This window comes from Nonomuraea ceibae (assembly GCF_019396325.1).
In the GTDB taxonomy this organism is placed as follows: domain Bacteria; phylum Actinomycetota; class Actinomycetes; order Streptosporangiales; family Streptosporangiaceae; genus Nonomuraea; species Nonomuraea ceibae.
This window is the reverse complement of sequence record NZ_JAHKRO010000052.1, coordinates 1-53,790: the sequence shown is the minus strand read 5'-3', so window position 1 is coordinate 53,790 and position 53,790 is coordinate 1. Positions and strand designations below refer to the sequence as shown.

58 protein-coding genes and 2 pseudogenes (1 of these 60 only partly in view) are annotated in these 53,790 nt (G+C 72.3%); 32 read left to right on the top strand and 28 right to left on the bottom strand.

Features of this window, described 5'->3' with window-relative positions; all coding sequences use genetic code 11:
- Positions 1–269, bottom strand: partial view of an extracellular solute-binding protein gene (locus tag KME80_RS28105; RefSeq protein WP_219509372.1) — the start only. The gene continues 1,000 nt to the left of window position 1, outside the view; the window shows 269 of its 1,269 coding nt (coding positions 1–269); it begins with the start codon at positions 267–269; its stop codon lies beyond the left edge, outside the window.
- A gap of 145 nt (positions 270–414) precedes the next feature.
- On the opposite strand from KME80_RS28105, the gene KME80_RS28100 reads away from it, so the two are divergent.
- Complete coding sequence (locus KME80_RS28100) at positions 415–1,926, top strand: phosphodiester glycosidase family protein (RefSeq protein ID WP_219509371.1); 1,512 nt, start codon at positions 415–417, stop codon at positions 1,924–1,926.
- Between the two features lie 15 nt (positions 1,927–1,941).
- On the opposite strand, the gene KME80_RS28095 is transcribed toward KME80_RS28100, so the two are convergent.
- A complete protein-coding gene (locus KME80_RS28095) occupies positions 1,942–3,168 on the bottom strand; it encodes a serine hydrolase domain-containing protein (RefSeq protein ID WP_246645898.1) in 1,227 nt (408 codons plus the stop codon).
- A 155-nt stretch (positions 3,169–3,323) separates the two neighbouring features.
- Between KME80_RS28095 and KME80_RS28090 the strand changes: the two genes are divergently transcribed.
- Positions 3,324–4,100: a MerR family transcriptional regulator gene (locus KME80_RS28090; RefSeq protein WP_219509370.1), complete on the top strand. Its 777-nt coding sequence runs from the start codon at positions 3,324–3,326 to the stop codon at positions 4,098–4,100.
- 51 nt (positions 4,101–4,151) lie between these two features.
- On the opposite strand, the gene KME80_RS28085 is transcribed toward KME80_RS28090, so the two are convergent.
- The gene (locus KME80_RS28085; protein WP_219509369.1) at positions 4,152–4,997 is read right to left on the bottom strand and encodes an MBL fold metallo-hydrolase; all 846 of its coding nucleotides are present in this window, start codon (positions 4,995–4,997) and stop codon (positions 4,152–4,154) included.
- Between the two features lie 49 nt (positions 4,998–5,046).
- Positions 5,047–5,721 (bottom strand): winged helix-turn-helix transcriptional regulator, encoded by a 675-nt coding sequence (locus KME80_RS28080; protein ID WP_219509368.1) that lies wholly within the window; start codon positions 5,719–5,721, stop codon positions 5,047–5,049.
- Positions 5,722–5,828: 107 nt separating this feature from the next.
- Between KME80_RS28080 and KME80_RS28075 the strand changes: the two genes are divergently transcribed.
- Both KME80_RS28075 and KME80_RS28070 read left to right on the top strand, forming a co-directional pair.
- On the top strand, positions 5,829–6,236 hold the full coding sequence (locus tag KME80_RS28075; RefSeq protein ID WP_219509367.1) for a tautomerase family protein: 408 nt from the start codon (positions 5,829–5,831) through the stop codon (positions 6,234–6,236).
- Between the two features lie 172 nt (positions 6,237–6,408).
- On the top strand, positions 6,409–7,206 hold the full coding sequence (locus KME80_RS28070) for an alpha/beta fold hydrolase (RefSeq protein WP_219509366.1): 798 nt from the start codon (positions 6,409–6,411) through the stop codon (positions 7,204–7,206).
- 176 nt (positions 7,207–7,382) lie between these two features.
- Here the strand turns inward: KME80_RS28070 and KME80_RS28065 are convergent, their stop codons facing one another.
- Positions 7,383–7,742, bottom strand: coding sequence for an ArsR/SmtB family transcription factor (locus KME80_RS28065; protein ID WP_219509365.1), 360 nt, complete (start codon positions 7,740–7,742; stop codon positions 7,383–7,385).
- Between the two features lie 285 nt (positions 7,743–8,027).
- Between KME80_RS28065 and KME80_RS28060 the strand changes: the two genes are divergently transcribed.
- Complete coding sequence (locus tag KME80_RS28060; protein ID WP_219509364.1) at positions 8,028–9,413, top strand: phenylacetate--CoA ligase family protein; 1,386 nt, start codon at positions 8,028–8,030, stop codon at positions 9,411–9,413.
- 16 nt (positions 9,414–9,429) lie between these two features.
- On the opposite strand, the gene KME80_RS28055 is transcribed toward KME80_RS28060, so the two are convergent.
- The 3 genes from KME80_RS28055 to KME80_RS28045 are packed head-to-tail and all read right to left on the bottom strand — an operon-like array spanning position 9,430 to position 11,331.
- On the bottom strand, positions 9,430–9,777 hold the full coding sequence (locus KME80_RS28055; protein ID WP_246645897.1) for a hypothetical protein: 348 nt from the start codon (positions 9,775–9,777) through the stop codon (positions 9,430–9,432).
- Between the two features lie 55 nt (positions 9,778–9,832).
- A complete protein-coding gene (locus KME80_RS28050; protein ID WP_219509363.1) occupies positions 9,833–10,768 on the bottom strand; it encodes a CU044_5270 family protein in 936 nt (311 codons plus the stop codon).
- Positions 10,768–11,331: an RNA polymerase sigma factor gene (locus tag KME80_RS28045; RefSeq protein ID WP_246645896.1), complete on the bottom strand. Its 564-nt coding sequence runs from the start codon at positions 11,329–11,331 to the stop codon at positions 10,768–10,770. The genes KME80_RS28050 and KME80_RS28045 overlap by 1 nt, the downstream gene beginning before the upstream one ends.
- A gap of 229 nt (positions 11,332–11,560) precedes the next feature.
- Here KME80_RS28045 and KME80_RS28040 point away from each other — a divergent pair, with 229 nt between their 5' ends.
- From KME80_RS28040 to KME80_RS28025, 4 genes are all read left to right on the top strand, one after another.
- The gene (locus tag KME80_RS28040) at positions 11,561–12,637 is read left to right on the top strand and encodes a right-handed parallel beta-helix repeat-containing protein (RefSeq protein WP_246645895.1); all 1,077 of its coding nucleotides are present in this window, start codon (positions 11,561–11,563) and stop codon (positions 12,635–12,637) included.
- A 70-nt stretch (positions 12,638–12,707) separates the two neighbouring features.
- Positions 12,708–13,298: a hypothetical protein gene (locus KME80_RS28035; protein WP_219509360.1), complete on the top strand. Its 591-nt coding sequence runs from the start codon at positions 12,708–12,710 to the stop codon at positions 13,296–13,298.
- A 39-nt stretch (positions 13,299–13,337) separates the two neighbouring features.
- Positions 13,338–13,655 carry a hypothetical protein gene (locus KME80_RS28030; RefSeq protein WP_219509359.1) on the top strand — a complete coding sequence of 106 codons (318 nt, stop codon included), beginning with the start codon at positions 13,338–13,340 and terminating at the stop codon, positions 13,653–13,655.
- A 123-nt stretch (positions 13,656–13,778) separates the two neighbouring features.
- The gene (locus tag KME80_RS28025; protein WP_219509358.1) at positions 13,779–14,228 is read left to right on the top strand and encodes a hypothetical protein; all 450 of its coding nucleotides are present in this window, start codon (positions 13,779–13,781) and stop codon (positions 14,226–14,228) included.
- A 34-nt stretch (positions 14,229–14,262) separates the two neighbouring features.
- Here the strand turns inward: KME80_RS28025 and dnaE are convergent, their stop codons facing one another.
- Positions 14,263–17,808, bottom strand: coding sequence for a DNA polymerase III subunit alpha (gene dnaE, locus KME80_RS28020; RefSeq protein ID WP_219509357.1), 3,546 nt, complete (start codon positions 17,806–17,808; stop codon positions 14,263–14,265).
- A 103-nt stretch (positions 17,809–17,911) separates the two neighbouring features.
- Here dnaE and KME80_RS28015 point away from each other — a divergent pair, with 103 nt between their 5' ends.
- Entirely contained in the window at positions 17,912–18,856 is a 945-nt protein-coding gene (locus KME80_RS28015; protein ID WP_219509356.1) for a LysR family transcriptional regulator, read from the top strand.
- A gap of 73 nt (positions 18,857–18,929) precedes the next feature.
- On the top strand, positions 18,930–20,132 hold the full coding sequence (locus tag KME80_RS28010) for a cytochrome P450 (protein WP_219509355.1): 1,203 nt from the start codon (positions 18,930–18,932) through the stop codon (positions 20,130–20,132).
- A 31-nt stretch (positions 20,133–20,163) separates the two neighbouring features.
- Here the strand turns inward: KME80_RS28010 and KME80_RS28005 are convergent, their stop codons facing one another.
- Positions 20,164–20,580: a RidA family protein gene (locus KME80_RS28005; protein ID WP_219509354.1), complete on the bottom strand. Its 417-nt coding sequence runs from the start codon at positions 20,578–20,580 to the stop codon at positions 20,164–20,166.
- 85 nt (positions 20,581–20,665) lie between these two features.
- On the opposite strand from KME80_RS28005, the gene KME80_RS28000 reads away from it, so the two are divergent.
- Positions 20,666–21,046, top strand: coding sequence for a winged helix-turn-helix transcriptional regulator (locus tag KME80_RS28000; RefSeq protein ID WP_219509353.1), 381 nt, complete (start codon positions 20,666–20,668; stop codon positions 21,044–21,046).
- Between the two features lie 196 nt (positions 21,047–21,242).
- Here KME80_RS28000 and KME80_RS27995 read toward each other — a convergent pair whose 3' ends face one another.
- Complete coding sequence (locus KME80_RS27995; protein ID WP_219509352.1) at positions 21,243–21,767, bottom strand: hypothetical protein; 525 nt, start codon at positions 21,765–21,767, stop codon at positions 21,243–21,245.
- Positions 21,768–21,892: 125 nt separating this feature from the next.
- Between KME80_RS27995 and KME80_RS27990 the strand changes: the two genes are divergently transcribed.
- Both KME80_RS27990 and KME80_RS27985 read left to right on the top strand, forming a co-directional pair.
- Entirely contained in the window at positions 21,893–22,330 is a 438-nt protein-coding gene (locus KME80_RS27990) for a MarR family winged helix-turn-helix transcriptional regulator (protein ID WP_219509351.1), read from the top strand.
- A complete protein-coding gene (locus KME80_RS27985; protein WP_219509350.1) occupies positions 22,327–23,160 on the top strand; it encodes an alpha/beta fold hydrolase in 834 nt (277 codons plus the stop codon). The genes KME80_RS27990 and KME80_RS27985 overlap by 4 nt, the downstream gene beginning before the upstream one ends.
- Positions 23,161–23,168: 8 nt before the next feature.
- Here KME80_RS27985 and KME80_RS27980 read toward each other — a convergent pair whose 3' ends face one another.
- Positions 23,169–24,596, bottom strand: a complete 1,428-nt coding sequence (locus KME80_RS27980) for an MFS transporter (protein WP_219509349.1) — start codon at positions 24,594–24,596, stop codon at positions 23,169–23,171.
- A 72-nt stretch (positions 24,597–24,668) separates the two neighbouring features.
- Between KME80_RS27980 and KME80_RS27975 the strand changes: the two genes are divergently transcribed.
- The gene (locus tag KME80_RS27975; protein ID WP_219509348.1) at positions 24,669–25,424 is read left to right on the top strand and encodes a TetR/AcrR family transcriptional regulator; all 756 of its coding nucleotides are present in this window, start codon (positions 24,669–24,671) and stop codon (positions 25,422–25,424) included.
- Between the two features lie 21 nt (positions 25,425–25,445).
- Here KME80_RS27975 and KME80_RS27970 read toward each other — a convergent pair whose 3' ends face one another.
- The 3 genes from KME80_RS27970 to KME80_RS27960 form a co-directional block, all read right to left on the bottom strand.
- On the bottom strand, positions 25,446–25,715 hold the full coding sequence (locus KME80_RS27970) for a hypothetical protein (protein WP_219509347.1): 270 nt from the start codon (positions 25,713–25,715) through the stop codon (positions 25,446–25,448).
- A gap of 50 nt (positions 25,716–25,765) precedes the next feature.
- On the bottom strand, positions 25,766–26,251 hold the full coding sequence (locus KME80_RS27965) for an RNA polymerase sigma factor (protein WP_219509346.1): 486 nt from the start codon (positions 26,249–26,251) through the stop codon (positions 25,766–25,768).
- 87 nt (positions 26,252–26,338) lie between these two features.
- A complete protein-coding gene (locus tag KME80_RS27960; RefSeq protein ID WP_219509345.1) occupies positions 26,339–26,920 on the bottom strand; it encodes a TetR/AcrR family transcriptional regulator in 582 nt (193 codons plus the stop codon).
- 59 nt (positions 26,921–26,979) lie between these two features.
- Between KME80_RS27960 and KME80_RS27955 the strand changes: the two genes are divergently transcribed.
- The 6 genes from KME80_RS27955 (at position 26,980) to KME80_RS27930 (ending at position 29,858) form a co-directional block, all read left to right on the top strand.
- Positions 26,980–27,297 carry a nuclear transport factor 2 family protein gene (locus KME80_RS27955; RefSeq protein WP_219509344.1) on the top strand — a complete coding sequence of 106 codons (318 nt, stop codon included), beginning with the start codon at positions 26,980–26,982 and terminating at the stop codon, positions 27,295–27,297.
- A gap of 76 nt (positions 27,298–27,373) precedes the next feature.
- The gene (locus KME80_RS27950) at positions 27,374–27,808 is read left to right on the top strand and encodes an SRPBCC domain-containing protein (protein WP_219509343.1); all 435 of its coding nucleotides are present in this window, start codon (positions 27,374–27,376) and stop codon (positions 27,806–27,808) included.
- A complete protein-coding gene (locus KME80_RS27945) occupies positions 27,795–28,178 on the top strand; it encodes an ArsR/SmtB family transcription factor (protein WP_219509342.1) in 384 nt (127 codons plus the stop codon). The genes KME80_RS27950 and KME80_RS27945 overlap by 14 nt, the downstream gene beginning before the upstream one ends.
- Positions 28,175–28,558 carry a VOC family protein gene (locus KME80_RS27940; protein WP_246645893.1) on the top strand — a complete coding sequence of 128 codons (384 nt, stop codon included), beginning with the start codon at positions 28,175–28,177 and terminating at the stop codon, positions 28,556–28,558. Before KME80_RS27945 ends, KME80_RS27940 begins: the two co-directional genes overlap by 4 nt.
- A gap of 32 nt (positions 28,559–28,590) precedes the next feature.
- Entirely contained in the window at positions 28,591–29,355 is a 765-nt protein-coding gene (locus tag KME80_RS27935; protein ID WP_219509341.1) for a metalloregulator ArsR/SmtB family transcription factor, read from the top strand.
- Positions 29,352–29,858, top strand: coding sequence for a pyridoxamine 5'-phosphate oxidase family protein (locus KME80_RS27930; RefSeq protein ID WP_219509340.1), 507 nt, complete (start codon positions 29,352–29,354; stop codon positions 29,856–29,858). Before KME80_RS27935 ends, KME80_RS27930 begins: the two co-directional genes overlap by 4 nt.
- Positions 29,859–29,879: 21 nt before the next feature.
- On the opposite strand, the gene KME80_RS27925 is transcribed toward KME80_RS27930, so the two are convergent.
- Positions 29,880–30,854 (bottom strand): M56 family metallopeptidase, encoded by a 975-nt coding sequence (locus KME80_RS27925; RefSeq protein ID WP_219509339.1) that lies wholly within the window; start codon positions 30,852–30,854, stop codon positions 29,880–29,882.
- Positions 30,851–31,234 carry a BlaI/MecI/CopY family transcriptional regulator gene (locus KME80_RS27920; RefSeq protein ID WP_219509338.1) on the bottom strand — a complete coding sequence of 128 codons (384 nt, stop codon included), beginning with the start codon at positions 31,232–31,234 and terminating at the stop codon, positions 30,851–30,853. Before KME80_RS27920 ends, KME80_RS27925 begins: the two co-directional genes overlap by 4 nt.
- Positions 31,235–31,371: 137 nt before the next feature.
- Here KME80_RS27920 and KME80_RS27915 point away from each other — a divergent pair, with 137 nt between their 5' ends.
- Both KME80_RS27915 and KME80_RS27910 read left to right on the top strand, forming a co-directional pair.
- Positions 31,372–32,154, top strand: coding sequence for a DsbA family protein (locus KME80_RS27915; RefSeq protein WP_219509337.1), 783 nt, complete (start codon positions 31,372–31,374; stop codon positions 32,152–32,154).
- 6 nt (positions 32,155–32,160) lie between these two features.
- Positions 32,161–32,967: a cytochrome c biogenesis CcdA family protein gene (locus KME80_RS27910; RefSeq protein WP_219509336.1), complete on the top strand. Its 807-nt coding sequence runs from the start codon at positions 32,161–32,163 to the stop codon at positions 32,965–32,967.
- Here KME80_RS27910 and KME80_RS27905 read toward each other — a convergent pair.
- Positions 32,957–33,334, bottom strand: coding sequence for a hypothetical protein (locus tag KME80_RS27905; protein WP_219509335.1), 378 nt, complete (start codon positions 33,332–33,334; stop codon positions 32,957–32,959). The genes KME80_RS27910 and KME80_RS27905 overlap by 11 nt on opposite strands.
- 68 nt (positions 33,335–33,402) lie before the next feature.
- The gene (locus KME80_RS27900) at positions 33,403–35,340 is read right to left on the bottom strand and encodes a serine/threonine-protein kinase (RefSeq protein WP_219509334.1); all 1,938 of its coding nucleotides are present in this window, start codon (positions 35,338–35,340) and stop codon (positions 33,403–33,405) included.
- A 108-nt stretch (positions 35,341–35,448) separates the two neighbouring features.
- Between KME80_RS27900 and KME80_RS27895 the strand changes: the two genes are divergently transcribed.
- On the top strand, positions 35,449–36,276 hold the full coding sequence (locus KME80_RS27895; RefSeq protein ID WP_219509333.1) for an FHA domain-containing protein: 828 nt from the start codon (positions 35,449–35,451) through the stop codon (positions 36,274–36,276).
- Here the strand turns inward: KME80_RS27895 and KME80_RS27890 are convergent.
- A complete protein-coding gene (locus KME80_RS27890) occupies positions 36,194–36,622 on the bottom strand; it encodes a DoxX family protein (protein ID WP_219509332.1) in 429 nt (142 codons plus the stop codon). The genes KME80_RS27895 and KME80_RS27890 overlap by 83 nt on opposite strands.
- A gap of 90 nt (positions 36,623–36,712) precedes the next feature.
- On the opposite strand from KME80_RS27890, the gene KME80_RS27885 reads away from it, so the two are divergent.
- Entirely contained in the window at positions 36,713–37,579 is an 867-nt protein-coding gene (locus KME80_RS27885; RefSeq protein ID WP_219509331.1) for a sigma-70 family RNA polymerase sigma factor, read from the top strand.
- Positions 37,580–37,586: 7 nt separating this feature from the next.
- Here KME80_RS27885 and KME80_RS27880 read toward each other — a convergent pair whose 3' ends face one another.
- Genes KME80_RS27880 through KME80_RS27865 form a run of 4 tightly spaced genes read right to left on the bottom strand, consistent with a single transcriptional unit; the run spans position 37,587 to position 42,576 of the window.
- The gene (locus KME80_RS27880) at positions 37,587–39,482 is read right to left on the bottom strand and encodes a CocE/NonD family hydrolase (protein WP_219509330.1); all 1,896 of its coding nucleotides are present in this window, start codon (positions 39,480–39,482) and stop codon (positions 37,587–37,589) included.
- A 3-nt stretch (positions 39,483–39,485) separates the two neighbouring features.
- Positions 39,486–41,063, bottom strand: coding sequence for an AMP-binding protein (locus KME80_RS27875; protein WP_219509329.1), 1,578 nt, complete (start codon positions 41,061–41,063; stop codon positions 39,486–39,488).
- Positions 41,060–41,929 carry an amidohydrolase family protein gene (locus tag KME80_RS27870; RefSeq protein WP_219509328.1) on the bottom strand — a complete coding sequence of 290 codons (870 nt, stop codon included), beginning with the start codon at positions 41,927–41,929 and terminating at the stop codon, positions 41,060–41,062. Before KME80_RS27870 ends, KME80_RS27875 begins: the two co-directional genes overlap by 4 nt.
- Positions 41,926–42,576, bottom strand: coding sequence for a TetR/AcrR family transcriptional regulator (locus KME80_RS27865; RefSeq protein WP_219509327.1), 651 nt, complete (start codon positions 42,574–42,576; stop codon positions 41,926–41,928). The genes KME80_RS27870 and KME80_RS27865 overlap by 4 nt, the downstream gene beginning before the upstream one ends.
- Before the next feature lie 98 nt (positions 42,577–42,674).
- Between KME80_RS27865 and KME80_RS27860 the strand changes: the two genes are divergently transcribed.
- The 4 genes and pseudogenes from KME80_RS27860 (at position 42,675) to KME80_RS27845 (ending at position 46,783) form a co-directional block, all read left to right on the top strand.
- Positions 42,675–43,505 (top strand): SDR family oxidoreductase, encoded by an 831-nt coding sequence (locus tag KME80_RS27860; protein ID WP_219509326.1) that lies wholly within the window; start codon positions 42,675–42,677, stop codon positions 43,503–43,505.
- Positions 43,506–43,619: 114 nt separating this feature from the next.
- On the top strand, positions 43,620–44,768 hold the full coding sequence (locus tag KME80_RS27855) for a cupin domain-containing protein (protein ID WP_219509325.1): 1,149 nt from the start codon (positions 43,620–43,622) through the stop codon (positions 44,766–44,768).
- Positions 44,769–44,802: 34 nt separating this feature from the next.
- A pseudogene (locus KME80_RS27850) lies at positions 44,803–45,447 on the top strand (maleylpyruvate isomerase family mycothiol-dependent enzyme); the annotation flags it as partial.
- Between the two features lie 100 nt (positions 45,448–45,547).
- Positions 45,548–46,783 (top strand): FAD-dependent monooxygenase, encoded by a 1,236-nt coding sequence (locus KME80_RS27845; protein WP_219509324.1) that lies wholly within the window; start codon positions 45,548–45,550, stop codon positions 46,781–46,783.
- A gap of 21 nt (positions 46,784–46,804) precedes the next feature.
- Here the strand turns inward: KME80_RS27845 and KME80_RS27840 are convergent, their stop codons facing one another.
- The 4 genes from KME80_RS27840 to KME80_RS27825 all read right to left on the bottom strand — a co-directional run bounded on the left by KME80_RS27840 (position 46,805) and on the right by KME80_RS27825 (position 51,540).
- Complete coding sequence (locus KME80_RS27840) at positions 46,805–48,397, bottom strand: ABC transporter permease (RefSeq protein ID WP_219509323.1); 1,593 nt, start codon at positions 48,395–48,397, stop codon at positions 46,805–46,807.
- Positions 48,394–49,323, bottom strand: a complete 930-nt coding sequence (locus tag KME80_RS27835) for an ABC transporter ATP-binding protein (protein WP_219509322.1) — start codon at positions 49,321–49,323, stop codon at positions 48,394–48,396. Before KME80_RS27835 ends, KME80_RS27840 begins: the two co-directional genes overlap by 4 nt.
- 92 nt (positions 49,324–49,415) lie before the next feature.
- Positions 49,416–50,060 carry a TetR/AcrR family transcriptional regulator gene (locus KME80_RS27830; protein ID WP_219509321.1) on the bottom strand — a complete coding sequence of 215 codons (645 nt, stop codon included), beginning with the start codon at positions 50,058–50,060 and terminating at the stop codon, positions 49,416–49,418.
- A 103-nt stretch (positions 50,061–50,163) separates the two neighbouring features.
- Positions 50,164–51,540, bottom strand: a complete 1,377-nt coding sequence (locus tag KME80_RS27825) for a serine hydrolase domain-containing protein (RefSeq protein ID WP_219509320.1) — start codon at positions 51,538–51,540, stop codon at positions 50,164–50,166.
- 330 nt (positions 51,541–51,870) lie between these two features.
- Here KME80_RS27825 and KME80_RS27820 point away from each other — a divergent pair, with 330 nt between their 5' ends.
- From KME80_RS27820 to KME80_RS27810, 3 genes and pseudogenes are all read left to right on the top strand, one after another.
- On the top strand, positions 51,871–52,635 hold the full coding sequence (locus tag KME80_RS27820) for an ABC transporter ATP-binding protein (RefSeq protein WP_219509319.1): 765 nt from the start codon (positions 51,871–51,873) through the stop codon (positions 52,633–52,635).
- Positions 52,636–52,646: 11 nt separating this feature from the next.
- On the top strand, positions 52,647–53,408 hold the full coding sequence (locus KME80_RS27815; RefSeq protein ID WP_219509318.1) for an ABC transporter permease: 762 nt from the start codon (positions 52,647–52,649) through the stop codon (positions 53,406–53,408).
- Between the two features lie 11 nt (positions 53,409–53,419).
- Positions 53,420–53,790 (top strand): annotated as a pseudogene (locus KME80_RS27810) (cytochrome P450); the annotation flags it as partial.

Sequence of the window (53,790 nt, the reverse complement as noted above, 5' to 3'; positions counted from 1 at the left end):
ATGGTGATGAGGTTGACCGCCCGGTCCTTGGCCGACAGCCGCCGGACGAGCTGCTCGCGCTGCTTGTCGGAGCCTTCGGGGAGGGTCTCGACCTTGATCGTGTACTTGCCGTCGCGCGTGCAGGCGGCCACGGCTTCCCGCGTGGGCGTCTCGGCGTTCGGGCCCTGCCACCAGGTGAGCGCGACGGGGCCGTCGCTCCCGGCGGCGGCGCACGCGGTCAGCGGGAGGGCGGTGAGTGCGGCCGCCGCGAGCCGAAGCAGATTCCTCATGAGGGGGTCCTTGGGTCGGTGGGGTGCGGAGGGTTGCTCTTTTTTTCAGGGTCATTTATTAATTGACCCTGAAGAATAGGAGCCGCTCGATGCGCCGTCAAGACACGGGTCTCGGTCGGGCCGGCCACGAGAACGAAGGACGCACATGCCCAGCACAGCCTTAACGTCCCTGGTAGCGGCCCTGACCGTGCTGCTGCCCGCCACGGTCGGAGCGACCCAGCCCGGCCTGCCCCCAGGCGTCAGCCTGACCACGCTCTCGCTGGGCGCCCAGGACGCCGACGACCAGTGGACGGTCCACGTCTACCTGCCCGCGACCCTCGACGGCCCGGCCGCCACGGCGGGCACGGCGCTCGGACCGAGGCAGATCGCCGACCGGATCGCCGCCGCCCTGCGCGAGAAGGGCTTCACCCCCCGCGTCGAGCGGGTCGACCTCCCGGACTTCGCCGACCGCCCGGCGGACGTCCTCGGGTGGACCGTACGGGTGGGCCGCTACGCCACCAGCGGCGAGGCGTCCGCCGAGCTGACCCGCATCAGGGCCGCGGGCTTCGCCGGCGGCACCCGCTACACCGCGCAGGACGGCGCCGACGCGAACGCGCCCCAGAAGGTGCACGTGCTGCGCGTCGACTTCCGCGAGTTCCGCGGCACCGTGGACACCGAGTTCGGGCAGGCGCTCAACGGCCCCGAGACGCTGACCGACCTCATGGCCGCGACCGGCGCCGCCGCCGGGATCAACGCCCAGTGGTTCTACAACCGGGCGCCCGGCGGCCTGTACGTCAAGAACGGCAAGCTCATCGGCTCCGCCACCCAGGGCCGCGGCGGCATCAAGATCACGCACGGCGGCCGCCGGGTCGACGTCGACGCGTTCACCGCGCGCGTGACGCTGCGCGCGGGCGGGGCGACGGCCGAGATCGACGGCGTCAACCGGCTGCCCGGCGAGGTGTGGAACTGCGGCGGCGTCGGCGGCGACCAGCCCACCGAGAAGCCCCAGCACGACCTCAGGTGCACCGACTCCAGCGAATTGGTGCTCTTCACTCCCGAATGGGGCGTGCCACCCGCGGGCGAGGGCGCCGAGGCCGTGCTCGACGCCGACGGCACCGTGCTCGCGGTCAACACCACGCGCGGCGCCGCCGTCCCGGCCGGCGGATCGGTCGTCCAGGCCATCGGCGACAGCGCCGCCTGGCTGCTCGGCCACGCCGCCCCGGGAAGCAAGCTGACCGTCACCGAGCGCGTCGAGGACAGCAGGGGCCACCGCGTACCCCTCACCCCCGACACCACGATCCTGCAGGTCGGGCCCACCCTCGTCCGTGACGGCAGGATCTCCGTCAACGCCGGCGCCGACGGGCTGATCCGGGAGGGCGCCGACCAGACGTTCACCTACAACTGGACGCTGCGCGCCAACCCGCGATCCATGATCGGCATGGACGACCGCGGGCGCCTGATGCTCGTGGTCGTCGACGGCAGGCAGGCCGGATACAGCGAAGGGCTCGGCATCGCGCAGACGGCCGAGCTGATGAAGCGGCTCGGCGCGGTGGAGGCGATGAACCTCGACGGCGGCGGCTCCAGCGTGCTCGCCACGTCCGGAGCGGGCATCGTCAACCGGCCCTCCGACGCCACGGGACAACGCTCCCTGGGCAACGCCATCCTGGTCAGACCGTAGCCGGGGCCCCGGCATTCAGTCGTCGAGGGCCTGGTAGAGGGTGGTCCAGAAGTCGTGCAACAGCCGCGCCGGGTCCGGGGTGGACATCCCGGTCTGGGTGAGCAGGATTCCGGTGAGCTGGTTGGCCGGGTCGGCGTAGACGGTGGTGCCGGTTCCGCCGTCCCAGCCGAACTGGCCGACGGGAGCGTAGTCGCTCCGGCGGGTGCGCACCGCCATGCCGTAGCCCCAGCCGCCGTGCAGCGCGAGCCCGGCCGACAGGTGCGCGATGTTCCGGTACATGCTGTCGCGGGCGGCCTGCTGCTCGGGCGTGAGGCAGTTGGTGGTCATCAGCTCGACGGCGGGCCGGGACAGGATCCGCCGCCCCTGGTGCACGCCGTGGTTCAGCAGCATCCGGAAGAAGGCGTGGAAGTCGTCGACGGTGGAGACCAGCGCGCAGCCCTGGAACGCCGGGGGCCGGCTGACCCGCCCGCCCTCGGCCTCGTCCCACACGAGGAACTCCCCGGTCCGCGGGTCGGGCCCGTACAGGGGCGGCAGCCGGTCGATCTTGGCGGCGGGCACGTGGTGGCCGGTGTCGGTCATGCCCAGCGGGTCGAGGACGCGTTCGCGCAGGAACGTCCCGAACGGCCGGCCGGTGACCCTGGCCACGAGCACGCAGAGCACCTCGTGGCTGAGGTCGTACTGCCACCGCTGCCCGGGCTGGTACGACAGGGGCAGCTCGCCGAGGCGGCGCATCCACTCGTCCGGATCCGGCGCCGGTCCGGACGCCACGCCGTAGTCGGTCGCTTCGAAGAGCGCGGCCCTGATCGGGGCGTTCAGCAGCTCGAAGTCCATGCCGAGCCCGAGCGTCGAGGTGAGCAGGTCCCGTACGGTGATCGGCCGGTCGGCCGGCACGGTGTCGTCCAGCGGCCCGTCGGGACGCTTCAGCACCTTCCGGTCGGCGAGCTCGGGCAGCCACTCGTCGACCGGGTCGTCCTGTCGCAGGCGGCACTCGTCGAGCAGGACCATCGCCGCGGCCATCGTAACCGGCTTGGACACCGACGCCATCCGGAAGATCGTGTCCCGGCGCATCGGCGCGCCGCCGTCGTGCCGCATCGTCCCGAGCGCTTCGACGTGGGTCCGGTCTCCCCTGCTGACGAGGGCGACCAGCCCGGGGATCTTCCCGGACTCGACATGGCGCGCCAGCACCTCGCGCAGTCTGCGCAGCCCCGCGTCGGAGAAGCCGCCGTTGCTCTGTCCCATCATGAACCTCCTGGTGTTCGCCCTTTCGAGGGGGCGTGCGGTGAGCGTGGTGTTCGCCCCTCCGAGGGGCCTTGCGGGGAGCGTGCACCCTGCCCTTAGGTCAACGTCAACCCGGTCGCTTCACCCGTGAACGCGAGGGCCGCCGGTACGCTGTGCCGATGGCAGACGGGCTCACGATCGGTCAGGCGGCGGCGTTCGTGGGCGTCACGATCAAGACCGTGCGGCACTATCACCGGCTCGGCCTGGTCGCGGAGCCGGAGCGGGACGGGTCGGGCTACCGGCGCTACCGGTCGACCGACCTGCTGCGGCTGGTCCAGGTCCGCACGCTGGCCGAGGCCGGTGTGCCGCTGGCCGAGATCGGTGACCTGCTCGACTCCGACCCCGAGGAGTTCGCCGCGTCGCTGCACGACGTCGAGCGGCGGCTCACCCAGCGGATCGAGGACCTGACCGCGCGCCGCGACACGCTGCACCGGCTCGCCCACGGTGACCGGGCCCTGCTGCCCGACCGGGCCTGCGCGGTCCTGGAGCGGCTCGCCGAACTCGGCTTCGGCCCTGACTACGTGGCCGCCCAGCGGGAGGCCCTGTTGCTGGCCCGGGCACTCGTTCCGGAGATCTTCGAGAGCTTCCTGACCCGGCTCGAACGCTCGCTTGACGATCCCGAGCTCGTCGAGCTGACCAAGCGCGGCGTCGATGCGATGTCCTGGGATCCCGGCGACCCGCGGATCGAGGAGCTGGCGTCCGCGCTGGCCGACAGGCTGCTGGCCGACCGCGCGCTGCTGGCGCCGCCGCCCGCGTCCCGGAGCCGGTCCGACGCCGCCATTCGGTACGGCCTGGTCAACCACCACCGGGAGGACGAAGCGCCGAGCATCGCCCGGTTGAACGCGCTGGTCGAGGCGGAACTACGCGCGGCGGGCATCGACGTCCCGCGTCAATGACCGGCCCCCGAGGTGGGTTCCCGGTCGCCTGAGCACCGGAGCGGGCCGTGGTCACACCGCGACGAACGGCTCCGTCAGGTGCGGTGTCGCCAGGTGCAGCGTGGTGGCGGTCGCGCGGTCGAGCATGCGCTTCCTTGACCGCCTGGCCGCCCCGGGGTCGAGCTCGTGCGCGTAGGCGAGCTCGGGGTGGAGCACCTGGAGCGCGTGCACCAGGAGGTCGCCGGTGACGAGCACCAGCTCGCGCCCGTCGCCCACCACCACGCTCTGGTGCCCGGGCGTGTGACCGGGCGTCGCGACGATGCGCCCGGCGCGCAGCCGCGTGTCCCCGTCGAGAAGCCGGAGCCGGCCGGCCGCCTCCAGCGGGTCGGTCAGGGTCTCGCGAAGCTGCGGGTTGAGCGCGTCCAGGGCCTCGAACTCGGCCCGCTGGAGCAGGTAGTCGGCATTCGGGAAGTACGGGCGACGGCCGCCGGGCGCGGGTGCGCCGTCCGCCGGCGGGACAGCCGCCTCGGTCACGACCGCCCACCCGACGTGGTCGGTGTGCAGATGCGTGAGCACCACGGTGTCGACCTCGGCCGGGTCGAGGCCCGCGGCCGCGAGTGAATCGGGGAGCCTGCCGGGCACGGGCGCCCACGAGCCGGCCGGGCTGTCCGCCGGGCCGATCCCGGCGTCCACGACGGTGAGGCCCTTGTCCCCGCGGATGGCGTACGCGCGGAACTGGAGCCGCCAGCGGCCCTCGGCGTCGACCGCGCCCGGGTCGTAGCGGTCGGCTTCGGCCCACTGGGCGGCCGTGGCCTCGGGGAAGGCCTCGGCGCGCGGGGAGAAGAACGGGCCCTCGGCGTCGGCCAGGGCGATGATCTCGGCCGAGCCGACCCGGAGGCGGGGAACACGCAGGGACATGGCCGCGATCCTGCCACGCGCTCCGCACGGGGCGGTCACCCGCACGTGATCATTGGGGACCGGGGAGCGGGGCCGGCTCGGGGAGCGGGAAGAGGCCGAGAAACCGTTCGACCAGGTCCAGGGGGCCGTCGATCACCAGGTCGCCGGCCTTCAGCGCGTCGGCGACGGGCAGGCCCTCGTGCAGCAGCGCGGTCAGCGTGGCGGGATCGGTGCCGATGACCACGTCCGCGTGCTCCGCCTCCCCGCGGGCGGCGTCGAGCCGGCCGCCGGCGATCTCGACGCGGAAGCGCTGCTCGCCCATGGTGAGGGCGATGACGGCGTCGAGCCCGGCCGCGGCTTCCGGGGCGAACAGCGCCCTGAAGGACAGGACCAGCGAGTCGACGCCGATCGCGGCGTCGTGCCGGAGCCTCGGCGAGCGGCTGGCCCAGCGGCCGAGGTGCCGGACGATCGGTTCGAGCTGCATGCCCCATTCGGTCAGGTCGTACACCCAGGAGCCCGCCGGTGCGGGCAGCTTGCGCCGCTGCACGATGCCGGCCTCGGCCAGCTCGCGGAGTCGCTGGGTCAGCACGTCCGGGCTGACGCCCGGCAGGCCGGTACGCAGGTCGGTGAAGCGTTTGGGGCCGAGAAGCAGCTCGCGCACCACCAGCAGCGTCCACCGCTCCCCGATCAGGTCGAGCCCGTGCGACACCGCGCATCCGTCGTCGTACTTCCGCTTGCCCGCCATGCCGCGAGTCTAGCAGCCGTAGTTCTGAAACTTACCTCTCTAGTTGTTTTTTCCAATCAACTAGTTGTACGGTCCAACCACACGGTCACCGAAAGAGGAGAACGGACATGCCGCAGTTCATCATCGAAGCCCCCACCGGGGTTCGAGCCGACGCCAAGCAGAAGATGATGAAGCAGATCACCGAGGCGATCGACGCCGCCTACCGCATCCCCGACGTGCGGATCTGGCTCCGCGAGTACGCGCCCGACCAGGTGGCCCAGGACGGCCGGATCGCCGCCGAGCCGATCCGGCCGCTGTGCTTCCTCGAGGCGCCGGAGCTGTCCAGCCTGGACGCCAAGCGGAGCATGACCGAGAGGATCCATGCCGCGATCGCCGAGGCGTACCAGGGCCTCGCCAACACCGACGAGACGCTGATCCTGATGAACCACTACCCGCTCGAGAACGCCGGCTGGGCCGGCCGGCTCCAGTCCGACGACCAGGAAGCCGTGCGAGCGATCGCCCAGCTGAACGGCTGACCCGGACAGCTCTTCGACCGGTGCCGCAGCGGCCCGTGCCCGCCGGTTGCGGCATGGACCGCTGCGCACCGCGCCGTCGAATACGCGAGCGCTCATCTGTTTGACTGCTACGCGAGCACTCGTTATCTTAGTGCTCACTTAACCAGCTCTCGCTAAAAGGACGGGTTCGATCATGCCTTTCATCTCCGCGCAGGACGCACGGGTGCACTACGAGGTCGACGGCCAGGGCCCCGGCCTGGTCCTGGTCCACGGCATGGGCGGCGACGCCGAGAAGGTCTTCGGCAACGTCTTCGGCCACTTCACCGCCACCCGGACCGTCGTCCGCCCCAACTTCAGCGGCAGCGGGCAGACCACCGACGACGGGCGCGAGCTGAGCGTGGACGGCATCACGGAGCAGATCACCGCGGCCGCCCGGGCGGCAGTGGACGGTCCGGTGGACCTGCTGGGGTTCTCTCTGGGCGCGGTCGCCGCGGCCGCCGTCGCCGCGCGCCACCCGGAGCTGGTCCGCAGGCTCGTCCTCGTCGCGGGCTGGCCGGACACCACCGGCCCCCGCGACCGCTTCTACTTCGAGACCGCGCGCAAGCTCCTGGACACCGACCGCGAGCTGTTCAAGCGCTTCTCCACCCTGACCGGCTTCGGCGCCGCCGCCCTGGACCGGTTCGGCCACGAGGGCCTGGCCTACTCGCTGGCCGACGCCTGGCCCCCGCCCGGCATCGGCCGCCAGGTCGACCTCGGGCTGAACGTGGACATCCGCCCGCTGCTGCCCGCCATCACCGCCCCCACCCTGGTGATCGGGTTCGCCGACGACAACATGATCCCGGTCGACGGCTCCCGCCGGCTGCACGCCGCCATCCGGGACAGCCGCCTCGTCGAGATCGAGGGGCAGGGCCACATGGACTGGTTCGCCGACCCGAGCCGGCTCATCGCGCTCACCCGCGACTTCATCGACGCCCCTCCCGGCACCCGGTGACGGACACCACCCCTGCGAAGGCCGCCGGGGACGTGATGCCGGCTCTTCCAACCGGGCCGAGTAGGACACCGAGATGGTGTGCGTCGCCAACCCGCCGGACGTCTACGCCGCCCATGTGGCCGCCTCGGCACCCGGCTAGGCACCGGCTGCCCGCTGGGCGACCCGGGCCGGGCAAGCTATCGGGGAGGATCGGGAGCCAGGCTTCCGTCGGGGGCGATGTGGTCGAAGATCTGGCCGATCAGCGTGACCACATGCGGGTCCTCCACCGCGTACAGCGTCCGGCGGCCGTCCCGGCTCGCGGTGATCAGCCCGGCCAGCCGGAGCTTGGCCAGGTGCTGGGAGACCGTGGCGATGCTGATGCCCGCGTGCCCGGCCAGCGTGCTGACGTCATAGGAGCCGTGGGTGATCAGCCACATCAGGTGCAGCCGTACCGGGCTGGCCAGCAGGGCGAACGTCCCGGCCGCCGCCCTCAGCTGCGCCGGGGGCGGCGACGGGCGCTCGGCTCCAGCTGAACCCGTGGTGGGAGAGGTCGACATCGTTCCTCCATTGTCCCGCGCCGAGGGCCCACCCCCTACATTTCGACACTTGCGCGACTTCCGAAATGTGTGGAGGATGGGGACACTCCGAAGGGGAGTAGTCCGCAACGCCCGCACGTCGACACGCTGAGAACCTCGCGTTCTCCGGTGGCGGGGACCGGTCACCGGCCGGTGGACGAGACCTTCGGCCACGCAGTCATGCCTGGCCGAGTCCTCCCCGCAGGTGCCCGGCCGGGTCCGTACACCGCCTGCACGCGGTGCCACCGGAAGGGACACCAGAGCATCATGAACACCTCGACGCTGCGGCTGCTGGCCGACGCCCGCTCCGCCAAAGCAGGCGGCGAGCAGGCGATGGCCGCCCGGCAGGGGGCCCGCGTGAGCGAGCTCGTGACCTGGGCGCGCACCCACTCCCCCTACTACCGGCGCCTGTACCGGGACCTGCCGGCCGACGCGGCCGACCTGGCGCTGCTGCCGCCCACCGGCAAGCGCGAGCTGATGGCCGCTTTCGACGACTGGGTCACCGACCCGGCCGTCACCCTGGCACAGGCACGAGCCTTCGCCGACGACCCGGCGCGCATCGGCCGGCCGTTCGCCGGCCGATACACCCTGTCCACCACCTCCGGCACCACCGGCACGCACGGCATCTTCCTCCAGGACGCCCGCGCGACGGCGGTGACCTCCGCGATGATGGCGCGGCTGCTGACCGGCTCGCTGAGCGTACGGGACGTGGCCCGCATCGCGCGGGGCGGCGGCCGGGTGGCGCTGGTGATACCCGAAGGCGGGCATTTCGCCTCCACCGTGGCCGCCGCCCGGCTACGCGGCAGCTCCCGCGTCGCCGCCTTCAGCGTGCACCAGCCGCTGCCGGATCTGGTGGCCGAGCTCAACGACTTCCGCCCAGCGGTGCTGGCCCCCTATGCCAGTGTCGGCGCCCTGCTGGCCGGCGAGGCGGAAGCCGGACGGCTGCGCATCAACCCGGCCCTCGTGATGCTCACCGCCGAAGGACTGCCCGTCGGCGAGTACGCGCGCGTCGCGGCCGCCCTGCGAGCGAAGGTACGGACCAGCTACGCCTGCAACGAGTGCCCCTTCCTGTCCTACGGCTGCTCGCAGAGCTGGATGCACCTCAACGCCGACTGGGCCGTCCTCGAACCCGTAGACGAGCAGTACCGGCCGGTGGCCCCGGGCGAGCCCTCGCACACCGTGCTGCTGACCAACCTGGCCAACCGCGTGCAGCCGATCCTGCGCTACGACCTCGGCGACAGCGTCCTGCTCCGGCCCGATCCGTGTCCGTGCGGCCGGCCCGGCCCGGCGGTCCGCGTCCAGGGCCGCGCCGCCGACCTGCTCACCTTCCCCGGCGCCGGGGACGAACAGGCGACGGTCACCCTCGCACCGCTGCCGCTGGCCACGCTGCTGGAGGCGGTGCCCGGCCTGGAACTGTTCCAGATCGTCCAGACCGCGCCGGCCACGCTGCGCGTCCGGCTGCACCCCGCCCACGCGACCCTCTGGCATCAGGCCGAGGTCCGCCTGCGCGACCTGCTGTCCCGCCACGGCCTCGGTCACGTACGGCTCGAACGCGGCAGCGAACCGATCCAGCACAGCCCGGGCGGCAAGGTACGCGCGGTCATCCCGTTCCCCGCCACTGGCGGGAACGCGGCCGGCTCCACACTCCCCTGACCGCCTCGGCCCGGGCTCAGCGCGGGGCCACGGCGCCCACGCGGGCCTGGAGCGCGTCCAGCACCTCGACATGCTCTGCCGGCACCGCCACGTCCAGCGTCAGGCTGCCGGCGGCGATGGAGAGGCCGAAGGTGAAGAAGGAGCAGCAGCCGTTCTCCCGGGCCGCCAGCTCGGCGGCCCGGGCGGCGTTGTCCGGGCTGAGGGCGAGCTCCAGGCGCAGCCGGGTGCGCTCCGGCCGTGCCACGCCCCGCACCGCGTCGGCGAACAGGGCGTCGAACTCGGCCACGCGAAGCGGCTGCTCGGCGCTGGGCAGGGTGCAGGAGGAAGGCACCCAGCCCAGGCCGGGGGCGAGGTCGTGGGTCATGCCTCGACGGTAGCCCTGTGGCCGGGCCCGCGTGCGACCCGGGATGCCGCCGTGGTCAGGAGCGGCGGCCGGGCTGGTCCACGATCGTGGCTTCCAGCTGCGCCGTCAGGCCCACCGTGCCCGCCTTGAAGGTCTCCTTACTGCCATCGGCCCACTCGTAGGTCCGATCCTGCAGCCGCGTCGAGTTGGTGCCCAAATACCGGAAGGTCTGCGGGTCCAGGACGAGATAGCTCCGTGCCTCGGCCTCGGTGATGCTGAACGCGACGCCTCGCCGTCCGTCGGCGACGGGCACATCCTGGGTCACCGTGATGCCCTTGATCGTGGGCAGCGCGCGGAAAAGCGCGGCCCGCACCTCGGGGGCGAGCCACTGCTCGGAGATGAGCTGGTTGATCTCCATGAAGAGCATCACCGGCGGGACGTGGCCGTTCAGCTCCTGCGGCCCCCGGCGGTCCTCGTCGAGGATGGCCGCCTTGATCTTGGCGATCACCCCCGGCGGGGTGACAGGCGGTTTGGCCAGCTCAGCCGGGTTGAAAATCGCGCCGCCTTGGAACATCAGCTTGCCGCCCTGGTACCAGGCCGACCGCTTGCCGTCCACGCTTGTCCACCGTTCCCAGGTGTCACGCTGGTCTCGGTCGACGTCCCCTTCGACCCCGGTCAGCTGCAGTTCCTTGGTGTAGAGCCACTGTCCGGGGCCCGGCGCGGGCATCGGATCGTCCTCGGCCGCACGGGCGGCGCGCTCGCCCAGCTCGGTCACGCTGGCCACCGGTGCCATGCCCGGCTCGTCCCTGAGCGTCACGACGGTCCCGCCGACGACCAGGGCCAGAGCCGCCGCCACCGCGATCCGCCAGCCGAACCTTCTCGTGCCGGACGAGGCCGACCTGCGTGTGGCCTCCGGTTCGTGGATCGCTGTCATCAGCCGCGCCTTGGCAGCAGTCGCGGCGTTGTCAGTCATCGCCGGGGTGTTCCGGCGAAACTCCTTCAGCACGTTCACTACAGCTCCTCATCCCCTAGCACTTTCCTGGCCTTCTTCCTCGCCCGGTGCAGCCGTGACCGCACAGTCCCCACAGAGATGTCCAGCGCTCGCGCCACCTCCTCGTACGACATGTCCTCCCACGCCACCAGCAGCAGCACGTCCCGATGACCTCGGGGCAACGACGCCAGCGCCCCCGCCAGCTCACGCTCCCTGCCCTGGGCCGTCACCCGGCGCGACACGGTGTCGGCCAGCGCCTCGGGCAGCGGGTCCACCCCGGTGCGGCTCAGCGCCCGCAGCAAACGTTCCTCCTGCCGCCGGTGCCTGGCGATCAACGTCGTGGCGATCCCGTACAGCCACGGCCTGGCCAGCGCGCACGACGTGTCGTACGTGCCGCGCCTGCGGAAGGCCGCCAGGAACGTCTCGGCCACGATGTCGTCGGCAGCCTGTGTGCCGAGCCGCCGGGCCGCGTACAGATGGATCTGCTTGGCGTAGCGATCGAACAGCGCGGCGAACTGCTCTGGGTCGTGCGCCGAACGACGGATCAGCTCTCCGTCGTCGATCTCGACCGTCTCAGCGCTCAACGCCTCTCCTTCGTGAGTGGGTGTTTCACCGTGCTGTCTCCCGAAGGGCGTCACCGGGTTCCCGATGCCGCGAAGCTCGACCTTAATAAGGGTTCCTAACCTGCGGGCTGGATCAGATCGAGCTTTTTGCACCGAGGGCTTGCAGAGGAGTGCCGTCGCACTTACGCTCCGCGTTAAGTTAGGAAACTCTCCTAATGACCCCCCGACACCCCCCATGTCAGGAGCGTCGATGCTACCTGTGGTGTACGAACCCGCACGTCGCCGTCTGCTCGTGGCGGCCGGCGTCACCGCGCTCACCCTGGCCGCGCAGCCTGTCTGCGCTTCGGCCACCGTCACGACCGTGGACGTCTCCACCTCCGCCGGGCTGGTCGCCGCGCTGGCGGGCGCGCAGCCGGGGCAGACGATCCGGCTGGCGCCCGGCGAGTACCGGGGTGCCTTCGTGGCCGAGCGCGACGGCACCGCGTCCGCGCCGATCACGCTGACCGGGCCCGCCACCGCCGTGCTGGTCAACGACGGCCCGTCGGGACAGGCGCCCGCGTGCCCCGTCCCCGGCAACGGCTGGGACTCCGGCTACGGCCTGTGGCTCTACGGCGCGCGCCACTGGAAGCTGACCGGCTTCACCGTCAAGGACTCCAAGAAGGGAATCGTCCTCGACGACTCCCGGCACGTGACCATCGACGGCGTCCACGTTCATCACATCGAGGAGGAGGCCGTGCACTTCCGCAGGTCGTCCTCCGACGGGGTCGTCAAGAACTCCCGCATCGACAACACCGGCTCGGTCAAGCCCGGGTACGGCGAAGCCGTCTACATCGGCTCGGCCGGCTCCAACTGGTCCTGCCACGGCAACTCCGGCGGCGTGGACCGCAGCGACCGGGTGCAGGTGCTGGACAACGTCCTGGGGCCCGGCGTCGCCGCCGAGCACGTCGACGTCAAGGAGGGCACCCACGACGGCGTCATCCGGGGCAACACCTTCGACGGCCGGGGCCTGTCGGGGCAGAACTCGGCCGACTCCTGGATCGACGTGAAGGGCATCGGCTACCTGATCGAGGGCAACACCGGCACCTTCTCCTCGCCCGGCGTCCTCGCCAACGGCTACGAGACCCACAACCCGGCGACCAGCCCGTCGTTCGCCAACGGCTGCGGCAACGTGTGGCGGGGGAACCGCTCCGACCTGGGCGGCGTGGGCGCCTACGCCATCAAGATCACGTCCACCTCGAAGTGCCGGGCCCGCCCCAACGTGGTGCACTCCTCCAACACCGTCACCAACGCCGTCTCCGGGCTGACGAACATCCCCGTCACCCCCTGAACCCCGCATGGCCGGAGCACCGCTCCTGGTGAGGCAAGTTAGGGAAGGAGAGCAAAAGGGGGATCTTGGCGTGCGAGAGACACAGGATAAGCTCGTTCTGCGGCCCGATGCCGGGAAGGGGGCGATCTTCCTGGTCGCCGCACTGGTGGCCGCCGTGCTCATCGTCGCCGCCGTCCTGGCCGGCGACGCCCCGACGGTGTTCGCCCCGATCGTGGGCGCCTTCTTCGCCGTGCCGATCCTCCTGGGGATCTGCGCCTTCGTCCGGGCCCGGATCGTCCTGACGTCGCGGGAGATCGTCCTGCGAGGGCTGTTCTACCAGCGGCGCCGCTCACGGTCGCGCGTCGCGGAGGTGGTGCGGGCGACCCTCGTCGCGCCGCGGGGGTCCCCCGGCGACACCCTGTTCGTGCTCGACGCCGACCGCAGCCTGCTCATGCGGGTGCCCGCCGGCGGCTACGCGCGCGCGGACATCGACCGGCTGGTGAACGCGCTCGGCGTGCCGTGCGGCGGCCCTGATCGCCCGGTCGACGCCGCCGAGCTGGCCAGGACGTACCCGGGCCTGGTGTCCTGGCCCGAGCGCCATCCCTATCGGGTCGCGTTCGCCGTCGCCGGGGTCGTGCTCGCCGTCGTCATGACGGTGATCCTCGTGTCGGTCCTGGCGTGACCGGGCCGTTCACCGCGTGCCCGGCTCGTACAGGGCGGCGTGGGTCTCGATGAGCCTGTCGACGGCGGCGTCGAGCGCCTCCGGCGGGAGGGTGAAGGGAAGCCGCAGGTAGTGGCCCAGGGCGCCGTCGGGCGAGAAATGAAAGCCCGGGGTGAGGAAGAGATTGCGGGTGGCCGCGAGGGCGGCCAGCCGGCTGGAGTCGGCGTCGAGGAGTTCGAGCCACAGCGACAGGCCGCCCTGCGGGGTCCGGAAGCGGCACCACGGCAGCGCGGACAGGCGGGAGACCAGATGGTCGCGCTGGGCGCGCCGGCGGCCGACGATCGTCTCCTGGAACGAGGCCGGCGGCGCGACAAGTAGGAGTCCCCGGTCTCGATCTGCCTGGTCAGCGGCGGTGAGGACGTCACACTGATGTCTGCGGCCATCGGTCTTGACGTGCGCACCACGCGATGGCCGCCCAGCCCGCTGACGAAAGAGGTTCGCATGCGCCGCCGATCGTTCCAGACCCTGCTGACCGCCTCGGGCGCCGCCGCGCTGCTGGCGCTCACCCCGCTCACCGCCGACGCCGCGTCGTTCTCGGGCGGCAACTACGGGGCCTACGGGTTCGAGGGCCAGTACCCGACCGTCGGCGGCTGCGCCGGCACCTTCCGGCAGGTCGGGCCGACCAGAACCGCCGGCGGCATGGCCCTGAAATACTTCTACTCCGACCGGTGCGGCTCGTTCGCCCGCATCGAGAACTCCCGCACCAACTGCGCCGCCGTCCTGGAACGCTCCAATTCCGGCGCCGCCCGCGCCGACGGCTGGGTCTCGGAGACCGTCGACCCGGGCGTCACCTACGCCTACACGAAGATCGGCAACAACCTCCACGGCCGCGTCTCGCGGGCTCTGCTGGCGTGCGACGGCCACGTCCTGACGAGCACCAGCTGGACCTGACCGCCGAAGCGCCACGCGTCGCGGAGCCGGTGGGTCAGCCCTGCCAGATCGCGCCGGGGCCGAGCAGGGCCTTGACGTCGCTGTAGAAGGCCGGCTCCGGGGCGACCCGGAAGGGCTGCAGGTTCAGCAGCAGCCCTTTGGCGCCCTGGCGGTGCAGGCGGACGTGGACGGGGGCGCGGCCGGGGTGGGCGGACAGGATGTGCTTGAGCTCCGAGACGACGCGCGCGTTCAGGCGGCTCTCCTGGATCGAGAGCACCACGGGCGGCTCGGCGTTCGCGTGTGACACGTCGAGGACCTTGATCTCCTCGCCGTACACGCTCAGCGTCTCGTCACGGACGTTGACCCGGCCCCGTACGGAGATCACCCGGTCCTCGGCCAGCGCTTCGCCGTACAGGGTGTAGGTCTTGGGGAAGACGAGGCACTCGACGGCGGCGTCATGGTCCTCAAGGGTGACGATCGCCCAGGGGCTGCCCTGTTTGGTGATCTTGCGTTGCAGGCCGGAGACGATGCCGCTGATGCGGACGGGCGCGTCCTGCCGGCCGGAGGCCTGCAGCTCGGCGATGGTGGTGTCGCGGTTGGCGTCGAGGACGTGTTCGGCGCCGTCGAGCGGATGGCTGCTGACGTACAGGCCGAGCATCTCGCGTTCGAAGGCGAGCAGGGTGGCGCGGTCCCACTCGCCCTCCGGGATCGCGGTCGAGAACGCGCTGCTCCGGCCCGGCTCGCCGAACAGCGAGTCCTGGCCGTGGGCCTCGTTGCGCTTGAGGTCGACGACCGCGTCGACGGCCTGCTCGTGCACCGAGACGAGGGCCTGGCGGTGATGGCCCAGGCTGTCGAAGGCTCCGGCCTTGGCCAGGGACTCGATGACGCGCTTGTTGCAGACGACGGCGGGGACCTTGGTGAGGAAGTCGTTGAAGTCGGTGTAGTGCCCCTTGGCCTCCCGGGCGGTGACGATCGCGTCCACGACGCCCGTGCCCACGTTGCGGACGGCTCCCAGGCCGAAGCGGATGTCGGCGCCGACCGCGGCGAAGTCCTGCCGGCTGGCGTTGACGTCCGGGGGCAGCACCTTGATGCCCGCGCGGCGGCAGTCGGCCAGGTAGACGGCCATCTTGTCCTTGTCGTCGCCGACGGAGGTGAGCAGCGCCGCCAGGTATTCACACGGGTGGTTGGCCTTGAGGTAGGCGGTCCAGTAGGAGACGAGGCCGTAGCCGGCGGTGTGCGACTTGTTGAAGCCGTAGCCGCTGAACGGCACCAGGACGTCCCACACCGCCTTGACGGCCTCCTCGGAGAAGCCCCGCCCGCGCATGCCCGCCGAGAAGCGGTCCCATTCGGCGTCCAGGACCTCCTTCTTCTTCTTGCCCATGGCCCGGCGCAGCATGTCGGCGGCGCCGAGTGAGTAGCCGGCGAGCTGCTGGGCGATGGCCATCACCTGCTCCTGGAAGACCACCAGGTGGTACGTGTCGCCGAGGATGGGCTCCAGCGCCTCCTCCAGCTCGGGGTGGATCGGCTCGACCGGTTGCCTGCCGGTCTTGCGCAGCGCGTAGTTGGTGTGGGCGTTCATCTCCATCGGGCCGGGCCGGTACAGCGCGTTCACCGCGGCGATGTCGGTGAACGTGGTCGGCTGCATCAGCTTCAGCAGCACCCGCATGCCGCCGCTGTCGAGCTGGAAGACGCCGAGCGTGTCGCCGCGGGCCAGCAGCTCGTACGTCGCGGCGTCGTCGAGCGGGATCTCCAGGACGTCGAGCTCGACGCCCTTGTTGGCGCGGACGTTCGCGATGGCGTCGCCGATGACGGTGAGGTTGCGCAGGCCGAGGAAGTCCATCTTCAGCAGGCCCATCTCCTCGGCCTGGGTGAAGGGGAAGCCGGTGATGACGGGCCCGTCCGTCTTCGGCTTGACCAGGGGGATCACGTCGATGAGCGGCTCGCTGGAGAGGATCACACCGGCGGCGTGGATGCCGGTCCCCCGGGTCAGGCCCTCGATGCCGGTGGCGGCGTCGATCACCCTGGTGACGTCGGGGTCCTGCTCGTACATCTGGCGCAGCTCGGCGGCCTCGCCGTAGCGGGGGTGGCCGGGGTCGTGGATGGCGGCCAGCGGGATCTCCTTGCCGCCGTCGGCCGCCGGGAACGCCTTGGTGATGCGGTCGCCGAGCGCGTACGGCAGGCCCAGCACCCGGCACGAGTCCTTGATGGCGGCCTTGGCCTTGATGGTGCCGAACGTGACGATCTGGCAGACCCGGTCCTCGCCGTACCTGCGGGTGACGTAGTCGATCATCTCGTCCCGCCGGCGGTCGTCGAAGTCGAGGTCGACGTCCGGCATGGAGACGCGCTCGGGGTTGAGGAAGCGTTCGAAGATCAGTTTGTGCTCGATCGGGTCCAGCTGGGTGATGCCGGTGCAGTAGGCGACCATCGAGCCGGTGGCCGAGCCCCGGCCGGGGCCCAGGCCGATGCCGTGCTCGCGGGCGTACCGGCAGATGTCGGCGACGACCAGGAAGTAGCCGGGGAACCCCATCGCGTCGATGACCGACAGCTCGTAGTCGATCCGGTCCAGCACCTCCTGCGACGGCCGGCCGCCGTAGCGGCGGCGCGCCCCCTCCAGCGTCTCCTTGCGCAGCCAGCTCGACTCGCTCTCGCCTTCCGGTACGGGGAAGCGCGGCGTCAGGTCGCGGTGCGCGAACACCTCCCCGTAGTCGCCGACCCGCTCGGCGACCAGCAGCGTGTTGTCGCAGGCGCCCGGCACCTCGGCGTCCCACGACGCGCGCATCTCCTCGGCGGGCTTGACGTAGTAGCCGCTGCCGCTGAAGCGGAAGCGGTCGGGGTCGGCGAGCCGCTTGCCGGTGCCGACGCACAGCAGCGCGTCGTGGGCCTGGGCCTGGTTCTCCGTGACGTAGTGGGAGTCGTTGGTGGCCAGGGGCGGCAGGTCGAGCTCCTTGCCGAGCCTCAGCAGGTCGTCGCGGACCCGGCGCTCGATGGCGAGGCCGTGGTCCATCAGCTCCAGGAAGTAGTTGTCCGGGCCGAAGATGTCGCGGTAGCGGGCGGCGGCCGCGACGGCCTGGTCGTACTGGCCGAGCCGGAGCCGGGTCTGCACCTCGCCGGAGGGGCAGCCGGTCGTGGCGATGAGGTCCTGGCCGTGCTCGGCGAGCAGTTCGTCATCCATGCGCGGATATTTCTGGACGTGTCCTTCGAGCCAGGCCCGGGACTGCAACCGGAACAGGTTGCGCAGGCCCTGAGCACCGGCCGCCCACATCGTCATGTGCGTGTACAGACCGCGCCCGGAGACGTCCCCGCCCTCGCCGGTCTCGTCGTCGGAACGGCGCAGCGAGAGGTCGTCGCTGTAGTACACCGGCTTGCGGTGGTGCCTGGAGGCGGGGGCGACGTACGCCTCGATGCCGATGATCGGCTTGATGCCCGCCTTGCGCGCCTTCTGGTGGAACTCGTACGCCCCGTGCACGTTGCCGTGGTCGCTCATCGCCACGGCCGGCATGCCGAGCCGCGCCACCTCCTCCATCAGCAGGCCGACCTTGGCCGCGCCGTCGAGCATGCTGTACTCGGTGTGCACGTGGAGATGCACGAAGGACCCCATCAATATCCACTCCCCCTGGTTGTAGGCTGCGGCGAAGACCCCGCATTCGATCCGAGAGGAAGCCGGGTTGTCCAACAACCGACACGCCGCCCGTCCACAACCAACGGTGGTACAACCAGTTGACCTGGACCTCGCGGCGGTCCGCGCCTTCGTCGCCGTCACCGACGAGCGCTACTTCAGCGAGGCCGCCGCCACGCTCGGCATCAGCCAGCAGGCCGTCTCCAAGCGCATCGCGAAACTGGAGACCGACCTCGGCGTACGGCTGCTGTCCCGCACGCGCGTCGGCGCCGAGCCCACCCAGGACGGCCGGGCGTTCCTCAACCACGCCCGCGCCCTCGTCGGCCTGGCCGACCAGGCGGCCGAGATGCTGCGCAACCGGCGGCGGACCCTGCGTGTCGACGTCCTGGACACCCGGCTGGCCTCCATCGACGTGATCCGCGCCTTCCACCAGGTCACCGCGGACGCCGAGATCGACATCGTCACCTCCAACGGGCTGCGTTCCGCGCGCGCCTCGCTGGCGAACGGGTCCGTGGACGCGGCCTTCGCGCGGGCTTGCGGGCCGCTGGACGACGACCTGGTGTCCAGCCCCGCCTACCTGGAGCAGGCGCACCTGCTGGTGTGCCGCGACCATCCCCTGGCCGCTCTGCCGCAGGTGGAGACGGGGCGGCTGGCGGGCATGACCGTGTGGATGCCGGGCAACGCCGCCGGCAGCGAGTGGGCCGACTTCTGGAACCTGTTCGGCGCCGAGTTCGGCGTCCACATCGACGACTCGGGCCCCGACTTCGGCTGGGAGTACTACGTCGAGGGGATCGCCTCGGGCGAGCGCGTCGGCCTCGTCGGCGAGTGGTGCCGCCTGCCCAGCCATGCGCGCACCGTGCAGATCCCGGTGGTCGACCCGGTCCCCGTGTATCCCTGTTCGCTGCTCCGCCGGCGGCACAACGACCATCCGCTGCTGACGTCGCTCGCCCGCTTCGTCAGGGACCGGTTCCGCCCGTTCGACCCCGGGCGCCAATGGCTGCCCGCCGCCGACCGCGCCGCCTTCCTTTCCTGAGGCCGGTTGCCCGGGCGAACCTCTACTCACGTAGAGTCTCTACATCCATAGAGGCTCAATGAGGGAGCTGTCCATGTCCGAGGCTTCGCCGGCCCCTGTCACCTTTCCCACCGAGCGCCCTTCGCCGTTCGACCCTCCCGAGGTGCTCGGGCGCTGGCGGGAGGAGGCGCCCGTCCGCCCTCTGCGCTATCCCGACGGTCACCAGGGCTGGCTGGTGACCGGCTTCTCGGCGGCCAGGGCGGTGCTGACGGATTCGCGTTTCAGCAGCCTGCTGGAGAACCTGCACTGGCCGATCCGCTGGGAGGGACTCGAGCCGGAGAACTTCGCCCAGCCGCCCGGCTTCTTCATGCAGATGGATCCGCCCGACCACTCCCGCTTCAGGAAGCAGCTGGCCGCGGAGTTCACCGTTCGCAGGATGCGGCAGCTGGAGCCACGGATCGAGCAGATCACCGAGGAGACCCTGGACGCCATGGAGCGAGGCGGCGCTCCCGCGGACCTGGTCCAGGAGTTCGCCCTGCCGATCCCCTCGCTGGTGATCTGCGAGCTGCTCGGCGTGCCGTACGCCGACAGGGAGCGCTTCCAGCGCGACTCCGCGACCGCGCTGCGGGTCGGGTCGACCAAGGAGGAGGTCGGCGCGGCGACGGGGTCGATGATGGGCTACCTGTACGAGCTGGTGGCGCGCAAGCGGGCGGAACCGGCCGACGACCTGCTCAGCGGCCTCGTGACCGGCAGTGACCTCTCTCATGAGGAGATCGCGGGAGCGGGGCTGCTGCTCCTGGTCGCCGGGCACGAGACCACGGCCAACATGCTCGGGCTCGGCGCCTTCGCCCTGCTGAGCGACCCGGGGCAGCTCGCGGCCCTGCGGTCGTGGCCGCACCTGATCGAGGGCGCCGTCGAGGAGCTGCTCCGCTACCTGGCCGTCACGCACCTCGGACCGCTCAGGGCCGCTCTCGAGGACGTCGAGATCGCCGGTCGGACGATCAGGAAGGGCCAGGTGGTCACGATCTCGGTGCCGGCGGCCAACCGCGACCCCGAACGGTTCGCCGACCCGGAGACCTTCGACGTCACCCGGCCTCCCACCGCGGGCCACCTGACCTTCGGGCACGGCATCCACCAGTGCCTCGGCCAGCAGCTCGCCAGGATCGAGATGCGCGTCGCCTTCCCCGCCCTGTTCCGGCGCTTCCCGGGGCTGCGGCTGGCGGTGCCGGCCGAGGAGGTTCCGATGCGCACGGACATGAGCATCTACGGGGCGCACCGGCTGCCGGCCACCTGGTAGCCGGTCGCCCGGGAAGCCGGCGCGACGCGGCTCAGTCGATGATCGCGGTGACCTCGGCCTCGACGAGGATGCCGGGCTCGAAGAGGATGTCGACGCCGATCAGCGCGGCCGGCGGCGTGGCGAGGTCGAACTCGCGCGCCGCCTGCTCGACGCCCGCGTTGAAGGCGTCGTACATCTCCCTCTTCCAGCCCGCGGCGTACCAGGTGAAACGGACGACATCGTGGAACGTCGCCCCCGCCGCGCCGAGCGCCTTGGCGACGTTGCGGTAGACCTGGGCGACCTGCCCGGCCAGGTCGCCCGGCGCGACCAGCTCGCCGTTCTCGTCCCAGGCCACCTGACCGGCCAGGTGGACGTGCCTGCTTCCGGTCGCCACCGCGACGTGGTGGTAGAGCGGCACGCGGACGTGTCCTTCAGGGTTGATGAGCGTGACAGCCACAATCTTCTCCATCGATAGTTTCTTGCGGTTACTCAGGAACTGTAGGAGAGTGTGCGCTGACATGGAAGAACGCACTTTTCAGTGACTGGGGAACCTGATGGTGACCAAAGAGCTCAGCAACCTGTCCGACGAAGCGGATCTGCGGCGCGCCGACTCCCTGGCGCGGGAGATCTTCTCGGACGTCGCCAACAAGTGGGCGTTGCTGATCATCGAAGCCCTCGGCGAGCGCACCCTGCGGTTCAGCGAGCTGCGGACCGAGGTCGAGGGCATCAGCCACAAGATGCTCACGCAGAACCTGCGCATGCTGGAGCGCAACGGCCTGGCCGAGCGGAAGGTGTATCCGACGGTGCCGCCACGGGTCGAGTACACGCTCACCGGGCCCGGTCAGGCCCTGCGCGCCACGGTGGACCTGCTCTGCGGCTGGACCCACGAGCACTTCGGGCACATCGAGTCCGCCCGGCGCCGCTTCGACGCCTGACGCCTGCCACGCCTCGGCGCTCGCCGGTGCCCGGAGGGCATGACCGAACACGACCCAAGACTCCCGCGGTCGACGGCGAGGAACCCGAAGCACAGCGTCGTCGCCCTGGCGGCGCTGGCCTACCCGAGCGTGGCCGCGGCGTACGACCTGATCGGCTGACGAGACATCCAGCAGGTCGGCGACGAGCGACGGCAGGTCAGGGCCGCTCCGGCTGGTGGGCGCGCCAGCGGCGGGTGGCGGCGCAGGCGATGCCGCCGGTGATGAGCAGGGCCAGGAGGGCGGCCTCCCCGACGGTGTGGATCAGGTAGCGCTCCAGGTTCCGCTCGACGATCCACCAGGCGTCGACAGCGGAATAGGCGAGCTGGGCGGCGCCGATGCCGGCGACCCAGCGGACGTGCGGGGTGGCGGCGGCGGTCACGTACGCGACCGACAGCGGCCAGATCCACCCGGCGGGGGACCATTCCCCGGCGTGGTAGAACGCCAGCACCGCGATCGACAGCAGCAGCACGGTCATCGGCCGGCGGCGGCGCAGGAACAGCAGGCCGCCGAGGCCCAGCGCCACCGGGATCACACCGGGCCACGGCTGCCAGGGCGAGGCCACGCCGGTGCCCAGCGCGACGGCGACGAACAGAACCACGGTGCCGGCGGCGAGCCCGGCGTCGGCGATCGTGTCGAAGTGGCGGACCAGGACAGGCGGGCGCAACGGCACCGAATCGGTCATCACTACCTCCACCGAGAGACGGACGGCGGAGACACCATATGTCGGCTGGCCGGTGATGAGGCAGCCTTTTGACCAAAACTTCGAGCAGACTTGCAAGGCTAAGTTAGGATGCTAAGTTAGCCGGTGTGGAACGTAATCTCAGTCTCAACCTGCATGTGCTCCTTGCCCGCCTTGACCGGGCGGCGGACCGGATGCTGCGGACGGAGCATGACATCTCCTACAGCCGCTTTCTCGCGCTGACCCTGATCAGCGAGCTGGGTGTCTCGACGCAGCGCGCCCTTGCCGACGGCCTGGGTGTGACCGAGCCGTCGGTGAGCCGGATGACCGCCGTCCTCGCCGCCGACGGGCTGCTCGACGTGCAGCCCGATCCGGCGGGCGGGAACCGCCGGCAGCTCAGCCTCACCGGCAAGGGCGAGCGCCTCGTGGCCTCGCTCCGGCAGGAGTTCGAGGAGAAGCTGGCCGCTCTGGTCGAGCACAGCGGCGTGCCCTATGCCGAGTTCGCCGAGCACACCGCGCGGCTGCTCGCGACGCTGGACCGGGTGGAGCGGGAGGCGGCCAGGTGAAGCAGCGCACGGTCTTCTCGGCGGACGGGACGCCGATCAGCTATCTGACGTCGGGCGCCGGGCCGGGTCTCATCGTGCTCGGGGGCGCGCTGCGAACCTCGCAGGACTACTTACCGCTGGCCGCCGTTCTGGCCCGTTCCTTCACCGTGCACGTCGTCGACCGGCGGGGGCGTGGCGCCAGCGGTCCGCAGGGGCCTGACTACTCCTTGGGCAAGGAGGTGGAGGATCTGCTGGCCGTCCAGGCGGAGACCGGAGCGCGGCTGGCGTTCGGGCACAGTTTCGGCGGCCTTGTCGTTCTCGAGGGCGCACGGTCGTTCCCGGTGTTCGAGCGCGTCGTGGTGTACGAGCCCGGAGTCCCCGCCGGTCCGGTGCCCACGGGGTGGATGGATCCGTACCGGGAGCGGCTGGCCGCGGGTGATCCGTATGGTGCGTTCGTTCATTTCATCCGGGGCGCGGGTGGTGCGCCCGCCTTTCTGGCCAAGTTGCCGTACTGGTATCTGCGGATGGCGCTGCGGGTCGGGTTCCGCGGGCCGAGCTGGCAGCGGATGCGGCCGCTGCTGGGCGCCGGCCTGGCCGAGCACGAGCAGGTGGCGGCCCAGCAGGGCCGGCTGGCCGCGTTCGCGGCCGTCACCGCCCCGGTGCTGGTCCTGTGCGGAGGGCGTACGCCCCGCGCGAGCAGGGCGGAGTTCGATGCCGTACGCGACACCCTTCCCCGCGCCGAGCTGGAGACCCTGCCCGGCCTGGACCATTTCGGGCCGGAGGGGAAGACGGCCCGGGCGGTCGCCGAGCGCGTCCTGCGGTTCCTCCGCAGTCCTGACGCCGCCGGCTGATCCGGTCCTCATGCTCGCCCGCGCCGTGGGATGAGGGCCAGGACCAGCACCATCGTGATGACGGCCAGGCCCGCGCAACCGTAGAGCACCGCCGACGCGCCGGAGGCGACGGCGGCCTCGCGCGGTCCGGCGGTGAGGTCGGCGATGCGGGTGGTGTAGACGGCGCCGAGCACGGCGGTGCCGATCCCGGCGCCGATGGAGGCCAGGCTGGTGATCGTGCCGGAGACCATGCCGGCGCGCTGCCTGTCGGTGACGTTCATGGCGACGGCCATCACCGGCGCGCCGGCGATGCCGCCGCCGACCCCCCAGACGAGCAGAGGGATGGTCAGCAACCACGGCGAGGCGGCCGGGGTGAGGGCCAGGGCCAGCCACGTGGCGCTGACCGCCTTGCAGAGGTAGCCGGCGGCGATGACGTACCCGGGGGCGAACCAGCTCAGGAGTTTGCCGCCGAGCAGACCGGCCGCCATCTGCGCCAGGAAGACGGGCGCCAGCAGCAGGCCGCTCTGCGTGGGGCTCAGGTGCAGCGCCTCCTGGAAGTACTGCACGAAGTAGACCGTGCCGCCGATGGACAGCACGCGTGAGATGAAGACCGCCGCGGCGGCCCCGGTGAAGGCGGGTTTGCGGAACAGCGCGAGGTCCAGGGTGACCGCGCCGGACCTGGACTGGAGCAGGAGGAACGCGAGGAGCAGGACGGCCGCGATCACGAGCTGGGTCAGCGTCGCCGCCGACGCCCAGCCCTGCTCCTCGCCGCGGAGCAGCGCGAGGTCGCCCACGGCGAGCGCGGCGATCAGCAGTGCGGCGCCCGCCCAGTCGATCCGGCCGTGCGCGGCGGACCGGCCGGAGGCGTCGGCCGGGAGGACGCGCAGGCAGAGCAGGAACGCGGCCACGCCGATGGGGACATTGATCAGGAAGATCGCGCGCCAGCCGAAGGCGTCGACGAGGGTGCCGCCCAGGAGCGGGGCGATCAGGCCGGCGGCGGTCGCGGCACTCCCCCAGGTGGAGATGGCCAGGTTGCGGCGTTCCCCGTCCAGGTGGTCCGACAGCAGGGGCAGGGCGTTCACCATCAGGACGGCGCCGCCGATTCCCTGAAGGGCGCGGGCGAGGTCGAGCACCACCGGGGTGGGCGCGGCGCCGCAGGCGAGCGAGGCGAGGGTGAACAGGGCGATGCCGAGCAGGTACATGCGGCGCCGGCCGATGCGATCGGACAGGCTGCCGGCGACCTGGGTCACCGCGCCCATGGTGATCATGTAGCCGACGATCACCCATTGGACGCCGGCGAGCGTCGTGCCGAGGTCCGCCTGGATCGCGGGCAGGCCGATGGTCACGATCGTCATGTCGATGACGACCAGTGCGGTGCCGGCGATGACGAGGCCGAGGATCGCGCGGCCGCGAACGGCCGTCGCCCGACCAGGGAGCTGAGGATTGGTAAGGCTCACCTAAGTGATCGTGATGCATGCCCTGGCTTAAAGTCAACACTGTGTGAAGTTCAACGTTGTTATGCTCGGACGGTGCCCGAAGATCCCGACACAGCCGGACCGGACCGGACCGGTTTCGCCGACGGCCCGCGCCGCCGCCGCAGGCCGCTGACGCGCAAGGGCCGGCCGACGCTCACCAAGGACCTCATCGCCCAGACGATGCTCGACCTCGCGGGCGTGCACGGGTTCCGCGCGGTGACCATGCGGCTGCTCGCCGAGCATCTCGGCGTGACGGTCCGGGCCCTGTACAACTACGCCGAGGACCGCGACGAGCTCGTGGCCCGCGCGGTCGCCCTGTTCATCGAGCAGTGGCCGGCCCCGCGGCCGGACCCTGAGCAGTGGGAACGCAGCATCCGGGAGTACGGCGCCGCCCTGCGCGCGGTCTACCGGCGCTACCCGCGTGCCTTGCTGGTGTCGTTGGACGAGGACCTCGGCGACGTGGCGATCCACCCAAACCGCCTCGTCCACACCGACGCCTTCCTGGGCATGCTGCGGGCGATCGGGCTGAGCGTCGCCCAGGCGCAGATCGTGCACCACGATCTGACGATGCGAGTGTTCGCGTTCGTCCTGCTCGTGGACCACCGCCAGGACCAGGGCGAGCCGGTCATGCACCACACTCCCGCCCCGCCCTCCTGGCTGCGCGCCCACCCCGGCCTGGCCGTCCCGCACCTTCGTGAGGCGGTCGCAGCCGCGCCGCTCATGACGGTGGACGAGGCGTTCGAGCACGCCATGCACGGGCTGATCGTGACCGCGCGCGACCTGCTGGCCGACGCGCGGCACCGTACGTGATCCTCGCCGGGCGGGCCGGCGTCACGAGAGGGTCGACTCCTTCGGGGCCGGGTCGTCGGTCCAGCCCAGCCGCTTGGCCAGATACGCCGAGGACCCGTCACTCTCCTGGATGGCGAGGAGCTGCCCGCTGTCCCGGTCGATGACGATCTGCTGACGGGCCGACGCCTCGCCGTACGTCAGCGCGGCCCTGGTGGCAGGGGTGGTCTCGGCGTCGAGAAGGAGCCATGCGCTCGCCCCCCACAACCACGCCTCCGGGGCCCGCCCGTCGGTGGCCCGCAGGATCTCGGCCATGAGCGCCTCGGGTTCGGCGGGCAGCCGCGTCGCGGGCGTCGTCGTCAGCTTCAGCGGGGTGAAGTAGATCTTTCCCGGCAGGCAAGTCGTCGCACAGGTCGACCGCGTCCGCGGCGGGCACGGTGGGCACGGTGGCCGTCCGCACGCCCGTCCCGCCCAGGAGGGGCGCGGCCATCGCCGTCGCGTGGTCGGCCACAAAGCTTGGTCCTGGCCCGGCTGAGCCGGGAGGCGACGGTGCAGTAGGCGACGCCGAGCGCCGCCGCCACCTCGTCGTAGGCCAGCTCGCCGTAGGCACGCCGGTGCCGGCCGATGAGCTTGGTGGCGACCCCGTACAGCCAGGGTCTGATGCCGCCCTTGGCGGCGTCGAAGCTGTCACGCCGGCGGAAGGCGATCAGGAACGTCTCGGCCGCCAGGTCCTCGGCGACGTCGGGATCGAACCGACGGCCGATGTAGCGGCGAATCTCCTCGTCATGGGCATCGAAGAGGACGGCGAATCGCTCGGGATCGGCGACCTCTCCGTCGAGGAACGTGGTCATGCATGGTCTCTCTCACCTGGAATGTCAGGACACTGGTGATTGCCCGGTCGCCGGGAACCCTTCCAGGTGAGTTTCACGGGCTTCGGATCATGCCGGCGGGCCGCCGGTGAGGGCGGCGGTCACGGCGCCGACCAGGTGCTCCTCGACGTCGGCGGCGCTCCTGCCCCGGTCAGTCGTCAGTTGCTCCCAGACGGGGATCGAGGTCATCGCCCAGGCCAGGTCGGCGGCGAGGTCCGGGGTCAGGCCGGGCCGCAGCCGCCCGGCGACCCGCAGCCGGCGGGCGGCGGTGAGGAAGCCCTCGTGGAGCTCGCCCATCCGGTCGTTCCAGGCCGCGGCCGCGTCGGGGTCGTCGCGGCGGGAGGCCAGCAGCACCGAGGCCACCGGGTGGATCGTCGCCGCGTAGCCCAGCCAGACGCGCAGGAAGGCGCGGAACGCCTCGACGGGCTCCTGCCCGGTCAGGGCCTCCTCGCAGCGTGAGCGGATGCCGCTGCGCGCGTCCATGTTCCGCACGACGGCCACGAGCAGGCTGGCCCGGGAGCCGAAGTGGAGGTAGAGCGCCTGCCGGGAGATCCCCGCCGCGCGGGCCACCTCGGCCATCGAGACCTGGGGGCCCTGTTCGGTGACGAGCCGCTGGGCGGTCTCCAGGATGCGCGAACGCGTGCTTGACATGTGTCAAGCGTAGACCTAGCTTGACACGCGTCAAGCAATGGCCCCCGAGGAGGCACCCGATGGACACCACCCACCCGGCGGCCGTCGCCGCGCTCACCGCGATGAGCGCGATCGGCGCCGGCCTGCGCGGCCGGGCCGCCCTCGAACGCTTCTGGGAGCTCACCGTCGCCCCCAGCCAGGTGCGGTTCGAGGTCGCCGCGGTGCACCCCGCCGGGGCCGAGGCGGCGGTCGTGGCCTCGGTCTCCGCCCGCTTCGCCACCGGCGCCCGCGTCGGCTACGACGGCGTCTTCGTCTACCGGGTCGACGACGACGGGCGGATCGTCTCGCTGCGCGCCTACTGGGACCTGAGCCCCGTCCTGTCCGCGCTGACCGGCTGACGGGGTTTGCGGGACCCCTGTCGCAACCTGTAGGTTGCCTATTGATGGCAACCTACAGGTTGCAAAGGAGGTGGGCATGGACGCGGACGCGATCGAACGGGTGGTGGTGCTCCGGCACCCCGTCGAGCGGGTCTGGGCCGCGCTGACCACCGCGGAAGGGCTCTCGCGGTGGTTCGGCTCGGTGGCGGAGATCGACCTGCGGCCCGGCGGGCGCGCGTTCTTCCGCTGGGACGACCTCGGCCAGGAATCCGTCGCCACCGTCGCGGCGGTCGACCCGCCGCGCCGTTTCGCCTTCAGGTGGGCGATCGAGGGCCTGCCCGAGGACGACGCGGCCCGGACGCTGGTGGAGTTCACCCTGGAGCCGGTGCCGGAGGGCACGCGGCTGCGCCTGGTGGAGAGCGGGTTCGCCCAGGCCGCCGCCGACGTGGGCCGCTCCGCCCGCGCGGCCAACAGCCAGGGGTGGGACGACGAACTCGCCGAGCTGGAGATCTACCTCGATGCCACCGGGTGACGTGGAGAGCCAGGCCCTCGCGGTGTTCGCGGCGCTCACCGACCCCACGCGGCGGGCACTGCTCGACGAGCTCGCCCGCGCCGGGCCCGCGACCGTCACCGACCTGGCGCGGCGGCTGCCGATCAGCCGCCAGGCGGTCGCCAAGCACCTCGGCCAGCTCGCCGAAGCGGGACTGATCAGCTCCGCCGGCCCGACCGGCCGCCGCCATCCCTACCGGCTGGAACCAGCCGCCATCCGCACCGCCCAGACCTGGCTGGCCAGGCTCGCCCACAGATGGGACGACCGCCTGGCCGCCCTGGAAGACGCCCTGGACGCCACCGAGGACGCACCGCACGCCACCGAGACGAACCGAGGAGACACACGACCATGACCGCTCCGACCTTCACCGCCGGCCTGAACATCGCCATGAAGATCCCCAAGGCGCAGTACGAGGCCACCGTGGCCTTCTACCGCGACACCCTGGGCTTCGACGTCAAGGAGGACGACGTCTCCTACGCCCCGACCGTCTCGCGGACCCATTCCGTGCGGTTCGGCCCCAACACGCTGTGGCTGGACTGCGTCGACAACTACAGCCGGCCCGACCTGTGGCTGCAGCTCCACACCGACGACCTGGACGCGGCCGTGAGCGAGCTGGCCGGCATCGGCGTCCACCCGTGCGACGAGGTCGAGCCCCTGGAGGACCTCGACTCCCGGACCCACTGGATCAAGAACCCGGCCGGCATCGTCCACCTGATCGCGGAGACCCACTGACATCGTTAACTAAAAGGTGTACTGTTAGCCACATGGTGAACGATCCGTTCAGGGCTGTGGCCCATCCGATCCGGCGCAGGATGATCGAACGGCTGGGCGACGGCCCCGCGACCGTCGGCGAGGTGACCTCGGACCTGGGCGTCTCCAAACCGGCGATCACCAAGCACCTGAAGATCCTCGAAGAGGCCGGGGTCGTCGTCCGCAAGGTCGTCGGCCGTACGCACCGGCTGGCCTTGAACCCGGCCGCGCTCGTCGACGCCGTCACCTGGGTCGACCGCCAGCGCGCCCTCTGGGAGCGCATGTTCGAGGCCGTCGAGGAACACCTGGCTGACAAGGAGCAGACACCCATGATCGAAACGACCTCGCAGTCGACCGCCGTCCGCATCGAACGCACCTACCGGGCGCCGGCGGACGCCCTGTTCGACGCCTGGACGAACCCCGAAGTGATCAGGAAGTGGTGGCACGCCGGCCCCGACTGGGACACCTCCGAGGCCGAGGTGGACCTGCGCGTCGGCGGGCGGCTGCGCGTCGTCATGCGCGACGCCGACGGCGTCGAGTACACCGCCACCGGCGTCTACACCGTCGTCGAACGCCCCGCCCGCCTGGCCTGGATCTGGCACGGCGAGGAGGGCGAGGCGGGCACCGGATCGCGCTGCGACCTGGAGATCACCGAGCGGGACGGCCTCACCTCGGTCGTGCTGACCCACTCGGGCCTGCCCGACCGGCAGGCGGCGGCCGAGCTCCGCGAGGGCTGGGACCTGTGCCTGGACAACCTCGACCGGATCGTCACCCGATGACCCGCCTCGCCGAGGCGACGTTGCCGCAGGGCGACCTCCGCCTGCTGGAGACCGGCGTCGCCCAGCGGCTGCTCCACTCCACCGAGCTCGCCCGCGTCGCCTACGTGGCCAAGGACGGCACGCCGCGGGTGTTCCCCATGCTGTTCCACTGGACCGGCGCCGAGATCGTCCTCTCCACCTTCGGCGGTCTCAAGGTCCGGGCCTTACGGGCCCGTCCCGGCATCGCCATCACCATCGACACCGCCACCACCCCGCCCTCGGCGCTCCTCATCCGGGGGAACGCCGAGGTCACCGAGGTCGAGGGCATCGTCGAGGAGTACGCCGCCGCACAGCGCCGCTACGCCGGCGAGGAGCAGGGAGCCGCGAACGTCGCCGCGGTCGACCGGCCCGGCACCACCATGGTCCGCATCGCCGTCCGGCCGGCCTGGGTGGGGGTGCTCGACTTCGTCACCCGCTTCCCCGGCGGCACGACGCCCGACGAGTTCGCCCGGCGAGGTCAATAGCCGGATCCCCGGGGGATCGGCTCAGGCGCACCCGGTGAGCACGGCCAGCACGTACGGCACGTGGACGGCGGCGGCCAGCAGGGTGAGCGCGGTCAGGCAGCAGGCGGTGGCCACGGCGGCGATCGCGCCGGTCATGCCGGTGTGGGGCCGGACCAGGTGGTGGATGCGGTTGGGGCCAAGCGCGTGCAGGGCCCCGGCCAGCGCCGCGCCGTGCGGCCGGCCGTTCTGGCCGAGGGTGAGCAGCGCGCCGGCCAGGGCGGGCGTCCCGACCTGGCGGCGTGCGGTGTCGTCGGCGGCGATCTCCAGGTAGTGGCCGAGCGCGGCCTCGGCGGCGGCGATCAGCGGCACCCACCGCAGCCTGCGGGTCAGCGTGGCGACGACCGCGGTGATGAGGTGGTGGCGCTGGCGCAGATGGGCGTGCTCGTGCGCGAGGACCGCCGCCAGTTCGCCGGGGTCCAGGACGTCCAGCGCGCCCGTGGAGATCACGATGCCGCCGTGCCGCCGTGGCAGGGTGAGCGCGAACGGGTGCGGGTCGTCGGCGACGAGCACCGCGTGGCCGTGCAGCCGGCGGGGCTCGCTGCGGGCCCGGAGCCGTCGCGCGGTGCGCAGGGTGCCGCGGTGCCGTCGCCGCGCCTCGACGATGATCGAGACGGCGTGCAGCAGCGCGCCCGCCGTGGGGAGCGCGAGCAGCGCCACGACCGGGACGACGGTGTCGACCGGGATGTCCGTGAACGGGTTGGCGGCGGCCAGGCAGCGCCGGCAGACCTGGGCCGCCCCGCTGGGCAGGACGTCGGGGCCGGAGACGACCCAGGCCAGCATCGGGCCGAGCGCGAGCAGCGCCAGCACCCAGGCCACGATGCCGCCGGTGAGCAGCCCGATCGCCGGTCGCGGCAGGCGCATCAGCACCGGCGACGCGCGGCGCAGGGCCCACGGGCCGGCCACCGCGGTGAGGACCAGTCCCAGGATCAGCAGCGCGGCCAGGATCCGGGCCGTCATGACCGGTGTCCGTCGTCGCGCCGCCGCAGATATTCGCGCAGCAGGTCGAGGTCGCTGTCGGGGATGCTCTCCACGAAGTGCAGGATCGAGGCCGCGCGGTCCTTGCTGGTGCCGAGGGCGTGGTTCATCACCGACGCCACGTGCTCCTCGCGGGCGACGCGGGCCGCGTACAGGGTCGAGTGTTTCTGCTTGCGGGAGGTGACGAGGTCCTTGCGGTCCAGGTTGGCCAGCACGGTGGCGATCGTGGTGTAGGCGGGCTCGCCGGGGAGGCGGCCGATGATGCCCCGGATCGTGGCCGGCCCGTGATCCCACAGCACGTCCATCACCTGCGCCTCCAGCGCGCCCAGCCGGGGCGGCTCTCCGGGGGCGGCGGGCTTCATCGGACCGCCTCCCCGGCCGAGGCTGCCGGATCCGTCATCCGCGGGGACCACTCCATGCGTCCATCATGCCCTGTGTCGACTATGGTGCATAGTCGACTATGCAAGATAGTCGACTTGAGGAGAAGGAAGACCGATCTGTGAACTCCCCGGCATCGAGCTCAGCGGACGCGATGGCGGCCAGGCGCCGCCGCTCCACGACCTGGACCGTCGTGCTGAGCGCGGTGGTCGTGTTCCTCGCGATCGTGGTCACCGCCCAGCTCCTCCCCCAGCGCTCCCCCGCCGCGGCGCCACCGGCGGCGTCCCCGTCGTCCCCTGCGGACCAAGGGGCGGACCAGCGGGCGGACCAGGGGGCGCACCAGGGCCAGGAGCTGGAGTTCGTCCGCCGGGACGCCGGCGACCCGATGGCGATCGGCGACGTGAACGCCCCCGTGGTCCTGACCGAGTGGATCGACCTGCGCTGCCCGTACTGCGCGGTGTTCAGCCGCGAGACGCTGCCGGCGCTGATCGGGAAGTACGTCGACACCGGCAAGGTGCGGATCGAGTTCCATGACGTGACGTTCTTCGGCGAGCAGTCCGAGGACGCCGCCGTCGCGGCCCGGGCGGCGGGCAGGCAGGACAGGTTCGTGGAGTTCGTGACGGCCGTCTACGCCGCCGCCCCCGACAAGGGGCACGCCGACCTTCCCCGCGACACGCTCGTCGGCCTGGCGAAGAAGGCGGGCGTTCCCGACATCAAGCGGTTCACCGCCGATCTCGACGATCCCGCGCTCCGGGCGGCCGCGCGGGCGAGCACGCAGTCCGCGCAGCAGCTCGGCGTCACCGCCGTGCCGTTTTTCGTCGCCGGCAACACCTCGCTGTCCGGGGCGCAGCCGGCGGAGGTCTTCCAGGGGTTCCTCGACCAGGCCCTGGACCAGGCGAAGTAGCCCGGCATGGACATCGGCCTGCTCGGAGCGTTCCTCGGCGGCGTGCTGACGCTGCTCAGCCCGTGCTCGGCGATGCTGCTGCCGGCGTTCTTCTCCTACGCGTTCGCCGGCCCGCGCGCCCTGCTCTCCCGTACCGGGGTGTTCTACCTCGGGCTGATCACCACCCTCGTCCCGCTCGGCGTGCTCGCCGGGACGCTCGGGGCGTTCGTGAACGAGCACCGCTTCACCTTCGTCACCGTCGCCTCGATCGTGGTGATCGCGCTCGGGGCGGTGATGCTGCTGAACGTCCCGGTCCCGTTCCTGTCCCGCGGCGCCGCCGCCGAGGGGACCTCCACCACGGCGGTGTACGTGCTCGGCACCGTCTACGGGCTGGCCGGGGTCTGCGCGGGCCCGCTGCTGGGCGCCGTGCTGACCGTCGCCGCGGTCTCCGGCAACGCGCTCGCCGGCGGGCTCGTCCTGGTGGTCTTCGCCGCCGGGATGGCTCTGCCGCTGCTGGTCCTCGCGCTGCTGTGGGGGCGGGCCCCGTTCGTCAGGCGCCTCGTCCGGCCGCGCGAGGTCACGATCGGGCGGTGGCGCAACACCTGGACGGGGATCGTCGGGGGCGCGCTCACCGTCGCCGTCGGCGTCCTGCTGCTGGCCACCGCAGGCACCACCGAGCTGACCGGCATCCTTGGCGCGACCGACCAGGCGGCGGTCGAAGGCGCCGTCCTGCGAGGAGCCGGCCAGGTCCCCGACCTCCTCGTCGCCGGCGTCGTCGTGACCGTCGCGCTGGCCGGCCGGCTCCTCGTCCGGGCCCGGAAGGTCACCCGGTGAAGCGGATCGTGGCTCCCTGGCTGGTGATGGCCAGGACGCGGAAGGACAGGGTGTTCTTGCCGTTGCTGCGGATATCTCCCTCGGCGCCCTCGCCCAGGGAGGCGGTCAGGCCGGGCGCCCGCACCACGACCATGTCCGTGTTGAAGATGCCGCCGACGTACTCCTTCGACACGTACACCCTGGAGAAGCCGTAACGCTTCTTGGAGATGCGGAAGCTGACCGGGTCGGAGAAGGTGAACTTGCACTTCCCGTCGTAGCAGCCGCGGTAGGAGGGCTTGGCCGTGGCGGCGGCGGGGGCGGCGGCCACCGCGGGCGCCATGACCACGGCGCACGCGAGGGCCAGGGCGGTGACGATCATCCTGGACATGGGCTTCCCTTCGGCAGGCATGCCACGGTTGTACCGCCACCACGCCGGGAGGGGTCCCGAAATCCTGATCAGCGCGGGTCGATCGTGAAGTACGGGGCGACCTCCAGCTTGTCCGCCGACTCCAGCAGCCGGTGCACCAGCTTGCCGTCGAAGGCCACCACGCGCACCTCGTCCTCGGCGCCGTTGTCGTACTCCCAGCAGTACAGGTGCGCCTCGTCGTACCAGCCGAGCACCTTGTCGCAGTCGGAGGAGAACGTGCGCAGCCGTTTGCCGGTGCGCGAGTCCCACAGGCAGTGGTCGCCGTCGTCCGAGCCGGGGCAGTCGGTCACGAACATCCGGCCCGAGGGCGAGAAGACGTCGACGGTGCCGGACGCCAGCGGTCCGACGCCGGGGAGGTCGCGCGTGCGGTTGCCGGAGGCGTCGAAGAAGCGCAGCGCCTCGTCCTTCCCGGAGACGGCGATCACGCCGTCCTCCTCGGCGTCCCAGCCGAAGTCGCCGTCCCGGATCGAGTCGTCGGCCACCTCGACCACCTGGACCCGCGCCCGGGGCACGTCCAGGATGGCGAAGCCCAGGGTGGTCCAGACGTCCTTGCCCTGTTTGTCCTCGGTCTTCCTGTTGAGGTTGAGGAGGATCTTCGAGCTGTCCTTCGACCAGGCGCGGACGCTGGTGTCGAGCGGTTCGCGTACGGTCCTGACCCGGAAGCTCGAACCCGCCTGCCGGTCGGTGATGAGGATCGAGTCGTAGCCGTCGGAGGTGTAGTCCTCCGGCCGGCCGGCGAGATAGCGGCCGTCGGGAGAGACCAGCGAGTCCACGTTGTCCGGGTACGCCTCGAACGTGCCCCGTAACGACTGCCTGGCGTAGTCGGCGTCGTCGACCTCGTACGCGGTCAGCGTGATCGGGTCGGACGGGCTCTCGTACAGCGTGATCGCGCCGCCGGGGAGCGGGACCTTGGCGGGGGCGGCCCGCGACGGCGCGGCAGCCGGCCCGGCGCTCTGGGCGTCGGCCTGCGTGGACAGCGTGCTCTGCTTGGTCTGCGAGGTCGGTGTGGCCGGTCGGAGCCAGCCGGGCACGATCAGCGCGGCCGCCACGGCCGCGACGGTGAGCACCGCCCCGGCGGCGGCGAGCATCGGCGTGCGCGACGGCCTGGTGGGCCCGGCGTCCGGCGCCGCCTGCCTGGCCCCCTCCGTGAGCGGGTCGGCGCCCGGCTCCGGGTTCCGCACCAGGCGGGTGATGACGTCGATGGCCGTCGGCCGGTTCTGCGGCTCCTTGTCCAGGCACTGGCGGACCAGGTCGCCCAGCCGTCCGTCGAGCAGCCCCGGCTCGGGCTGCGTGTTGAGCACCCGGTGCATCACGGCGGGCGTCCCGTCGGTGCCGAACGGCGGCCGGCCGCAGGAGGCGAAGACCATCGTGCAGCCCCAGGAGAACATGTCGGCCCCTGGCCCCACGCCGCGGCCCAGGATCTGCTCGGGGGACATGTACGCGGGCGTCCCGATCTGCGTGCTGCTGGTCATGGTGGCCGGGCCGAGCGTGCGCGCGATGCCGAAGTCGATCACGCGGGGGCCGCCGACGCCCATGATGACGTTGCCGGGCTTGAAGTCCCGGTGCACCACGCCGGCCTCGTGGATGGCGGCGAGCGCGGTGACGGTGCCGATGGCCAGCCGCTCCAGGTCGCCACCCGTGAGCGGGCCGTCCTCCCTGACGACCCGGTCCAGCGAGCGGCCCTCGACGTACTCGCTGACGATGTACGGCCGGCCCTGCTCGACGCCCGTGCTCAGGACGGCCGCGGTGCAGAACGGCGCCACCCGCCGGGCGACCTCCGCCTCCCGCAGGAAGCGCTCGGTGCTCTCCTCCTCGGCCGGATGCAGCCATTTGACGGCCACGCGCACGTCCATCGGGGTCCTGGCGAGGTAGACGACGCCCTGTCCGCCCTGGCCCAGCCGGCCGAGGAGATCCAGGCCGCCTATCTGCTCAGGGTCACCGGGCAGCAGCGGGGTGAAGTCGGCCATGCGTCATTGTGATGCCAGACAGCAGATCTTCCACAAGCTTACTGACGAGTAGTTCGGGTGTCAGGACCTGGTTGACTCCCCCCGGGGCGGGCGGGGAGGATCGGCGGCATGGCGGGGACGAGGCGCGGGACCGCGAGCAAGGTGGACCTCCTGCCGCGGGACTCCGCGGATCTCCCCCCGGCCGTTCCCGGCACGCTGTACGTCCGGGGGGCCAAGGGCGGGATCCGGGTCGCGCCCGACGCCGGGTTCGAGGTGGTGTTCGGGCGCTGCGAGCCGGACGTCCACGTCTGCGTCGGCCCCGACGACCCGTACGTCAGCCGGCGGCAGGGGTCCATCAGCCGCCAGGACGGGCGGTGGGTGCTGCACAACCTCGGCAACCTGCCCATCCGCCTGCCGGGTGGGCGGCTGGTGCTCACCCGGCACCGGGTGGCGTTGCCCGTGGCGTACACACCGCTGTTCGTCGTCGGCCCCGAACGCGAGCACCTGCTGGAGGTGCGGGTCGTCGCGGGGCCGCCGGCTCCGGCCGCGCCGGCCCGCCAAGAGGCCGACACCCGCGAACCCGCGGGACACCCCCTGAGCGCCACCGAACGCCTGGTCCTGGTCTGCCTGGGTCAGCGCTATCTCCGGCCGGAGCCGTGGCCGCAGCCGCTGACCTGGGCTCAGGTCGCCGACGAGCTCGCCCGCGTCCGTCCCGGCGAGCGGTGGACCGCCAAGCGCGCGGCCCACATCGTCACCCAGACGCGCAAGCGGCTCAGCGCCCGCGTGCCCGGACTCCTGGAGGAGGAGATCCCGCCGCCGCTGGGCAACACGCTCAACCACAACCTGATCATCGCGCTGCTGGCCTCCGCCACGATCACCCCGTCCGATCTCCGGCTTCTCGACGAGCCGGACCCGCCACCTGAGGAGCCGGCGCCCGCCAGTGGGCGGGCCAGTTGACCAGCGCGATGACGCCCATGATGACGAGGTGGGTGGGGGCGGCCCAGCTCTCCACCGCCGGGTCGTGGTTGACGATGTGGGTGGTCACCGCCCCGGTGAGCACGAACATCAGCACCGTGGCCCCCAGGAAGCGCGTGCGCCGGCCGGGGATCACCAGCAGGACGGCGGCGACGCCCTCCAGGGCCCCGACCACGAACCGCATCCAGGACGGGTAGCCCCAGTCGGCGAACTTCACGGAGTACGCCGGACCGAAGATCGTGTCTCCGGGCCAGTACTTGGTCACGGCGCCCAGCGCGAACTGCAGGGCGATGAACCAGTACAGGGCGGTCTTCAGGTGTTTCGGCATGGTCGCCTCTTCCAGGGGAGCTCGGCTGTCACATCGGCGGCTGTCCGCCGGTCAATCGGTATGACAGGACCGGACGGAGGAATGTGACGAATGGTCGAGCAGGACTGGCTGAGCGAACGGTTCGCCGAGCACCAGAGCCGCTTGCACGCGGTCGCCTACCGGATGCTCGGCTCCCCCGCCGAGGCCGAGGACGCGGTGCAGGAGGCGTGGCTGCGGGTCGGCCGCGCCGACACCGGCCAGGTGGAGAACCCGGGCGGGTGGCTGACCACGATCGTCGCCCGCGTCTGCCTGAACATGCTCGAAGCGCGCCGCGCCCGGCGTGAGGAGCCGGCCGGGGCGCTGCCGCCCGAGCCGGCCGCGCCGCCGCCGAGCGGCCACCCGGCCCGGGCCACCCCCGAGGACGAGACGCTGCTGGCCGACTCGGTCGGTGTCGCGCTGATGGTGGTGCTGGACACGCTGACTCCCGCCGAGCGGCTCGCGTTCGTGCTGCACGACGTCTTCGCCGTCTCGTTCGCCGAGATCGGCGCCGTCATCGACCGCTCCCCCGCCGCCGCCCGGCAGCTCGCCAGCCGGGCCCGGCGCCAGGTACGGGGAACGGCGGACGCCTCCGGCGCGGCCCGGTCGGCGAAACGGGAGGTCGTCGAGGCGTTCCTGGCCGCGGCCCGGGGCGGGGACTTCGCCGCGCTGGTCGAGCTGCTCGATCCGGAGGCCGTGGCCGTCGAGATCCGCGGCGCCGAAGCGGTCGCGGCGTTCTTCGCCGGGCGGGCGCAGGCGGCCCGGCTCGCCCTGGTCGACGGCGTCCCGGCGGCCGTCTGGTCGCATCGTGGCCGCCCGAAGGCCGTCATCACGTTCACCGTCCACGACGGGAAGATCACGCACATCGCCATCGACACCGACGCCGACCGGCTGCGCGGCCTCCACATCGTCCACCTCGCCGGTGACAGGGAGGGGCGCTGACCTCCGCTCACGTTCGCGACGGCGTGTCCCAGGTGGCGGAGTGGTCGATGCCGTCGCCGGTGACGCGCAACGTGGCGGCCGACCCGTACGGGCTGATCTCGCAGGTGGCGTGGGCGCTCCGCAGGCTCCCGGCCATGCCCACGCTGATGTCGGTCCGCGTGCTGAGCCGCGTCGCCGAGGGGTCGTGGGCGCGTGCCGAGATCTCGTACGCGTGCAGGAGCTCCACGGGATCGCCCCCGAGGGTGCGGCCTGCCGACCGGTGACCGCCGCGCACGACGACCTCCGTGCCGTCCGGGCTCTCCTCGACGGTCACGGGCACGACCCGGTCGAGCATCCGATCGCCGCCTTCCACGGCGATGGGCGCGGGCAGCTCGAACGGGGGCGTCTCGTCGGCCGTGGGGATCGCGGGCAGGTGGAGCGCGCTGCCGTGCGGCGGGCCGACGAGCACGTCGTAGCCGCTGCCGGACAGGTGCGGCCAGTGCTCGGGGAAGGCCGCCGCGCTGAGCGTCAGCTGGAGGCGGTGCCCGGGCCTGAACCGGTAGCGGGTGGGGTCGAAGGCGAGCTCGACCCGATGCCCGGCGTCCGACGGCCGGGGCGTCCCGGTGTAGGGCGGCGGGTTGGACAGGCGCTGGAACGCGCGGGTGATCAGCGTGGCGCGGCCGTCCGGCGCGAGGTCGTTGAGGTTGGCGGCCACGTCCACGTCGAGGTGCGGGACGAGCAGCGAGAGGCTGACGCGCGGCTCCCCCGCGAGGTCCAGGCTCGCGCCGAGCGCCTCGGAGGTGAAGACGGCGGAGCGGGCCGCGTCCCGCGCCTGGTCGCCGGGAGCCGCCGACATCCCCAGCCCGGCGGCGACTCCGACCGTCGCGTCGAAGCGGACGGAGACCCGGCCCGGCGTCGCGGGCGGGCCGGTGCGCAGTGCGCCGGCCGCGAGGTGGAGGACGTGATCGACGGGCGGCACGGCCGGATACCGCTCGGCGAACTCCCACCGCTCGGCGCCCATGACGTACGCCGACACGGCCGGCGCCGGCGGGCCTTCGGGCCGGATGTCCCGTACGTGCTCGTCGAACCAGGCGATGGCCAGCGCCACGGAGTCGACCGGCGCCCGCTCCTGCCCTTCCGGCATGCCGTGCAGCCACGGCCCGCAGACGATGCGGCGGGGCGCCCGGATCGCCGCGAAGTCGCGCCACGCGCCGGCGACGTTGGTGTCCCGCCAGCCGGTGAAGAGGAGGGTCGGCACCTCGATGGCGGCGGGGTCGACCTCCCGGCCCCGCCAGTAGTGGTCCCGGTGCGGGTGCTCCGCCCACGCCTCGTGCCAGGGCCTGGCCGCCCGGAGCCGCGCGGAGAACGCCGACCGGGGCAGCCAGGGCGATTCGGGCGGCAGGGCGGTCAGCGCCAGCATCATCGCCGACCACTCGCCGATGATCATGGCCAGCCCGACGGCGCCCCTGCGCGCCACCTCGTCGGTGTAGGGGTCCGTCGATCCCTCGATCGCCACCACCGCGCGCAGCGACGGAGGCCCGCCGGCCGCCGCGCGCAGCGCCGTGATGCCGCCGTAGGACAGGCCCCAGACCGCGGCCCTCCCGTCGCACCACTCCTGTGCGGCCAGTTCCTCGACGACGTCGTGGATGTCGTCCTGCTCGACCCGCTCGAACGCGTCCTGCTTGACCCCTTCCGAGGCGCCGGTCCCGCGGAAGTCGACCACCGCGACCGCGTACCCGGCCCGGGTGAACCTCTCCAGGTGCGGGGCCGTCCGCGGGCCGAACCACACGTCCTTGGCGTACGGGTTCGCGGCCACGATCACCGGCGACCCGGCGGCGGAGTGGCCGCCGGGCAGGTGGACGTTCGCGTCGAGGCGTACGCCGTCGCGCATCGTCAGAGGAACGTGACGCAGGATCCGGGACATCGTTCAGTCTCCTGCCTGGCGCTGGTCATGGTCCGGCCGCGCCTGGCTGTCCCAGGTCGCCGGGGTGATCCCGGCCTGGCGCAGGCGGAACTTCTCGACCTTCTGCGTCGGCGTCCTCGGCAGGGCCGGCACGAGCTCGATGTAGCGGGGCACCATGAAGCCCGGCGCGGTGTCCACGCAGAACCGGTGCAGCTCCCCGGCGGTCAGGCTCGCGCCGGGCCGGACGACCACGACGGCCTTGACGTCCTCCTCCGTCAGCTCGCTGGGCACGCCGACGGCCGCCGCCTCCACGACCGCCGGATGCCGGGTGAGGAGCTGTTCCACCTCGTAGGCGGAGATGTTCTCGCCCCGGCGGCGGATGGAGTCGCTGAGCCTGCCCTCGAAGGTCAGGTAGCCGTCGTCGTCGAGCGTGCCGAGGTCGCCGGTGTACAGCCAGCCGTCCCTCAGGACCCGCGCGGTGGCCTCGGGCATCGCGTGGTAGCCGTTCATCACCAGCCCCGGCTCGCGGCCCCGTACGATGATCTGGCCGATCCGCCCGCTGGGCAGCGGGCGCCCGGCGTCGTCCACGATCCGGACGTCGAACTCCGGGATCACCCGGCCGCACGTGCCGGGCCTGCGCGGGCCCTCGACGGGGTCGTAGACGGGCACCCCGCCGTCGGTGAGCCCGTACACCTGCCGGAGCGGGATGCCGAACCGCTCCTCCCACTCCCGGTGCCACGCGGGCATGGGCACGCCCCACGCCAGCCTGACCCGGTGGTCGCGGTCCCTCTCGCCGGGTGGCCGCTTCCAGAGGATCGTCAGCGTCGCGCCCATGAAGTTGAACACGGACGCGCCGAAGTCGCGCACGTCGTCCCAGAACCGCGAGGCGCTGAAGCGGCGGCCGAGCGCGGCGGTGCCACGGCAGGCCAGGGCCGCCCCGACGGTCAGGGTGGCCGCGTCGATGTGGAACAGCGGGAAAGGGCAGTAGAGGACGTCGTCGCCGCGCAGGCCCAGGTTCGCGGCATGGAGCTGCGCCTGCCTGGCGAGGTACCGGTGCGACAGCACGCACGCCTTGGACACGCCGGTCGTGCCCGAGGTGAACAGCAGGGTGGCCGCGCCCAGCTCGTCCACCTCGGCCCGCGGAGCCCGGTCCGGGCAGTCCCGGTACGCGGCCAGGTCCTCGTACCGGGGCTCGCCCGGCGGGCCGTTGACGACGACCCGCCTCAGCTCGGGCAGCCGATCGAGCACCGGCGCGACGACCGGCAGGAACTCGGCGTCCGCGACCAGCGCCGACGCCCCGGCCACCCGCAGCGCGTGCGTCAGCTGCTCGGCCAGCAGGGCGGTGTTGAGCGGCACGTGCACCGCGCCCAGCCGCGCCAGCGCGAACCAGACGACGACCTGTTCGAGACTGTTGCCCATCAGCAGCGCGACGCGGGCGCCCGCGCCCACTCCCGCCCGGGCGAACGCCGCCGCGAGCCCGGCCGACCGCTCCTCGGTCTCGCGGTAGGTCAGATCTCCTTCACGCGTACGGAGGAAGGCGCCGTCAGGGGTGTCGGCCGCCGCCCGGCCGAGCATGGCGGACAGCGTGACGCCGCCCGTCACCGGGCCGCCCCGCCGAACCCGAACAGGCGGGAGGCGTTGTCGTGGAAGAGCGCCCGCAGCGCCGCGTCCGGCAGCCCGGACTCCCGCCACTCGGCGAGGGCGCGGGCCGGAGCCATCATCGGCCAGTCGCTGCCGTAGAGCACCTGATCACGCAGGACGTTGCGCATCATGCCGAACAGCGGATCCCAGCCGGTCCCCGCCCTGGCGACGTATCGCGGCGCCAGCGCGCCGAACTCCAGGTAGACCGTCGGGTGGCGGCGCGCCACGGCGCAGTACTCGGTCACCCACGGCCAGCCCGCGTGGCAGGCGATCAGCTTCAGGTCCGGGAAGTCGCAGGCCACCTGGTCCAGCAGCTCCGGCCGCTCGTGCCGCAGCGGGTGCATCCGGCTGTAGGTGATGCCCGTGTGCACCGCCACGATCAGGCCCAGCTCCTCGGCCCGCGAATACAGGGGATACAGGCGGCGGTCGTCGATGTCCAGCCCGAAGAACGCCGGCTGCACCGTGACCCCCAGCAGGCCGAGACCGGCGATCGAGGCCGCCTGCCGGGCGATCCGCGTCGGCCGCGACTCGGCGACGTCGACGCATCCGATGCCCGCGAACCGGCCGGGATGGTCGGCCAGGACCCGGCACAGCGCCTCGTTGAGCGCCTCCGCCGGCTCGCCGCCCTCGGACTCGGCGTGCATGACGGCCCGGCCGATGCCCTCGTCGTCCATGGCCTGCAGCAGATCGGCGAGGCGGCCGGCGTTCATCTTGTCCGTCAGCTGCAGGACCCTGTCGTACTGCTCGACCTGCTGGCGCGGGGCGGCGTACGCGGTGGCCGGGCGGAGCTCCTGCGGGAGCCGTACCCGGGCGTCGATGACGCTCACCCCGCCACCTCCGCGCGCTCGGCGACCGGCTCGCTCGCCAGCCGGACGGGAGCCGGAAGCTCCCCCGGATCCTCCGCCCTCCGCGCCGGCGCCCCCATGAGACGGCAGGCCAGCTCCACGAACTGGTCCTGCAGCTCGGCGACGCCCAGCCGGCCGTCGGGCCGGTACCAGTTGGCCACGCCGTTGCACATCTCCAGCAGGGCCAGGCGGGCGACACGCTGATCCGCGAGCCGGAAGACGCCCGTGCTCATGCCGTCCTCGATCACCCCGGCGAAGATCGACTCGTAGTCGTCGCGGAGCCCGACGAGCAGCCTGTGGTCATCGGCGGTCAGCGCCCGGATCTCCTGGTCGGTCACCTTCGCCGTCAGCGGGTTGAGCGCGCACAACCCCACATGCACCCGCACCAGACGAGCCAGCCTCACAGCCGGATCCGCCGACCCGCCCACCGCCTCGCGCGCCGACCGCAGCAGTTCCTCCAGGCACGCCCGCATGATGCCGGTGAGGATCTCCTCCTTGGACCCGGCGTAGTGGTAGAGGGTCGCCGACGTGATGCCCGCGGCCCGCCCGAGCTCCCGGATGCCCGTCGCCGCATACCCCTTCTGCGCGAACAGGCTCACCGCCACCTGCTGGATCTCCGCAATCCCCATGAACAGCTTCCCTATCGATCGATTGACAGGTACTGAACCACGAGGAGGATCCCCGGTCAAGGGCCGGCGCATCGGCGGAGCTCGTAGTGTGGCGCCGCATGAGCATCCTGATCGTGGGCGGCAGCGGCCATCTGGGCAGCCGGCTGGTCCGGCTAGCGCACGCTGCCGGGCACAGTGTCACAGCGACCTACACCACCCGGCCTCAGAGCGGCCCGGAAGCCCGGTGGTCGCCGGTCGACCTCCGCATCCCGGATCAGATCGCCGCCGTCATCGCCGCCACACGGCCGTCGATCGTGATCAACGCCGCGTCCGGAGGAGCCGACTGGGCGGCCACGGCTGACGGGGCCGCACACGTGGCGGTCGCCGCGAAAGCGCACGGGTGCCGGCTGGTGCACGTCTCCAGCGACGCCGTCTTCTCCGGTACGAGGGTCCGCTACGACGAGGACGCGCTCCCGGATCCGGTCACCCCGTACGGGGCCGCCAAGGCAGCGGCCGAGACGGCGGTCCGGGCGCTGGACCCGGCGGCCGTCGTCGCCCGGACCTCCCTGATCATCGGTGACGGCGACTCCAAGCACGAGGAGTTCGTCCACGCGCTGGCCATGAGGCATCGCGCAGGGGTGCTGTTCACCGACGTGGTCCGCTGTCCGGTGTACGTCGGGGACCTCGCGGCCGCTCTCCTGGAGGTGGCGGCGGGCGGTCACGCGGGCATCGTCCACCTGGCGGGCGCGGACGCGGTCAGCCGGTACGAGCTCGGCCGGCTGATCGCCCGCCGGGCCGGGCACGACCCGAGCGACCTCCCCCATGGCCGCCGGGCACAGACCGGCCCGGGCGCAGCGCTGGACGTCCGGTTGGACGGCGCCCGTACGCAGGGGCTCCTGGGCACGCGCCTGCGCGGGGCTCGCGAGTTCCTGCGCCGCCCGCACGGCTGACCCGCGTGCCGGATCGCCGCTGGGCCGGGAAGATTCTGCACAGCAGAATCTGCTGTTCTCTTTCGCGCCTCGCGGGACAAGCTGGGGTCCGCGTCGACCGACCAAGGAGCTGACATGACCGAGACAGCGGACTCCCCGGTTCGCCTGTCCGTGGTGGACTCGCCCGGCCAGCCGCCGCCGACGCCGGCGCTGGCGGAGTTGTACCGCGGCTTCGAGACGGAGTCACTGGTCCCGCTGTGGACCGAGATCGGCGAGCTGATGCCGCCGCACCCCCGGTCGAAGGCGGTCCCGCACCTGTGGCGGTGGGAGAGCCTGCTGGCCCTGGCGGAGCGCTCGGGGCGCCTGGTGCCGGTCGGCCGGGGCGGGGAGCGGCGGGCGATCGCGCTGGCGAACCCGGCGCTCGGCGGGCGGCCGTTCGCGACGCCGACGCTGTGGGCGGCGATCCAGTACCTGATGCCGGGCGAGGACGCGCCGGAGCACCGGCACACCCAGCACGCGTTCCGCTTCGTCGTCGAGGGGGAGGGCGTGTGGACGGTCGTCGGCGGCGATCCGGTGCCCATGCGCCGTGGCGACTTCCTGCCGCAGGCCGGCTGGAACTGGCACGCCCACCACAACGCCGCCGACCGGCCGATGGCGTGGATCGACGGGCTGGACATCCCGTTCCAGTACGTGACCGAGTCCCAGTTCTTCGAGCCCGGCCGTGACCGGATCGGCGCGGCCGAGCGCACCACCCCCGGGCGGTCCCGGTCGGAGCGGCTGTGGGGGCATCCGGGCCTGCGCCCGGTGGCGTTCCCCGGCTCCCGGCCCGCCACGCCGCTGCTGGCCTACCGGTGGGCCGACACCGACCGGGCGCTGGCCGACCAGCTCGCGCTGGAGGCCGAGGGTCATGTGGCGACGGTCGAGCCCGGTCACGCGGCGGTCCGCTACGTCAACCCCACCACCGGCGGCGACGTGCTGCCGACCATCCGGGTCGAGATGCACCGGATCCGGCGCGGCGCGGAGACGGCGCCCCGCCGGGAGACCGGCTCATCGGTCTACCAGGTCTTCGACGGCAGCGGCCGGGTCACGGCCGGCGACGTGTCGTGGCCGGTCACCAGGGGCGACCTGTTCGTCGTGCCGTCCTGGACGCCGTTCTCGGCGCGGTCCGAGGCCTCGGCGTCCGACTCCGACTCGGGCGCGCTCGACCTCTTCCGGTTCAGCGACGGCCCGATCTTCGAGGCGCTGCGCCTGGACCGCTCCGACGTGGAAGGACCCAGCACGTGAAGCACGTCACCGGCGCAACCGCCGGGCCGGTCGCATGACGGCCGCGTACCGGAGCCGCGCCGACGCCCTGCGGTGGATGGCGCAGGGCGGCGCGATCCTCGGCAGGGCGCTGGCCGCGCTGCCGGACGATCGGCTCGACGGGCCGTCCCGGCTCCCCGGCTGGAGCGGCAGGCACCTGCTCGCGCACCTGGCGGCCAACGCCGACGCGCTGGTCAACCTGGCGCACTGGGCCCGCACCGGCGAGGAGCGGCCGATGTACCCCTCCCCCGAGCGGCGGGACGCCGACATCGAGGCCGGCGCCGCGTTGCCGGCGGCCGAGCTGCGCGCCTGGCTCGCGCGAGCCGCGCTGACCCTGGACGCGCGACTCGCCGAGCTGGACCGGTCGCAGTGGGAGCGGCACGTGCGCACCGCCCAGGGCCGCACGGTGACCGCCGAGGAGATCCCCTGGATGCGTGCCCGCGAGGTCATGGTGCACGCCGTCGACCTGGGCGCGGGCGTGGAGTTCGACGATCTGCCGGCCGGCTTCCTCGCCGCCCTGATCGACGACATCGCCGCCGGGCGGTCCGCCGCCGGGCCCGCGCTGGTCCTGACGGCCACCGGCCACGACGGCACGTGGACCGTGCCCGGCTCCGGCGAGCCCGCCCGGGTCACCGGCACCCTGGCCGGTCTGGCGGCCTACCTCTCCGGCCGCCGGTCGGACGGCGTCACGGCCCCCGGCGGCGGCCCGGCTCCCCCGCTGGCTCTAGTCCGGCACGCGTCGAGAAAGGCAATCACCGGTCATGTCTGTACGGGGCCACGACGTCGTGGTGGTGGGCGGCGGCATCGGCGGGCTGGCCAACGCCCTGGCGCTCACCCGCAAGGGCCTGCGGGTGCGGCTGCTGGAGCAGGCGCACGAGTTCGGCGAGGTCGGCGCCGGGCTGCAGATCGCGCCCAACTGCACCCGCATCCTGCACCACTGGGGGCTGCTCGACGAGGTCACGTCCCTCGGCGTGCTGCCCCGGAGCATCGTCATGAGGGACGCGCTCGACGGTGACGTCCTCACCGTGCTCGACCTGCGGGACGTCGAGCGGCGCTACGGCTTCCCGTACCTGGTGATCCATCGCAGCGACCTGCACGGCGCGCTGCTGCGCGCCTGCCGGCGGGCCGGGGTGGAGCTCGTCAACGACGTCACCGTGACGGGGTACGAGCAGGCCGGAGGAGGGGCCTTCGCCGTTCACGACGGCGGGCGGGAGTTCGGCCGGGTCGTGCTCGCCGCCGACGGGCTGCACTCGGTGGCGCGCCGCATCATGAGCGACGACGCCCCCGTCAACTCGGCGTACGTCGCCTACCGCGGCGCCGTGCCCTTCGGACAGGTCGCCCACCTGCCGACGCAGCCCGATGACGTGGTCGTCCACGTCGGCCCCCGGTGCCATTTCGTCCAGTACGCGCTGCGCAACGGGGAGATGTTCAACCAGGTCGCGGTGTTCGAGTCGCCGAAGGCGCTGGCGGGAGAGGCCGACTGGGGCACGCCGGACGAGCTCGACGCGGCGTTCACCGGCGCCTGCGAGCAGGTGCGCGCCGGTCTGCCGCTGATGTGGCGCGACCGCTGGTGGCGGATGTTCGACCGCGACCCCCTCGCGAACTGGGTCCGCGGCCGGATAGCGCTCACCGGTGACGCGGCGCACCCGCCGCTGCAGTACCTGGCCCAGGGCGCCGTCATGGCGATCGAGGACGCGTGGGTGCTGGCCGAGCACGCGAGCGGCCGGGCGGAGAGGGTCCCCGCGGCCGGGGTCGGCTGGGACGCCGCGCTGGCCGCCTACAACGCCGTACGCGTCCGGCACTGCCGCCGCGTGCAGACCACCGCCCGCGCCTGGGGCGAGCTGTGGCATCACGACGGGGAGAAGCGGACGTGGCGCAACGAGGTGCTCCGCGCTCGCGATCCCTACGACTACGGGCATGTGGACTGGCTCTTCGGCCCGACCGCGCTCACCCCGGAAGAGCTGCCGCCGATGTTCGCCGGCTACGACGGCCGCTGACCCCCTACCGGAGGGTCCCGGCTATCCGTCCAGGTCGCGGCGGCGGAACCCGTACAGGCCGAGCAGGGTCACCCCGGCCGCCAGGACGGTGAGCGTCACCAGCGGGGTGGGGGTGAAGCCCTCGATCGGCATCCGCGGGATGTGGTCGAACAGGGACAGGGCCTTCAGCGCCGCCGGCAGATCCGTCGCCCAGAACCGGACGAACCCGCCGTAGGCGAGCACCGCCCAGGCCACGGCGACGGCCCTGGGCGCGAACCCGTACAGCGCCAGCGTGATCGCCAGGAGCAGCAGGATCTCGGGGGCGCGGGCGAGGACCGCGCCGGTGAGCTCCCCCACGTAGCCGCCGTCGCCCAGCGACAGCGCGGCGCCGGCCCCCAGGGCCAGGCCCGACAGGGCCAGCAGCGTCACCGCCGCGGCGGCGGTCACCAGCAGGGACGAGCCGAGCCAGGCCCACCGGCTGGTCGGCGTGGTCAGCAGCGGGGCGATCCGCCCGCGCACCTCCTCCGTCCGCAGCCTGGTCACCGCCAGGATGGCGAAGATCCCCACGATGAACGACATGCCGACCACCATGAGGCTGAGGTAGCCGCTGAGGACGTCGGGCCCGGCGTCGAGGAAGTCCGTGGCGAGGCCGTCGCGCATCGACCCGGCGAGCGCGCCGAAGACCAGGCCGCCGGCGACCAGCGAGCCGCTCCACCACAGGATGGAGGAGCGCTGCAGGCGCAGGGACAGCGCCGCCGGCGAGCGCAGCCAGCCAGGCGCCGACGCCGGGCCGGAGCGCGTGGCGACCACTCCGGCGCCGAGGTCCCGCCGGGCCGCCAGCGCGTACGCGGCCGTCACGAGGACCGCGGTCAGCGCGGCGGACAGGCCCAGCGGCCACCAGCGCTCGTCCGCCAGCACGCGGGTGAGCTGCGACCACCCCAGCGGGGAGAGCCAGGTCAGCCCGCCGCCCTCGGTGTCCTGGACGGCTCCCGCTCCCCGGATCACCCATACGACGCCCAGCACCCCGCCCGCGATGCCGGCCGCGGCCCGCGCGTGCTCGGTCAGCTGCACGCTCACCGCGGTCACCCCGGCGAAGACGAGCCCCGTCGCCGCCGTGGCCACGGCGAACAGCAGCGCGCTGCCGGCGGGCAGCCCCGCGCCGATCGCCGTGACGGTCATGAGCCCGGCCAGCACGGCGGTGGTGATGACGCTGAGGAGCAGGGCGGCCGTGAGCGGGGCGTGCCGTCCGACGACGGCGGCCCGGATCAGCTCGGCCCGGCCGCTCTGCTCCTCGGCGCGGGTGTGGCGGGCGATGAGCAGGATGTTCATCAGCGCGGCGCCCAGCAGGAACTCCACGAAGTAGACCGCGATCAGGTAGCGCTGGACCGTGAGGTCGCCCGTGCCGTACGAGGGACCGGTGAACAGCCGCAGCATGGGCACGTCCATCATGTCCATCGTGCGGCGCAGCGCCTCGGGGGTCGGGTTGGTCCTGGCCGCCACGGTGGCGAAGTAGGGCACGAACAGGGCGATGATCAGCGTCCAGGCCGGCAGCTTGATCCGGTCGCGGCGCAGGGCCAGCCCCAGCAGGATGCCGGTGCCGGTCAGCGCGCCGCCCCGGGTCATGGTCGCGCTCATGCCGCCGCCCCGTCGCCGTAGTGACCCTCGTTGCCGTAGTGACGCTCGTTGCCGTAATGGCGGAGCATGAGCTCCTCAAGCGTCGGCGGGTGGCTGGTCAGCGCCCGGATGCCGAACGCGCCCAGGTGCTTGACGGCGGCGTCGAGGTGTTCGGCGTCCACGCTGAAGCGCACCCGCGCGCCGGAGGCCGTCGCGTCGTGCACGCCGGGCAGGGCGGGCAGGCCGGTGACGGGGGCGGCGGTCTCGGCCTCCACGATGGTGCGGGTCAGGTGCCGCAGCTCGGCCAGGGTGCCGGCCTGGACGATCCGGCCCTGCCTGATGATGCTGACCCGGTCGGCCAGCTTCTCGACCTGGGCGAGGATGTGGCTGGACAGCAGCACGGTCCGCCCGGCGTCCTTCAGGCCGGCGACGATCTCCTGGAAGACCGCCTCCATGAGCGGGTCCAGCCCGGAGGTCGGCTCGTCCAGGATCAGCAGCTCCACGTCGGAGGCGAAGGCGGCCACGAGGGCGACCTTCTGCCGGTTGCCCTTGGAGTAGGTGCGGCCCTTCTTCGTGGGGTTGAGCTGGAAGGCCGCGATCAGCTCGTCGCGCCGCCCGGCGTCGATGCCGCCGCGCAGCCGGCCGAGCAGGTCGATGGCCTCGCCGCCGGTGAGGTTGGGCCACAGCTCCACGTCGCCGGGCACGTACGCCAGCCGCCGGTGCAGCGCGGTGGCGTCGCTCCAGGGGTCGCCGCCCAGGAGCGTGGCGCGCCCGGCTGTGGCTCGCATGAGGCCCAGCAGGATGCGGATGGTGGTGGACTTGCCCGCCCCGTTGGGGCCGAGGAAGCCGTGGATCTCGCCGCTGCCGACGGAGAGGTCAAGTCCGTCGAGGGCGCGTACCGGCCCGAAGGTCTTGACGAGCCCGGAGGTTTCGATGGCAGGGGTCATGGGTGTGCTCCGGTGGTGTCGATCAGGAGGGGTGGTCCGATCGGGGCGCGATCGCCACGCCCTGCGGCGCGGTCCTATGGGGTACGCGCGCGTCAGGGTGAGGGGTCCCGGAGCTTTTCGAGGGCGTCGCGCAGCGACGCCGCCGCCTCCGGGGTGAGGTGGGGGTGGGAGTAGAGGTCGAGCAGGACCAGGGCGAGCAGGTGCGAGCCCTCGGGCCCGTGGAGGTCGACTCCGAGCCCCCGGGAGATGTGCTGGTGCAGCACGGGGACGGCCAGGCTCATGGCGGTGCCGACGGTGGCGCGGGCCTTCCGGCTGGCGAAGGGCGGGTCGGGGCGGGCCTTGTCGGCCTCCTCCAGCCATTCCTCGGCCATCCGCACCATCTCGTCGAACACGGCCGCGGCGCGCCCTTCGGCCAGGGCGCGGGCGAGGTAGGGCTGGTACGCGCCGAACATCCGCTGGGCGGCGGCGACCGGGTTCGCCTGCCGGGGCGTCGGGTCGGCGCGGGTCTCGTCGTTGAGCCGGCGCAGCGACTTGATGAGGAACTGCTCGCACTCCTCACGCAGCGCCTCCTTGGAGCCGAAGTGGTGGCGTACCAGCCCTGAGGACACGCCCGCCGCCTCGGCGATCCCGCGGATGGTCGCCCGTTCGAAACCGAGCTCGCCGAACTGCCGCAGCGCGGCGTCGCGGATGCGGGCACGCGCGGTCAGGTCCTCCGGGTCCGCTTCCACCCTCGCCATGACCAAGCCTCCTACTCCGTCGCGCATCTGGCTACACGGCTGGATCGTATACTACACACGTGTGTAGTCATAGAGGTGCCGAGGTTCGGGTGCGGCCCGGTTTCTAGCTGTCGGTGAGACGCAGTTCGCACCAGTGGCTGAGGAAGTTGCCGAGCAGGCCGCCCTGCTCGCCGTCCTTCAGCGCCCGGGCGGCGCCGGTCAGCACGCCGTCCCGCTCGTTGAGGTCCAGGTTGAGCAGCGGCGAGTCGGCCCGCGCGTCCGCCGTGGGGAGCTGCACCGCGAACAGGGCGCGCAGGTCCCACTCCGGGGTGGCGGTGGCCAGCTCGCCCGCCACCGGCTCGCCGCCGTCCAGCGACACCTCCGCCTGCCCGTCCCGCACGCGCAGGACGAGCGGGACGCCGCCCTCGTAGGTGTCGATACGCCCTTCCCAGACGCCCGCGGGGACCGTCATCTCGCGGGCCGGGGCGTCAGCGGGCGGCGGCAGCGATGCCCGGGTGAATCCGGGCACCAGTTCGCCCATGAGATGGACGAGCACCGATTCGCGCACGGCCGCGCCGGTGCGGTTGGCGAGCACGCAGGCGGCCAGCCGCAGTTCGGGCACCACCACGAGCATCGTGGCGACGCCGCCCATGCTTCCGCTGTGGCTCACGACGGTGTGCGCGCCCTGGCGCGAGACGAACCAGCCCAGCCCGTATCCCAGCCCGGGGCGGATCGGCAGGGCGTCCAGCATGGCCGCCCGCGAGTCCCGGCCCAGCACGCCGGGCGCGTCCGCGCAGGACAGCCCGAACATCGCCAGGTCGGTGGCGGTCGCCCAGGCCAGCGTGGCGCCCCGGTGGCTGGTGTCGCAGACCGGGTAGCGGCCGCCGTCGGCGGTGTGCCGCGCCGCCTCCTGGGCGGGGCCCCGGTACTCCGGGCCGATGTGGCAGCTCCGCAGCCCCAGGGGGGTGAAGACGCGATCGCTGACGAAGCCGGCGGGATCCTGGCCGGTGACCGACCGCAGGACGAGGTCCAGGACGCCGTAGCCGAGGTTGGAGTACTCGAAGCCGGAGCCCGGCTCGCGGTACAGCGTGCCGTAGCGCTCGACGGCCTGCCGCGCCGTCACGCTCGGGGCGGGCGCGTAGGCGAAGTCGTAGTGGCTGCCGAGCCCGGCCCGGTGCTGGAGCACCTCGCGCACGGTCGGCTCGCCGTGATCCCGGGGCCGGGTGAGCCGGAGTCCGTCCAGGTGCTTCTCCACCGGGTCGTCGAGGCCGAGCAGCCCTTCCTCCGCGGCCAGGCACACGGCGGTGGCCATCATCGGCTTGGTGATGGAGGCGAGCAGGTAGGCGGTGTCGGCGGTGGCGGGCCGCCCTTCCTCCAGGTCCGCCATGCCGAACGCCTCGGCGTGGACCGGCGCGCCGTCCCGGGCGACGGCGACGGACACCGAGGCGGACGGGGTGGTCGTGAGGACGTGGGCGCAGTGGTCACCGAGCGACTCGAGCATCAGGCGAGACACCCCCATCTGTTCGGTTATGTGGCCGTCAAGCGTATCAATCACCCCAAATGCCACTCCTGCTTTGCCAGCTACTCGGTGTTGCTAGATAGCGGTAGTCAGTGTTACTTTGTACCGGTAGTCAGCGTCACCGAGTAGTCGTCGGCAACGGCTTCACGAAGGAGGCAGGCGGACATGGCCGACGAGCCGCGCCCTCCGGTACCTGGAGATCGTCACCGGGTCACTGGAGGACAAGAAGCGCTACCGGCAGTACAGGGCCCGCGAGCGTGCCCGCTTCACCAGCGCCGGCGAGCGCGCCGCCCAGGAGGACAGGACCCCGCGATGACGACCCAGGAAACTCAGGCGATCCAGGTGCAGGGCCTGGAGAAGTCGTACAAGGATCTGCACGTGCTGCGCGGCGTGGACTTCACCGTGGCGCGGGGCAGCATCTTCGCCCTGCTCGGCTCCAACGGGGCGGGCAAGACCACCGCCGTGAAGATCCTGTCCACGCTGCTCAAGGCCGACGCCGGGACGGCCCGCGTCAACGGCTTCGACGTCGCCACGCAGGCGCCGGACGTCCGCGAGTCGATCAGCCTCACCGGGCAGTTCGCCGCGGTCGACGAGATCCTCACCGGGCGGGAGAACCTCGTGCTGGTCGCCCGCCTGCGCCACCTCAAGGACCCGGGCGGGATCGCCGACGACCTGCTCGCCCGGTTCTCGCTGACCGACGCCGGCGCGCGCAGGGTCGCCACCTACTCCGGCGGCATGCGCCGCCGCCTGGACATCGCGATGAGCCTGATCGGCCACCCGCCGGTCATCTTCCTCGACGAGCCGACGACCGGCCTCGACCCGCAGGCGCGGATCGAGGTGTGGCAGGCCGTCAGGGAGCTCGCCGCGGGCGGCACCACGGTGCTGCTCACCACCCAGTACCTGGACGAAGCCGAACAACTCGCCGACCGGATCGCGATCCTGCACGAAGGCCGCATCCTGGTCAACGGCACCCTGGAGGAGCTCAAGCGGCTGCTCCCGCCCGCCAAGGTCGAGTACGTCGAGAAGCAGCCGACCCTGGAGGACGTCTTCCTCAGCCTCGTCGGCACGAAAGCCTGAAGGGGACGACCATGAGCAAGCACTTCTTCGGCGACACCGCCGTCCTGCTGGGACGCTCCCTGCGCCACATCGCGCGCAGCCCCGACACCATCATCACGACCGCGATCATGCCGATCGCGATGATGCTGATGTTCGTGTACGTGTTCGGCGGCGCGATCAGGACAGGCTCGGGCTCGTACGTGAACTACATGCTGCCCGGCATCCTGCTCATCACCGTCGCCTCGGGCATCGCCTACACCGCCTACCGGCTGTTCATGGACATGCAGGGCGGCATCTTCGAACGCTTCCAGTCGATGCCCACCGCGCGCTCGTCGGTGCTGTGGGCGCACGTGCTGACCTCGCTGGTCGCCAACCTGATCTCGCTCGCGGTCGTGATGCTGGTGGCCCTGCTGATGGGCTTCCGCTCGGGGGCGGGAGTCCTGGCGTGGCTGTCGGTGGCCGGGATCCTGGTCCTGTTCACGCTGGCGCTGACCTGGATCGCCGTCATCCCGGGCCTGTCGGCCAGGACGATGGAGGGCGCGAGCGCGTTCTCCTACCCGCTGATCTTCCTGCCGTTCCTCAGCTCGGCGTTCGTGCCCACCGACACCATGCCGGGACCGGTGCGATGGTTCGCCGAGAACCAGCCGGTCACCTCCGTCGTCAACGCCGTCCGCGCCCTGTTCGCCGGCCAGCCGGTCGGCACCGACCTGTGGGTCGCCCTGGCCTGGTGCGCCGGCATCCTCGTCGTCGCCTACGGCTTCGCCATGAACACCTACCGCCGCAAGATCTCCTGAAAGGAGGCATCATGACCGAACACGCCCTGCCGGCGCTGCCGACCGAGCGCCTGCCCGGCTGCCCCTTCGACCCGCCCCAGGAGCTCGTCGAGGCGCGCGAGCGGAGCCCGATCAGCCGCCTGCCCTTCGCCGACGGGCACCAGGGCCTGCTGGTCACCGGCTACGACCTGGCCCGCTCTATCCTGGCCGACCCGCGCTTCAGCTCCCGCAAGGAGCTCATGAGGCACCACCCGACGATCGACTACGGCGACATCGAGGTGCCGCCCGCGCCGCCCGGCGAGTTCCTGCTGATGGACGAGCCGAGGCACAGCCGCTACCGCAAGCCGCTGGTGGGCCGGTTCACCGTGCGGCGGATGCGGCTGCTGACCGAGCGCGTCGAGCA

What these genes read in the sequence shown, in the direction of transcription:
- KME80_RS28100 (WP_219509371.1), top strand. Translation starts at nt 415, where the DNA reads ATGCCCAGCACAGCCTTAACGTCCCTGGTAGCGGCCCTGACCGTGCTG.
- KME80_RS28095 (WP_246645898.1), bottom strand. Translation starts at nt 3,168, where the DNA reads ATGATGGGACAGAGCAACGGCGGCTTCTCCGACGCGGGGCTGCGCAGA.
- KME80_RS28090 (WP_219509370.1), top strand. Translation starts at nt 3,324, where the DNA reads ATGGCAGACGGGCTCACGATCGGTCAGGCGGCGGCGTTCGTGGGCGTC.
- KME80_RS28085 (WP_219509369.1), bottom strand. Translation starts at nt 4,997, where the DNA reads ATGTCCCTGCGTGTTCCCCGCCTCCGGGTCGGCTCGGCCGAGATCATC.
- KME80_RS28080 (WP_219509368.1), bottom strand. Translation starts at nt 5,721, where the DNA reads ATGGCGGGCAAGCGGAAGTACGACGACGGATGCGCGGTGTCGCACGGG.
- KME80_RS28075 (WP_219509367.1), top strand. Translation starts at nt 5,829, where the DNA reads ATGCCGCAGTTCATCATCGAAGCCCCCACCGGGGTTCGAGCCGACGCC.
- KME80_RS28070 (WP_219509366.1), top strand. Translation starts at nt 6,409, where the DNA reads ATGCCTTTCATCTCCGCGCAGGACGCACGGGTGCACTACGAGGTCGAC.
- KME80_RS28065 (WP_219509365.1), bottom strand. Translation starts at nt 7,742, where the DNA reads ATGTCGACCTCTCCCACCACGGGTTCAGCTGGAGCCGAGCGCCCGTCG.
- KME80_RS28060 (WP_219509364.1), top strand. Translation starts at nt 8,028, where the DNA reads ATGAACACCTCGACGCTGCGGCTGCTGGCCGACGCCCGCTCCGCCAAA.
- KME80_RS28055 (WP_246645897.1), bottom strand. Translation starts at nt 9,777, where the DNA reads ATGACCCACGACCTCGCCCCCGGCCTGGGCTGGGTGCCTTCCTCCTGC.
- KME80_RS28040 (WP_246645895.1), top strand. Translation starts at nt 11,561, where the DNA reads ATGCTACCTGTGGTGTACGAACCCGCACGTCGCCGTCTGCTCGTGGCG.
- KME80_RS28025 (WP_219509358.1), top strand. Translation starts at nt 13,779, where the DNA reads ATGCGCCGCCGATCGTTCCAGACCCTGCTGACCGCCTCGGGCGCCGCC.
- KME80_RS28010 (WP_219509355.1), top strand. Translation starts at nt 18,930, where the DNA reads ATGTCCGAGGCTTCGCCGGCCCCTGTCACCTTTCCCACCGAGCGCCCT.
- KME80_RS28005 (WP_219509354.1), bottom strand. Translation starts at nt 20,580, where the DNA reads ATGGAGAAGATTGTGGCTGTCACGCTCATCAACCCTGAAGGACACGTC.
- KME80_RS28000 (WP_219509353.1), top strand. Translation starts at nt 20,666, where the DNA reads ATGGTGACCAAAGAGCTCAGCAACCTGTCCGACGAAGCGGATCTGCGG.
- KME80_RS27995 (WP_219509352.1), bottom strand. Translation starts at nt 21,767, where the DNA reads ATGACCGATTCGGTGCCGTTGCGCCCGCCTGTCCTGGTCCGCCACTTC.
- KME80_RS27970 (WP_219509347.1), bottom strand. Translation starts at nt 25,715, where the DNA reads ATGGCCGAGATCCTGCGGGCCACCGACGGGCGGGCCCCGGAGGCGTGG.
- KME80_RS27965 (WP_219509346.1), bottom strand. Translation starts at nt 26,251, where the DNA reads ATGACCACGTTCCTCGACGGAGAGGTCGCCGATCCCGAGCGATTCGCC.
- KME80_RS27960 (WP_219509345.1), bottom strand. Translation starts at nt 26,920, where the DNA reads ATGTCAAGCACGCGTTCGCGCATCCTGGAGACCGCCCAGCGGCTCGTC.
- KME80_RS27955 (WP_219509344.1), top strand. Translation starts at nt 26,980, where the DNA reads ATGGACACCACCCACCCGGCGGCCGTCGCCGCGCTCACCGCGATGAGC.
- KME80_RS27950 (WP_219509343.1), top strand. Translation starts at nt 27,374, where the DNA reads ATGGACGCGGACGCGATCGAACGGGTGGTGGTGCTCCGGCACCCCGTC.
- KME80_RS27945 (WP_219509342.1), top strand. Translation starts at nt 27,795, where the DNA reads ATGCCACCGGGTGACGTGGAGAGCCAGGCCCTCGCGGTGTTCGCGGCG.
- KME80_RS27940 (WP_246645893.1), top strand. Translation starts at nt 28,175, where the DNA reads ATGACCGCTCCGACCTTCACCGCCGGCCTGAACATCGCCATGAAGATC.
- KME80_RS27935 (WP_219509341.1), top strand. Translation starts at nt 28,591, where the DNA reads ATGGTGAACGATCCGTTCAGGGCTGTGGCCCATCCGATCCGGCGCAGG.
- KME80_RS27930 (WP_219509340.1), top strand. Translation starts at nt 29,352, where the DNA reads ATGACCCGCCTCGCCGAGGCGACGTTGCCGCAGGGCGACCTCCGCCTG.
- KME80_RS27925 (WP_219509339.1), bottom strand. Translation starts at nt 30,854, where the DNA reads ATGACGGCCCGGATCCTGGCCGCGCTGCTGATCCTGGGACTGGTCCTC.
- KME80_RS27920 (WP_219509338.1), bottom strand. Translation starts at nt 31,234, where the DNA reads ATGAAGCCCGCCGCCCCCGGAGAGCCGCCCCGGCTGGGCGCGCTGGAG.
- KME80_RS27910 (WP_219509336.1), top strand. Translation starts at nt 32,161, where the DNA reads ATGGACATCGGCCTGCTCGGAGCGTTCCTCGGCGGCGTGCTGACGCTG.
- KME80_RS27905 (WP_219509335.1), bottom strand. Translation starts at nt 33,334, where the DNA reads ATGTCCAGGATGATCGTCACCGCCCTGGCCCTCGCGTGCGCCGTGGTC.
- KME80_RS27900 (WP_219509334.1), bottom strand. Translation starts at nt 35,340, where the DNA reads ATGGCCGACTTCACCCCGCTGCTGCCCGGTGACCCTGAGCAGATAGGC.
- KME80_RS27895 (WP_219509333.1), top strand. Translation starts at nt 35,449, where the DNA reads ATGGCGGGGACGAGGCGCGGGACCGCGAGCAAGGTGGACCTCCTGCCG.
- KME80_RS27890 (WP_219509332.1), bottom strand. Translation starts at nt 36,622, where the DNA reads ATGCCGAAACACCTGAAGACCGCCCTGTACTGGTTCATCGCCCTGCAG.
- KME80_RS27885 (WP_219509331.1), top strand. Translation starts at nt 36,713, where the DNA reads ATGGTCGAGCAGGACTGGCTGAGCGAACGGTTCGCCGAGCACCAGAGC.
- KME80_RS27880 (WP_219509330.1), bottom strand. Translation starts at nt 39,482, where the DNA reads ATGTCCCGGATCCTGCGTCACGTTCCTCTGACGATGCGCGACGGCGTA.
- KME80_RS27865 (WP_219509327.1), bottom strand. Translation starts at nt 42,576, where the DNA reads ATGGGGATTGCGGAGATCCAGCAGGTGGCGGTGAGCCTGTTCGCGCAG.
- KME80_RS27860 (WP_219509326.1), top strand. Translation starts at nt 42,675, where the DNA reads ATGAGCATCCTGATCGTGGGCGGCAGCGGCCATCTGGGCAGCCGGCTG.
- KME80_RS27855 (WP_219509325.1), top strand. Translation starts at nt 43,620, where the DNA reads ATGACCGAGACAGCGGACTCCCCGGTTCGCCTGTCCGTGGTGGACTCG.
- KME80_RS27845 (WP_219509324.1), top strand. Translation starts at nt 45,548, where the DNA reads ATGTCTGTACGGGGCCACGACGTCGTGGTGGTGGGCGGCGGCATCGGC.
- KME80_RS27840 (WP_219509323.1), bottom strand. Translation starts at nt 48,397, where the DNA reads ATGAGCGCGACCATGACCCGGGGCGGCGCGCTGACCGGCACCGGCATC.
- KME80_RS27835 (WP_219509322.1), bottom strand. Translation starts at nt 49,323, where the DNA reads ATGACCCCTGCCATCGAAACCTCCGGGCTCGTCAAGACCTTCGGGCCG.
- KME80_RS27830 (WP_219509321.1), bottom strand. Translation starts at nt 50,060, where the DNA reads ATGGCGAGGGTGGAAGCGGACCCGGAGGACCTGACCGCGCGTGCCCGC.
- KME80_RS27825 (WP_219509320.1), bottom strand. Translation starts at nt 51,540, where the DNA reads ATGCTCGAGTCGCTCGGTGACCACTGCGCCCACGTCCTCACGACCACC.
- KME80_RS27820 (WP_219509319.1), top strand. Translation starts at nt 51,871, where the DNA reads ATGACGACCCAGGAAACTCAGGCGATCCAGGTGCAGGGCCTGGAGAAG.
- KME80_RS27815 (WP_219509318.1), top strand. Translation starts at nt 52,647, where the DNA reads ATGAGCAAGCACTTCTTCGGCGACACCGCCGTCCTGCTGGGACGCTCC.